Origin of the sequence: Acidovorax sp. 99 (assembly GCF_003096455.1) — a bacterium.
Taxonomy (GTDB): domain Bacteria; phylum Pseudomonadota; class Gammaproteobacteria; order Burkholderiales; family Burkholderiaceae_C; genus Acidovorax; species Acidovorax delafieldii.
This window is the reverse complement of the sequence record NZ_QEKU01000001.1, coordinates 4601129-4658139: the sequence shown is the minus strand read 5'-3', so window position 1 is coordinate 4658139 and position 57011 is coordinate 4601129. Positions and strand designations below refer to the sequence as shown.

General features: G+C 67.1%; 47 protein-coding genes (2 of these 47 running past the window's edge). 21 read left to right on the top strand and 26 right to left on the bottom strand.

The window, feature by feature from the left end; genetic code table 11:
* Nucleotides 1-331, top strand: partial view of a LacI family DNA-binding transcriptional regulator gene (locus tag C8C95_RS21410; RefSeq protein ID WP_116750403.1) — the 3' end only. It extends 737 nt beyond the left edge of the window; 331 of the gene's 1068 nt are visible here — the last part of the coding sequence; the start codon falls outside the window, past its left edge; it ends in the stop codon at nt 329-331.
* A 36-nt stretch (nt 332-367) separates the two neighbouring features.
* Here the strand turns inward: C8C95_RS21410 and C8C95_RS21405 are convergent, their stop codons facing one another.
* The gene (locus C8C95_RS21405) at nt 368-1318 is read right to left on the bottom strand and encodes a DMT family transporter (RefSeq protein WP_116749923.1); all 951 of its coding nucleotides are present in this window, start codon (nt 1316-1318) and stop codon (nt 368-370) included.
* A gap of 182 nt (nt 1319-1500) precedes the next feature.
* Between C8C95_RS21405 and C8C95_RS21400 the strand changes: the two genes are divergently transcribed.
* Nucleotides 1501-2406, top strand: coding sequence for a LysR family transcriptional regulator (locus C8C95_RS21400; RefSeq protein ID WP_116749922.1), 906 nt, complete (start codon nt 1501-1503; stop codon nt 2404-2406).
* An 8-nt stretch (nt 2407-2414) separates the two neighbouring features.
* On the opposite strand, the gene C8C95_RS21395 is transcribed toward C8C95_RS21400, so the two are convergent.
* Nucleotides 2415-3176, bottom strand: a complete 762-nt coding sequence (locus tag C8C95_RS21395) for a DeoR/GlpR family DNA-binding transcription regulator (protein ID WP_116749921.1) — start codon at nt 3174-3176, stop codon at nt 2415-2417.
* Between the two features lie 158 nt (nt 3177-3334).
* Between C8C95_RS21395 and C8C95_RS21390 the strand changes: the two genes are divergently transcribed.
* Nucleotides 3335-3967 (top strand): NUDIX domain-containing protein, encoded by a 633-nt coding sequence (locus tag C8C95_RS21390; RefSeq protein ID WP_116749920.1) that lies wholly within the window; start codon nt 3335-3337, stop codon nt 3965-3967.
* A 22-nt stretch (nt 3968-3989) separates the two neighbouring features.
* On the opposite strand, the gene C8C95_RS21385 is transcribed toward C8C95_RS21390, so the two are convergent.
* Entirely contained in the window at nt 3990-6362 is a 2373-nt protein-coding gene (locus tag C8C95_RS21385; protein ID WP_116749919.1) for a penicillin acylase family protein, read from the bottom strand.
* A 138-nt stretch (nt 6363-6500) separates the two neighbouring features.
* On the opposite strand from C8C95_RS21385, the gene C8C95_RS21380 reads away from it, so the two are divergent.
* Together C8C95_RS21380 and C8C95_RS21375 are read left to right on the top strand one after the other, a co-directional pair.
* On the top strand, nt 6501-7598 hold the full coding sequence (locus tag C8C95_RS21380) for a helix-turn-helix domain-containing protein (RefSeq protein WP_243415746.1): 1098 nt from the start codon (nt 6501-6503) through the stop codon (nt 7596-7598).
* Between the two features lie 158 nt (nt 7599-7756).
* Entirely contained in the window at nt 7757-8722 is a 966-nt protein-coding gene (locus C8C95_RS21375; RefSeq protein WP_116749917.1) for a class I SAM-dependent methyltransferase, read from the top strand.
* Nucleotides 8723-8731: 9 nt separating this feature from the next.
* On the opposite strand, the gene C8C95_RS21370 is transcribed toward C8C95_RS21375, so the two are convergent.
* On the bottom strand, nt 8732-9235 hold the full coding sequence (locus C8C95_RS21370) for an NAD(P)H-dependent oxidoreductase (RefSeq protein ID WP_116749916.1): 504 nt from the start codon (nt 9233-9235) through the stop codon (nt 8732-8734).
* A gap of 146 nt (nt 9236-9381) precedes the next feature.
* On the opposite strand from C8C95_RS21370, the gene C8C95_RS21365 reads away from it, so the two are divergent.
* Nucleotides 9382-12186 (top strand): PAS domain S-box protein, encoded by a 2805-nt coding sequence (locus tag C8C95_RS21365; protein ID WP_116749915.1) that lies wholly within the window; start codon nt 9382-9384, stop codon nt 12184-12186.
* A gap of 40 nt (nt 12187-12226) precedes the next feature.
* Here the strand turns inward: C8C95_RS21365 and C8C95_RS21360 are convergent, their stop codons facing one another.
* Nucleotides 12227-12748 carry an EVE domain-containing protein gene (locus C8C95_RS21360; RefSeq protein WP_116749914.1) on the bottom strand — a complete coding sequence of 174 codons (522 nt, stop codon included), beginning with the start codon at nt 12746-12748 and terminating at the stop codon, nt 12227-12229.
* A gap of 308 nt (nt 12749-13056) precedes the next feature.
* Here C8C95_RS21360 and C8C95_RS21355 point away from each other — a divergent pair, with 308 nt between their 5' ends.
* The gene (locus C8C95_RS21355; protein ID WP_116749913.1) at nt 13057-14169 is read left to right on the top strand and encodes a DUF3592 domain-containing protein; all 1113 of its coding nucleotides are present in this window, start codon (nt 13057-13059) and stop codon (nt 14167-14169) included.
* 25 nt (nt 14170-14194) lie between these two features.
* Here C8C95_RS21355 and alkB read toward each other — a convergent pair whose 3' ends face one another.
* The 5 genes from alkB to C8C95_RS21330 form a co-directional block, all read right to left on the bottom strand.
* On the bottom strand, nt 14195-14848 hold the full coding sequence (gene alkB, locus C8C95_RS21350; RefSeq protein ID WP_116750402.1) for a DNA oxidative demethylase AlkB: 654 nt from the start codon (nt 14846-14848) through the stop codon (nt 14195-14197).
* 55 nt (nt 14849-14903) lie between these two features.
* Nucleotides 14904-15659: a 2OG-Fe(II) oxygenase gene (locus C8C95_RS21345; RefSeq protein ID WP_116749912.1), complete on the bottom strand. Its 756-nt coding sequence runs from the start codon at nt 15657-15659 to the stop codon at nt 14904-14906.
* Complete coding sequence (gene ada, locus C8C95_RS21340) at nt 15656-16789, bottom strand: bifunctional DNA-binding transcriptional regulator/O6-methylguanine-DNA methyltransferase Ada (RefSeq protein WP_116749911.1); 1134 nt, start codon at nt 16787-16789, stop codon at nt 15656-15658. Before ada ends, C8C95_RS21345 begins: the two co-directional genes overlap by 4 nt.
* Nucleotides 16790-17016: 227 nt before the next feature.
* Nucleotides 17017-19827, bottom strand: coding sequence for a DEAD/DEAH box helicase (locus tag C8C95_RS21335; protein WP_116749910.1), 2811 nt, complete (start codon nt 19825-19827; stop codon nt 17017-17019).
* 38 nt (nt 19828-19865) lie between these two features.
* Nucleotides 19866-20738: a LuxR family transcriptional regulator gene (locus C8C95_RS21330; RefSeq protein ID WP_243415745.1), complete on the bottom strand. Its 873-nt coding sequence runs from the start codon at nt 20736-20738 to the stop codon at nt 19866-19868.
* A gap of 162 nt (nt 20739-20900) precedes the next feature.
* Between C8C95_RS21330 and C8C95_RS21325 the strand changes: the two genes are divergently transcribed.
* From C8C95_RS21325 to C8C95_RS21315, 3 genes are all read left to right on the top strand, one after another.
* A complete protein-coding gene (locus C8C95_RS21325) occupies nt 20901-21377 on the top strand; it encodes a DUF3237 domain-containing protein (RefSeq protein WP_116749909.1) in 477 nt (158 codons plus the stop codon).
* Nucleotides 21378-21447: 70 nt separating this feature from the next.
* The gene (locus C8C95_RS21320; protein WP_200938932.1) at nt 21448-22485 is read left to right on the top strand and encodes a tripartite tricarboxylate transporter substrate binding protein; all 1038 of its coding nucleotides are present in this window, start codon (nt 21448-21450) and stop codon (nt 22483-22485) included.
* A 189-nt stretch (nt 22486-22674) separates the two neighbouring features.
* On the top strand, nt 22675-24354 hold the full coding sequence (locus C8C95_RS21315; protein ID WP_116749908.1) for a DUF6351 family protein: 1680 nt from the start codon (nt 22675-22677) through the stop codon (nt 24352-24354).
* Between the two features lie 81 nt (nt 24355-24435).
* On the opposite strand, the gene C8C95_RS21310 is transcribed toward C8C95_RS21315, so the two are convergent.
* From C8C95_RS21310 to C8C95_RS21300, 3 genes are all read right to left on the bottom strand, one after another.
* Nucleotides 24436-24951, bottom strand: coding sequence for a hypothetical protein (locus C8C95_RS21310; protein ID WP_056065019.1), 516 nt, complete (start codon nt 24949-24951; stop codon nt 24436-24438).
* Nucleotides 24952-25046: 95 nt separating this feature from the next.
* Complete coding sequence (locus tag C8C95_RS21305) at nt 25047-25298, bottom strand: GlsB/YeaQ/YmgE family stress response membrane protein (protein ID WP_056062936.1); 252 nt, start codon at nt 25296-25298, stop codon at nt 25047-25049.
* An 83-nt stretch (nt 25299-25381) separates the two neighbouring features.
* Nucleotides 25382-26089 (bottom strand): adenylate/guanylate cyclase domain-containing protein, encoded by a 708-nt coding sequence (locus tag C8C95_RS21300; protein ID WP_116749907.1) that lies wholly within the window; start codon nt 26087-26089, stop codon nt 25382-25384.
* 169 nt (nt 26090-26258) lie between these two features.
* Here C8C95_RS21300 and C8C95_RS21295 point away from each other — a divergent pair, with 169 nt between their 5' ends.
* Nucleotides 26259-26699, top strand: a complete 441-nt coding sequence (locus C8C95_RS21295) for a hypothetical protein (protein WP_243415744.1) — start codon at nt 26259-26261, stop codon at nt 26697-26699.
* 44 nt (nt 26700-26743) lie between these two features.
* Here C8C95_RS21295 and C8C95_RS21290 read toward each other — a convergent pair whose 3' ends face one another.
* Nucleotides 26744-27331: a C40 family peptidase gene (locus C8C95_RS21290; RefSeq protein ID WP_056062930.1), complete on the bottom strand. Its 588-nt coding sequence runs from the start codon at nt 27329-27331 to the stop codon at nt 26744-26746.
* Between the two features lie 195 nt (nt 27332-27526).
* Between C8C95_RS21290 and C8C95_RS21285 the strand changes: the two genes are divergently transcribed.
* The 4 genes from C8C95_RS21285 (at nt 27527) to C8C95_RS21270 (ending at nt 32067) form a co-directional block, all read left to right on the top strand.
* Nucleotides 27527-28699 carry a PQQ-dependent sugar dehydrogenase gene (locus tag C8C95_RS21285; RefSeq protein ID WP_243415743.1) on the top strand — a complete coding sequence of 391 codons (1173 nt, stop codon included), beginning with the start codon at nt 27527-27529 and terminating at the stop codon, nt 28697-28699.
* Between the two features lie 222 nt (nt 28700-28921).
* On the top strand, nt 28922-30451 hold the full coding sequence (locus tag C8C95_RS21280) for a thymidine phosphorylase family protein (RefSeq protein ID WP_116750400.1): 1530 nt from the start codon (nt 28922-28924) through the stop codon (nt 30449-30451).
* Between the two features lie 2 nt (nt 30452-30453).
* Nucleotides 30454-31365 carry a ribose-phosphate diphosphokinase gene (locus C8C95_RS21275; protein WP_116749905.1) on the top strand — a complete coding sequence of 304 codons (912 nt, stop codon included), beginning with the start codon at nt 30454-30456 and terminating at the stop codon, nt 31363-31365.
* Nucleotides 31366-31464: 99 nt separating this feature from the next.
* Nucleotides 31465-32067 carry an isochorismatase family protein gene (locus tag C8C95_RS21270; RefSeq protein WP_056062923.1) on the top strand — a complete coding sequence of 201 codons (603 nt, stop codon included), beginning with the start codon at nt 31465-31467 and terminating at the stop codon, nt 32065-32067.
* Nucleotides 32068-32152: 85 nt separating this feature from the next.
* On the opposite strand, the gene chrA is transcribed toward C8C95_RS21270, so the two are convergent.
* Nucleotides 32153-33505 carry a chromate efflux transporter gene (chrA, locus tag C8C95_RS21265; RefSeq protein ID WP_116749904.1) on the bottom strand — a complete coding sequence of 451 codons (1353 nt, stop codon included), beginning with the start codon at nt 33503-33505 and terminating at the stop codon, nt 32153-32155.
* 186 nt (nt 33506-33691) lie between these two features.
* Between chrA and C8C95_RS21260 the strand changes: the two genes are divergently transcribed.
* Complete coding sequence (locus tag C8C95_RS21260; protein WP_116749903.1) at nt 33692-35593, top strand: propionate--CoA ligase; 1902 nt, start codon at nt 33692-33694, stop codon at nt 35591-35593.
* Between the two features lie 25 nt (nt 35594-35618).
* Here C8C95_RS21260 and C8C95_RS21255 read toward each other — a convergent pair whose 3' ends face one another.
* The 5 genes from C8C95_RS21255 to C8C95_RS21235 all read right to left on the bottom strand — a co-directional run bounded on the left by C8C95_RS21255 (nt 35619) and on the right by C8C95_RS21235 (nt 43293).
* On the bottom strand, nt 35619-35966 hold the full coding sequence (locus C8C95_RS21255; RefSeq protein ID WP_243415742.1) for a GNAT family N-acetyltransferase: 348 nt from the start codon (nt 35964-35966) through the stop codon (nt 35619-35621).
* Nucleotides 35967-36157: 191 nt separating this feature from the next.
* Entirely contained in the window at nt 36158-39979 is a 3822-nt protein-coding gene (locus tag C8C95_RS21250) for an EAL domain-containing protein (protein ID WP_116749902.1), read from the bottom strand.
* Between the two features lie 157 nt (nt 39980-40136).
* Complete coding sequence (locus C8C95_RS21245; RefSeq protein ID WP_116749901.1) at nt 40137-41063, bottom strand: EamA family transporter; 927 nt, start codon at nt 41061-41063, stop codon at nt 40137-40139.
* Nucleotides 41060-41611, bottom strand: a complete 552-nt coding sequence (locus tag C8C95_RS21240; protein ID WP_116749900.1) for a methylated-DNA--[protein]-cysteine S-methyltransferase — start codon at nt 41609-41611, stop codon at nt 41060-41062. The genes C8C95_RS21245 and C8C95_RS21240 overlap by 4 nt, the downstream gene beginning before the upstream one ends.
* An 80-nt stretch (nt 41612-41691) precedes the next feature.
* Nucleotides 41692-43293, bottom strand: a complete 1602-nt coding sequence (locus tag C8C95_RS21235) for a DNA-3-methyladenine glycosylase 2 family protein (protein ID WP_243415741.1) — start codon at nt 43291-43293, stop codon at nt 41692-41694.
* Between the two features lie 163 nt (nt 43294-43456).
* On the opposite strand from C8C95_RS21235, the gene C8C95_RS21230 reads away from it, so the two are divergent.
* From C8C95_RS21230 to C8C95_RS21220, 3 genes are read left to right on the top strand one after another with little or no spacing between them, the layout of a single operon-like run.
* Complete coding sequence (locus C8C95_RS21230) at nt 43457-44845, top strand: phosphomannomutase/phosphoglucomutase (protein ID WP_116749898.1); 1389 nt, start codon at nt 43457-43459, stop codon at nt 44843-44845.
* 20 nt (nt 44846-44865) lie between these two features.
* Entirely contained in the window at nt 44866-45645 is a 780-nt protein-coding gene (locus tag C8C95_RS21225; protein ID WP_116749897.1) for a carbon-nitrogen hydrolase family protein, read from the top strand.
* Entirely contained in the window at nt 45642-47015 is a 1374-nt protein-coding gene (locus tag C8C95_RS21220; protein WP_116749896.1) for a 3-deoxy-D-manno-octulosonic acid transferase, read from the top strand. The genes C8C95_RS21225 and C8C95_RS21220 overlap by 4 nt, the downstream gene beginning before the upstream one ends.
* A gap of 52 nt (nt 47016-47067) precedes the next feature.
* On the opposite strand, the gene C8C95_RS21215 is transcribed toward C8C95_RS21220, so the two are convergent.
* The 6 genes from C8C95_RS21215 to C8C95_RS21190 all read right to left on the bottom strand — a co-directional run bounded on the left by C8C95_RS21215 (nt 47068) and on the right by C8C95_RS21190 (nt 54778).
* Nucleotides 47068-48402: a TolC family outer membrane protein gene (locus C8C95_RS21215; RefSeq protein ID WP_056744773.1), complete on the bottom strand. Its 1335-nt coding sequence runs from the start codon at nt 48400-48402 to the stop codon at nt 47068-47070.
* A 118-nt stretch (nt 48403-48520) separates the two neighbouring features.
* The gene (locus C8C95_RS21210; RefSeq protein ID WP_055401749.1) at nt 48521-48874 is read right to left on the bottom strand and encodes a rhodanese-like domain-containing protein; all 354 of its coding nucleotides are present in this window, start codon (nt 48872-48874) and stop codon (nt 48521-48523) included.
* A 33-nt stretch (nt 48875-48907) separates the two neighbouring features.
* A complete protein-coding gene (locus C8C95_RS21205; protein ID WP_116749895.1) occupies nt 48908-49621 on the bottom strand; it encodes a protein-L-isoaspartate O-methyltransferase in 714 nt (237 codons plus the stop codon).
* A gap of 41 nt (nt 49622-49662) precedes the next feature.
* Complete coding sequence (locus C8C95_RS21200) at nt 49663-52845, bottom strand: efflux RND transporter permease subunit (protein WP_116749894.1); 3183 nt, start codon at nt 52843-52845, stop codon at nt 49663-49665.
* A 14-nt stretch (nt 52846-52859) separates the two neighbouring features.
* Nucleotides 52860-54029 (bottom strand): efflux RND transporter periplasmic adaptor subunit, encoded by a 1170-nt coding sequence (locus tag C8C95_RS21195; RefSeq protein WP_116749893.1) that lies wholly within the window; start codon nt 54027-54029, stop codon nt 52860-52862.
* Between the two features lie 2 nt (nt 54030-54031).
* Nucleotides 54032-54778 carry a TetR/AcrR family transcriptional regulator gene (locus C8C95_RS21190; RefSeq protein ID WP_116749892.1) on the bottom strand — a complete coding sequence of 249 codons (747 nt, stop codon included), beginning with the start codon at nt 54776-54778 and terminating at the stop codon, nt 54032-54034.
* A 241-nt stretch (nt 54779-55019) separates the two neighbouring features.
* On the opposite strand from C8C95_RS21190, the gene C8C95_RS21185 reads away from it, so the two are divergent.
* Entirely contained in the window at nt 55020-55832 is an 813-nt protein-coding gene (locus C8C95_RS21185) for a GntR family transcriptional regulator (protein WP_199737480.1), read from the top strand.
* A gap of 47 nt (nt 55833-55879) precedes the next feature.
* Nucleotides 55880-57011, top strand: the 5' portion of a protein-coding gene (locus C8C95_RS21180; protein ID WP_116749891.1) for an ABC transporter substrate-binding protein. 71 nt of this gene lie beyond the right edge of the window; the window shows 1132 of its 1203 coding nt (coding positions 1-1132); the start codon lies at nt 55880-55882; the stop codon falls past the right edge of the window.

Genomic DNA, 57011 nt, shown 5'->3' with positions numbered 1-57011 from the left:
CGAACGCAACTACCGCCAGGCCCGCGCGCTGCTGGAGCAGCACGATGACCTGGCTGGCATCTACAACATTGGCGGTGGGGCCGAAGGCATCGGGCGGGCGTTGAAGGAGGCTGGGGCAGACCGCAAGATCGTGTTCATCGGCCACGGGCTCACGCCGGATACGCGGGCGCTGCTGATCGACGGAACGATGGATGCGGTGATCACCCAGAACCCGCAGGGCGCGGTGATGAACTGCGTGCGGATTTTTGCCAACCTGCGGGATGGGCGGGAGCCGACGAGTGGGGTGGAGGCCACACGCAGCCAAGTCATCTTTCGGGAAAACCTGCCCTAAGCCCGTAAGGCAGAGTCAGTCCTGCTCGGGATGCGCCTATACCGCCGGCTTTGCAGCCTTCGGCAAGTGTGCAGGCGCGCTGCGGCGCCCGATCAGCATCACACCCGCGAGTACCAGCGCCGCGCCGCCCATCTGCCACAAAGTCAACGGCTCGCCCAGCAGCCACACCCCAAAAAAGATCGTGAGCACCGGGCCCAGCGTGCCCACGAGCGCGGTTTTGGATGCGCCAATGCGTCGGATGGCGGCTGACGTCATGAACACGGGCAGCACCGTGGAGAAGATGGCCATGCCCAAGGCGTGCAGGTAGATCGGCGCGGGCTGCACCAAAGAGGCCACGGGTTGCGACACCATGAAATGCAGCAGTGTGGCGCCCGTGGAGACCAGCATGGCCAGGGCGGTGAAGCGTGCAGCGCCCAGCCTGCGGATGGCGGGCTCGCTGCCTGCCTGATAGAACGCGTACGACACCGCCGAACCGAACACAAAGCCCGCACCGATGAGCACGGCGCGCGTGTCGCCCGCAATGTGCAGGTCGTGCGCGAAGGCCAGGCCGATGCCCGCGTAGGACAGCAGCAGCGCCCCCATCTCACGCCGGGATGCCCGCTTGCCCATGAACAGCACGCCGATCAGGATGGTGAGTGTGGGGTAGGTGAACAGGATCAGCCGCTCCAGGCTGGCGGTGATGTACTGCAGGCCGATGAAGTCGAGGATGCTCGCGCCGTAGTAGCCCAGCAGACCCAGCGCAATCACGAGCAGCCAGTCGCGCCGGGTGAGCGGGGCCAGGTCGCGGCTGGCGCGCCAGCCGACCCAGGCAAACACCGGCACGGAAAACGCCATGCGCAGGCACAGCAGGGTGACGGAATCCACGGGCACGGCCTGGGGCACCGCGTAGGCCAGTTTCACGAAGATGGCTTTGAACGAGAAGCCCAGCGCTGCCAGGATGGCAAGGAGGAGGCCAAGGCGTTCGGCGGACCAGTGTTTCCAGGGCATGGGGGGATGGTGAGTGGGGTGGCGTAGAAACTGCCAGACCATGCGAAAACAGCGAACGCAGTGCACATGGGGCAGTGGCAATATGAAAGGATGCGGCGATAGTGCCTTATAGGCACGGTAGGCACAATTGGCATTGCCGCAACCATGCGTTCGTAAAAAACGAACACGAGAGGGGCCTTCCATTGACCTATGACCTGATCGATCTGCGCCTTTTTGTCGCCATTGCCGAAGAGCGCAACCTCACGCGCGGCGCTGCACGCGCCTACCTTGCGCCGTCGTCGGCCAGCCACCGGCTGCGCCGGCTGGAGGAGGCGCTGAACACCTCCCTGTTTGAGCGCCAGACCCGGGGCGTGGCGCTGACCCGGGCGGGCGAGGCCCTGTTGCGCAATGCGCGCCAGGTGCTGGCCAGCGTCGAGCAGATGCATGCCAACCTCTCGCCCTTTGCCAGTGGCATCCGGGGCCATGTGAGCCTGTGGGCCAATACCCACGCCACGCACACCTTTCTGCCCGACGACCTGGCGGGTTTCCTGAAGCAGCACCCGCAGGTGAGCGTGAGCCTGGAGGAGCGCACCAGCGCAGAGATCGTGGTCGCGGTGGCCAGCGGTGAGATCGAGGTGGGTGTGCTGGCCGACAGTGGCACGGGCGCGGGTGTGGAGTTGTCACCCTACCGGCAGGACCGCCTGGTGCTCATCGTGCCCGCAGGCCATGCGTTGGCAGGGCGTGGCCGCGTGGGTTTTGCCGAGGTGCTGGACCAGGCCTTTGTGATGCTGCACGCGGGCTCGGCCATCCACACCTTCACGACCAACGCCGCTGCCGCGTTGGGGCGGCATCTGGACGTGCGCATTCAGGTGCGCAGCTTTGAAGCCGTGTGCCGCATGGTGGGGGCGGGCGTGGGCATTGGCCTGGTGCCCCGGGGAGCGGCCCTGCAGGTGGCGGGCCTGAGCGAGCCGCCGGTGCTGGTCGAGCTGGACGAGCCCTGGGCGCAGCGCGACCTGCAGATCTGCGTGCGCAAGGGGGCGGTACTGACGGGCTTTGCTGCGGCGCTGGTCGCACATCTGCGCCAGGGCGCTGGCGCCGCTACTGTCTGATGGCCTGATCAGGCCGCTGCGATCTCCACCTTGGCGCCACCGGCCTGCAGCTTTTTGCGCAGTGCCTGCGGTGTGGCGGCAGGCACCACCAGCGCGGCCAGTTCGTGCAAGGGGGCCACGCTGAACGGCGATGCCGTGCCCAGCTTGTCGATCGAGGCCAGCACCACCGTTTCTGCCGCCCGCTGGTGCAGGGCACGTTTGACGGCGGCTTCTTCAAAATCTCCCGTGGTCAGACCGGCCTCGGCATGCACGCCGGTCACGCCCATCAGGTACAGGTCGGCCCGCAACTGGGCTGCTGCCTCGACCACGCTGGCACCCACATTCACCATGGAGTGGCGGAACAACCGGCCTCCCAGCATCAGCACCTCCACCTGCGTGTGCCCAGCCAGCGCCACCGCTACGGTGGGGCTGTGCGTGACCACGGTGGCGCGCAAGTCCAGCGGCAGGTGCTGCACCACCTGCAACGACGTGGTACCCCCATCAAGGATCACCACCTGGCCGGGCAACACCAGCGCGGCCCCGGCGCGGCCCAGGGCGCGTTTGTCTTCGGGGGCCAGTTGCTCACGCACCCGCAAGCTGCCCACTGCGGCCGAGGCGGGCAGGGCGCCGCCGTGCACGCGCTGCAAGCGGCCCTCCGCAGCCAGTTCGCGCAGGTCGCGCCGCACGGTGTCTTCCGAGATGCCCAGCTCCTCGCTGAAGGCCTTGGCCACGATCTGGCCTTCCCGACGCAGGCGGTCGAGCAGAAGCTGTTTGCGTTGGGTGGTCAACATGAAGGGTTACACGAATTGATTGCACGAATTTGCATGTTTGTGCATGATATTGCGTAAATCAATCTTGTCAAAACCATGCACTCATTACCCGACCACACTGCCTTCGCGCTGGCGCTTGCCGTGCGTCGCTACCCAAGCCCGCCGGCGGGGGGCATTGCATGAGCCGCCCTGTGCCCGATGTGCCCATCGCTGAGCTGAACGCCCGCTCCGAGCATGTGAAGCTGCTGGATGTGCAGGTGCTCTCCGACAACTGGTACGTGCTGCGCAGGGTCACCTGCTCGCTGCGCAGGCGCGACGGCCAATGGCAGACGATGAGCCGCGAGGCCTACGACCGGGGCAATGGCGCCGCACTGCTGTTGTTCGACCCGCGTCGCAGCACCGTGGTGCTGACGCGCCAGTTCCGGCTGCCCGCCTTTCTCAACGGTTGCGCTGACGGCCTGCTGATCGAGACCTGCGCGGGCCTGCTCGACGGCGACGACCCCGAAACCTGCATCCGCCGCGAGGCCGAGGAAGAAACCGGCTACCGCGTGCGCCAGCCGCGCAAGGTGTTCGAGGCCTACATGAGCCCTGGCTCGGTGACGGAAAAGCTGCACTTTTTCGTGGCCGAATACGAACCCGGCGACCGCATCCGCAGCGGCGGTGGCCTGGAGGGAGAGGGCGAGGACATCGAGGTGATCGAGATGCCGCTGGCCGACGCCCTGGCCGGCATTGCCAACGGCACGATCCAGGACGGCAAGACCATCATGCTGCTGCAGTATGTGGCCTTGGACCTGCGAGGCACCGCCCTGTAAAAAAGGAGGTGCTCGCAGGTGCTCAAGGCCGCACCAGCCGCAGCGGCTCGCCCACGCGCGCCTTCACCACATCGTCGCGGTGGAAGGGCAGGGTGTGCCAGCGCTTGGCCGAGAACTCGCGCATCTGGTCGTTGGCGTGGGGCGATGCGGGGTTGGTGGACTGGCCATAGGTCAAGATGGCCTGGGCCACTGGGCCCTTGGCGTCGAAGGTCACGGTCTGCACATAGCTGGTGCCGTAGTCGATGCGCAAGCCTGCCTTGTTGATGGGTGCGGGCTCCTGGCGGCCCAGGTTGTTGAGCACGCCTTCAAACTCCTCGCCGCCGTGTAGCGCAATCGCTTCTTCGGTGATGGCGGGGCGCTGCACGCTGCCCAGCGTGGCGTCGAGCGTGTAGCCGCTGGTGCGGATGGCCTTGACGGCGCCGTCCAGCGCCTCCCACACCTTGGCGGCGGTGGCGGCGTCCTCCATCTTCAGGCCTGCAGGGGTGGCCACGGGCTGTTGCGCATCGAAGGGCACGCGGTGCACGCCGGGGATGTTGCGCGCGGTGCGCCAGAACTCGCGGAACACATGGGCGCCGCGTGCATCGACGTTATTGCGGCGGTCCCAGCCTTTGAGGGCTGCGCAGCCGTCACGGGATTCGGCCGTGGGGGCCTTGTCGCAGGCGGCCAGCAGGTCGGGCACCACCACCTGGGCCATGAAGTTGCGGTTCTCAAACAACTGGCCCTGAATGGCCTGCAGCGTGACCTTGCCCCGGCCGAGCATTTCAGGAATCTCGGCCAGACCGGCGCGGGTGCGTGGCCGGGTCAGGCTGGTGTCGCCCACCAGGGGCGAGATGCCCTCAAACTTCTGGCCGGGGTGGGTGTAGACAAAGCTGTCATTGCTGTTGTGGACCCAGTCCGTGCGGAAGGCCACGGGCATGCGGCCGATGGGGATGAGCCCCGGCACGGGCGATGCGCTGTCGCGGCGCCAGTCGCAGTCAGCGCGTGATCCGTTCAGCACCACCAGGCCGGCAGCGGCGCGCAGCGCGGCGGCGGGCTGGCTGGGTGCGCAGCTGGCGAGCTGGGCGGCATCCACATCGGGCACCACGCTCACGTCGGCATACATGGCCTGGCCGCTGCGGTCGGCGGCCAGCGTGTTCACCCAGGGCAGGCCCAGGTTGGCGTGCGCCTTGTGCAGGTCCTGCACCGAGCGGGCGCGGGCAAAGGCCAGGGCCGCGTCCATCATGCGGGTGTTGCCAGTGTTGGCGTCGCGCAGGGCGTAGGCGGTCTTGGCGTTCCAGGTCAGGCCCGCGCGGGGCACCACCACCAGCGGGCCCCAGCGGGTGGACCACACCGTGTGCTCTTGCGTCTGCAGCTTGCCGTCCGGGCCGGGGATCTGGGCGCTGACCTTGCGGGCGGTCATCTTCTCGGGCTTGCCGTCCACCAGGTAGGTGGTGGGGTCGCCCTCGGCCAGCGTCACTTCGTAGAAGGTGAAACGCTTGCCGGTGGACACCGTGTGTGACCAGGCCACGTCCTTGTTGAAGCCGATGGAGACCATGGGGTAGGTGCCAATGCCCACGCCCATCACGTCCATCTGGCCGGGGATGGTCAGGTGCATTTCATAGAAACGGTTGGGGCCGCTCCACGGGAAGTGCGGGTTGCCCAGCAGCATGCCGCTGCCGTTGGCCGTCACGTCCTTGCCAAAGGCCCAGGCGTTGGAGCCCAGGGGCGAGTCGAGCAGGCCCACGTCGCGCAGCGCCTGCGCGGCATCGGCCAGGTTCACTGCAGAGGCGGGCGCCTCCGCGGCCTTGGCGGCGGGCGGCTGGGCGCCCAGCATGCCATCGGCCAGCGCGGCAATACCGGCCTGCACGGCCACCACCTCGGCCATGCGGCGGTATTGGGCCAGGGTCATGGGCTGCACCCAGGGCTTGCCCCGGCAGGCATCGGGCAGGGTGGCAGCGTTGTCGGCCAGGAAGCGGTTGTAGCCCGCCACATAACCACGCGCCAGGGCCTGCGTTTCGGCACTGGTCTTGGCCCAGGCGCGCTCCAGCATGGCGTCGTCCATGTGGGCTGCCATGAACAGGTCGATCTGCGCATTGGGGATGTAGCGGCGGCCCAGCAGCCCGATGGTCTGGGCGCCGAAGGTGCTGCTGCGCTGGCCGCGCGCGGTCACGAGCTGGTCGACCGTCATGCAGACGTTGTCTTGCGCGTAGGCATAGGCCACGCCGTAGGCCAGCGATTCGGGGTCGTTCGCGGTGATGTGTGGAATGCCGTAGGTGGTGCGCTCAATGGTCACGCTGCGATCAGCGCGTGCAGCGCCTGGCTGGCTGGCGCAGCCCGCCAGAAAGAGGGCGGTGCAGGCCGCGCCCAGGGTGGTCAGGGCCATCGAGAGGCCGCTATGGGTTGAGGGTTCGTGCATGGGTGGGTGTCTCCGTTTGTGTGGGCCCGCAGCGCAGGGCCATGGCTGCGGGGCGCTGTCGTCGCACGGTCATGCTACTGCCCGGTAACACCGAGAAGCGGTGGCGCTTTGGCCACAAAGGGTGGCAAGATCGCCACCATGCCCACTGCCAACACTGCACTGCCGTCCTGCCTGAACGTGGGCATCCTCTGGGGGCACGGCAGCATTGCCAGCACCGCCGCCGCTGCGGTGGACGCCCTGCGCGCCATGAACATGTTGGCGGCTATGCGCCCCGGGGGCGCGCAGCCCGTGGTGCGCTGGTTGTGGCTGCAGATGCCGCAGGAGCGCGACGCCACCCCACCGCCGGTGCCCGGCGCGGACCTGGGCTCGCAGCCGCTGGATGTGGTCGTCATCCCCGGCTGGCTGGTCCCCACGGGGCCGCAATTGCGCGAGATCAGTCAACGCTACAGCCAGCACTTTGGCGCCATGCTGCAGGGCCACCTGCAGCGGGGCGGGCTGGTGGCGGCGCTGTTCAACGGGTCCAGCCTGCTGGCGCACTGTGGCTTGCTGGCGGGGCGCAAGGCGGCGCTGCCGTGGGTGTTTGCGCCGTCCATCGTGCTGCAGTCCAGCGAGAGTGGGGCAAGGACGGCCGATGTGGCCGAGGTGGCCTGGCAGCGGGAGCGAACCTGGCAGCGTGACGGTGCCCTGTGGACCACCGCATCCCTGCAGGACACCCTGGCAGCCATGCTGGACCTGCTGGCCCAGACATCGGCGGCCGAGCTGGCGCAGGCCGCATCGCACGCGCTGCTGTTTGACTCGCAGCGCCAGCTGACCGCCACCACCGCCATGGAGACCCCCACGGGGCACCCGCTGGCTGCGGGCGCGCTGGAGCAGGCGCGGCGCTGGCTGCAGGACCACCGCAACGAGCCCTACAGCCTGCAGGCCACAGCCCGCGCCGCTGCCACCAGCCCGCGCACCTTGCTGCGCTGGTTTGCCCAGGTGCATGGCGAAACACCGCAGGACTACCTGCACCGGCTGCGCATTGCCCAGGCCCAGGCGCTGCTGCAGACTACCTACCTCACGGTGGACGATGTGGCGCAGCAATGCGGCTACAACGACACAGGCAGTTTTCGCAAAGTGTTCACCCGCGTGGCCGGGGTGACGCCAGGGGCGTACCGCCAGCGCTTCAAGCTGCGCACATCGCGCAAACAGTGGCTGGGGCGGCAGGGGCTGCCTGGCACCGACGGGCGGGTGTAGCCGGGCCCACGGCCATTCGCTGTCGCTGGTGGGTGTCTGCGCCAGTGCTGGCGGCGATAATGCTGAATTGCTATTGAATCAATAGCTGCCCAGGCATGCTGGACTAGCGCATCATGCCGTTTTGATTCTGAAATTGTTTTTTGCCAGCCCTTTTCTCCATGCAAGCCCTGCTCGACGCCATTGCCTCCATGCCCCCGCCCACCGACGCCCAGCGCGTCTTCCACGGCCGGGGCGGGCTGTTTCCGGGCTGCGAGCAGTGGGTGCTGGATGCGTATCCGCCGGTGTTCGTGCTGACGAGCTTTGCGCCGGCCAGCGACGCTGAACTGGCGACCATCGGCGAGGCGCTGCAGGCACGCTGGGCGCAGATTGCGCCGGAAGGCCAGCCGCTGAACTGGGTCTTCCAGCACCGGGGCGAGGCCCTGCGCATCGAGGGGCGCTGCGAAACACGCCTGATGGCAGGTGCGGTGCCCGACCCCCATGTGGTCACCGAAGCGGGCGTGCGCTACCGCGTGCATGTGCTGCGCGGCCAGAACCACGGCCTGTTTCTGGACATGGCCGCAGGCCGCCAATGGGTGCGCAACTACGCCGCAGCGCGCAGTGCAGACCGCTATGGCCTCAAGGTGCTGAACCTGTTTGCCTACACCTGTGCGTTTTCGGTGGTGGCGCTGCAGGCGGGCGCCAAACAGGTGGTCAACGTGGACATGAGCCACGGCGCCATCGGCATCGGGCAGCAGAACCACCAGCTCAACGGCATCACCACGGGCGCCGCCTTCTTGCCGCACGATATCTTCAGCAGCTGGGGCAAGATCAACCGCAGCGGCCCTTACGGCCTGGTCATCGTGGACCCGCCCAGCTACCAGAAGGGCAGCTTTGTCGCCACCAAGGACTACGCCCGCCTGATGCGCCGGCTGCCCGACCTGCTGGCCCCCGGCGGCCACGCGCTACTGTGCCTCAATGCGCCCGAGCTGGGCTTGGCCTTCTTGCAGGACCAGATGCAGGAGCTGGCGCCGGATCTGCGGTTTGTGGAGCGCGTGGCCAATCCACCCGTGTTTGCCGATGTGGAGCCGGAGCGGGCGCTGAAGGTGCTGGTGTACCAGGCGCCTGAGCTGGCGGCGCCGGCCTGAGAGTCTGTTCTAGAACACCCCCATCCCCAGCCCTGCCGCCATGGCCTCACCCAGCGCCCGGCAGCGCTCCAGGTCGCCCGGTTCAATCTGCTTGGGAGCCAGGATGGCTTCGGGCGTTTGCGCGTGGGTGCAGACGATCAGCGGGTCCGCCACCGGCCTGAGGCGCCAGCCGGTGGCGATGCGCGCCATCTGGCGTGCGGCGTTGGTTCCGTCGCTGCCGGCGCAGACCAGGGTGGCGTAGGGGCGGCCATTGATCTGGTCGAGCGCCGCGTAGTAGGTGCGGTCAAAAAAATCCTTGAGCAGGCCGCTGACAGCTGCAAGGTTTTCTGGGGTGGCAAACAGATAGCCGTCCGCCGCCAGCACATCGGCGGCCTGGGCCTGGGGCGCGGCCAGCAGCCGCACCTCCACGCCACTGTCGGCTGCTACCGCTCCCGCGCAGGCCGCGTCCACCATCTGCCGGGTGCCGCCGGTGTGGGAGTGGTAGACGATCAGCAGGGTTTTGGTGGTGCGCATGGCGCCAGCATAGACGGACGCGGGGGGCTGCAGGCGTTGCGCCCTGGGCGGGCAGATTTTCCCTTCACAGGTGTGTGCATACCCTGGGGTGGCACCCCGGTTCGCTGCCAGAATGGGGCTTTTCGGCCCACGCACCATCCAAATCCATGCGTTTGATTTCCTCTGTGTCCTCTTGGCTGCATACGACGCGTGCGCGGCTGACCTTGCTGTTCGGTGGCACGGCGGTGGCTACGGGGCTGGTGGTGGGGTTGGTGGCCGACGAACTCTTGACCCGGCAGCTCACGGACCTCAGCGGGCAGTCGCTCATGAACTCGAGCCGCCCGATTGCGCTGGCACTGGCGCAGGGGATGCAGGAACGCGAGCGCGAAATTGCGCTGCTGAGCCATTTGCCCATGCTGACGCAGGGTGCTGGCTACGCTCCCCAGTTGCAGGCTCACCTGGAACAAATCCGCCAGTCCTACCCGTTCTATTCGTGGATCGGCGTGACCGACACGCAGGGCGTGGTGCAGGTGGCTACCGGATATCTGCTGCAGGGCCAGAACGTATCGCAGCGGCCGTGGTTCGGCGCGGGGGGGCGGGGTCCCTATGTGGGCGATGCGCATGACGCAGTGCTGCTGGACAAGCTGCTGCGTGCGCCGGGCAGCCAGGTGCCCTTGCGCTTCATGGACTACGCGTCGCCTGTCCGCGGGCAGGACTCTGTGTTCAAGGGTGTGGTTGCAGCGCACGTGAACTGGGCCTGGGTGCAGGACATCATCCGCCGGTCAAGCCCTGCTGCGCCACTGTCAAGCGGTCTGGAAGTCATCCTTGTCAACAAGGACGGTGTCATCAATACCGAGGGCGCGGTGGAGCAGCCCCGCTCGGCCCTGCCCATCCTGCCTGAGCCGGGCGCGTTCCGCGTGATGTCATGGGGCAATGCGTCCCCGCGCCCGTACCTCACGGCCGTGGTGCCGGTGAGTACCCAGACGGCGACCGATCTGGGCTGGTTGCTGGTCACACGGCAGCCGCTGGAGATGGCCTTGCAGCCCATCAGCCGCCTGCACACCCTGCTGGCACTGCTGCTGGGGCTGATGGCGGCCCTGCTGGCCGGGCTGGCCTATGGGGTGGCGCGGCGGTTCAGCCAGCCGGTGGAGCGCCTGGCCGACGCGGCACGGCAGGTGCAGGTGACCGGGCAGGTGGACGCGCTCGACTTCGAGATGAAGACGGTGGAGTTTCAGCACCTGCGCTCTGCGCTGCAGAACATGGCGCAAGGCCTGCTGGAGGGGCGCGCGGCGCTGCAAAGCGCCAATGCCGAGCTGGAGCAGCGCGTGGCCGAACGCACCGTGGCCCTGCACCAGAGCGAGCAGCGGTACCTCTCCATCCTGGAGGACCAGACCGAGATCATTTGCCGGTTTGACGCCAGCAACCGCATGACCTTTGTGAACGAGGCGTTCTGTCGGTTGTTCGACTTGCGCCGCGACGAAGTGGTGGGCCAGGTGTGGGCCCCTATCGTGCATCCCGACGACCTGCCTCTGGTCACGAAGGCACTGCATGGCGTGAGCCCGGTGCAGCCCCTGGCGGTGGTGGAAAACCGGGTGGTGGCTGGCGACGGAACCATCCGCTGGTGCCAGTTCAGCAACCGCGCCTTGTTCGACGACGACGGCCAGTTGGTGGAATGGCAGTCGGTAGGGCGTGACGTGACCGAGCGCCGCCAGCTCGAAGCCGAGCTGGCACAGGCCTCCGAGCGGTTCCAGGACCTGTATGACCACGCCCCCTGCGGGTACTACGCGCTCGACCGCCAAGGCAAGTACGTGCACCTGAACCTGCTGACCCTGCAATGGCTGGGCCTGCCGCGCGAGGAGGTGATTGGCAAGCTGGGGCCGGCCGACTTTTTCGACGACGAAGGCAAGGCACTGTTCAACGCGTGTTTCCCGGTGTTCTTGCAGAACGGCAAGATCGGGCCGCTGGAGTTCAACCTGTGCGGCCGGGGTGGAGAGCAGCGCCGGGTGAGCGTGTCGTCCACCGCCATCCTCAATGCGCAGGGCGAGTACATGATGAGCCGCTCCATCATGTACGACGTGAGCGAGCTGCATGCCGCGCGCCAGCAACTGCACACGCTGAACCTGGAGCAGCAGGCGATGCTGGACAACGACCTGATTGGCATTGCCAAGGTCAAGGACCGCGTCATCGTCTGGCGCAACCCGGCGCTGGAGCGCATCTTTGGCTATGCGCCCGGCATGCTGCAGGGGCGCCTGACCGAAGAGATGTACGTGGACCGCGAGGACTTTCTGGCCTTTGGCCGCGACGCTTATGCGGTGCTGGCCTCCGGCCAGCACTACCGGCAGCAGCGCCGCATGCGCAAGGTGACGGGCGAGATCGTGTGGATCGACGTCAACGGGGTGTTGCTGGAGGGGCAGGGCGAGTCGCTGTGGCTCATGCAGGACATCACGGCCATGAAGCAGTACCAGGAGCAGGTGGAGCACATCGCGTTCCATGATGCGCTCACCCACCTACCCAATCGGCTGCTGCTGGCCGACCGCATGACCCAGGCCTTCGCGCTGAGCGACCGCACCCAGACCCAGGCAGCGGTGTGTTATTTCGACCTCAACGGTTTCAAGCCCATCAATGACCGTTACGGGCACGACATGGGCGACGAGGTCCTCAAGATCACCGGCCGCCGCCTGCTGGAGCAGGTGCGGGGCAACGATACGGCGGCCCGCATCGGGGGGGATGAGTTTGTTCTGGTGCTCACCGCCGTAAAAGACCCGGCCGAGGTGGACCAGGCGCTGCGCCGGGTAATGGCGGCCATTGAACAGCCCATCGATCTGGGCGGGGGCCGCGTGGTCCGTGTGTCAGCAGCAGTGGGCACGGCGCTTTACCCCCGCGACGGCACCACCAGCTTCGAGCTGCTGCGTGCGGCGGACCAGGCCATGTACGCCGACAAGGGGCATGTGTCGGCCGAGCGCAGCTTGTGACCCTTCCTGGGCTGCCGCTACGCAGCTGAATCAACGGGCCTCAGCCACCCTGCATCAGCACCTCAGTGATGTACGCCCATTCAGACGCCTCCACCGGCGTGATCGACAGGCGGCTGCCCTTTTGCAGCACCCGCATGTCCGCCAGTGCCGGGTGGGCGCGCAGCTCGGCCAGGCTGATCAGCCGCGTCTTGCGCACGGCCTTCACGTCCAGCAACAGCCAGCGAGGGTTGTCTGCCGGGGACTTGGGGTCGTGGTAAGGCGATGTGGGGTCGAACTGGGTAGGGTCGGCGCGGGTGCCGCTGGCCACGCGGGCCAGACCGGCAATGCCGGGCTCGGGGCAGCTGGAGTGGTAGAACAGCACGCCGTCACCCACCTGCATCGCATCGCGCATGAAGTTGCGGGCCTGGTAGTTGCGCACGCCGGTCCAGGGGACGGTGGCTTTGGGCGCGGCCAGAGCGTCGTCGATGGAGCACTCGTCCGGCTCGGACTTCATGAGCCAGAACTGGGCCGGACGGTCCGCGGCGGCGTGCGAGGGATGTGAAGGGGGGGGAGCGGTGACCATGGACGCATTCTGTCAAAGATGCCGAGGGTGGTGGCGGGCGCCGCAGCCCAAGTCGCAGGCAGTGAACTGCTATCTATGTGATAGCTATCCAGGCATGCTCCACTAGCGCTTGTGGCCAAAAACACAATAAATCGGCTGCCAACGCGTTGAAATGGCCTGCTGTCCGCATGGCAGATTGCGCAGCCCGGGGACGCGCCGCAGAATCTGACCGTGCAAGGCTGGTCGCGCCGGTCCAGGCCGCATGTGGCGGCAGTCACCAGGGCCGTCACCGCGTCGGTTTGTTGTCTTATTTGCCCTGAACTTTGTCCATGACAAGACGCTCTTCCTCAACCCATGCGCAGGGTGCACGCGACCCGGCTGCCCGTGGCGGCAAGCGCGCTGGGGGCTGGCTGCTGGGCCTGTTTGCCCTGCCATTTGCAGCCGTGGGTGTGGGCATGCTGCTGCTCAGTGTGCTGCCCACGCTGTACGACTGGGCGCGCATGCAGTGGTGGCAACCCGTTCCGGCCACGTTGGTGGCTGCGCGGCTGGAAACCAGCCGCAGCAGCAAATCCAGCTCCTACACCGTCAAGGCCACCTACCGCTATCAGGTGGCGGGCCGTGAGTACCAGGGCGAGCGCGTGGCGATCAGCGGTGGTGGCGACAACGTGGGCGATTTTCAGGAAGCGCTGGGTGCGCGGCTGGAGCAGGCACTGCGCGATGGCGTGCCCGTTCAGGTCTGGGTCAGTCCGTCCGATCCGGCGGACGCAGTCATTGACCGCAGCCTGCGGCCCGGCCTGCTGGCCCTGAAGATGGTGTTTGTGGTGGTGTTTGGCGGCGTGGGCGTGGGTCTGCTGGTGCATGTGCTGCGTCCCACCCGCGCCGCGCATGGCAGTGCGGGCAGCAGCGGCCAGCCGCTGACGGCGGGCATGCCCGGGCGGGTGGAGCGCATACCCGGCGGGGTGGCCATGTACTTTCCGGCCGGCCGGTGGTGGGGACTCAAGCTGGCGCTGGCCTTGGTGGGGGCTGTGTTTTTGACCGTCGGGGCGCTGGTGCCCTGGGAGCAGGAGTCCTCGGGCGAGGTCGGGCCGTGGCTGTTCCGCATGCTGTTTGGCGGTGTGGGCGGCATGATGCTGCTGGGCAGCTTCTACGCCCTGGCCAACAGCCTGCGCGTGCAGCTGGACCACACCGGCCTGCGCACCGAGCGGCGCTTGCTGGGCCTGATGCTGCGCTGGCACCAGGTGCCACCGCACGACATTGCCCGGCTGCGGGTGGTGGAGAGCTACACGGTCGAAAGCAACGGCAACCGCCAAGTGTATTTCCGCATCGTGGCCGAGCTGCGGGGCGGGCGGCAGATCACCATCGCCCAGGACTTGAAGGGGCGCGCCCAGGCCGACAAGCTGCTGGCATCCATCGGCGGCTGGACCGGCTACGCCACGCGCTGAGTTCAACAGGGTGGGTCCGGCGACTTCAACCGGCCTTTCTGAAGGTGAGGTTGATGCGGTGTGCACCCGTCAGCGGGTGGTGTGCTTCGGGCAAGGGCTGCACCCCATGAAACCGCAAGCGCGCAGGCCCGCCCCAGACCACCACATCGCCATGCAGCAGCGCAATACGGCGGGTCTTGTCCGCCCGCTGCGCACCACCCCACAGAAACATCGCCGAAACACCCAGCGACACCGACACGATGGGGTGGGCGTAGTTGCCTTCGTCGCGGTCCTGGTGCAGTGACAGGCGTGTGCCGGGGGCATAGCGGTTGATGAGGCAGGCGTCGGGCGCAAAACCGGCGAAGCCAACGGTTTCAGCTGCTTCGCGCCCCAGCTGGCGAAACAGCAGCGGCATGGCGGGCCAACGCTGGCCGGTCTGCGGGTCGATGGGGTCATAGCGGTAGCCGCTGCGGTCACTCACCCAGCCCAGCGCGCCGCAGTTGGTCATGGCCACCGACATGCGCAGGCCGCCCGGCGTGATGAGGTGCCTGAAGGGCGCCTGGGTGGTGATCTGCTGCACCGCAGCCAGCAAGTCCGCCGCCTGCGCCAGCGCAAAGCCGCGCAGCACCAGGGCGCCGGGCTCCAGCACCTCGGGTGGCCGGGCGGGCTGGGGTGGGTCGTCGAACAGGCTGGCGGTCATGGCATCTGTCATCTTTGGCGAGGGGCTGCCTGCAACGGCTTTGGCGGTGACAACCTCATTCAGCATCATGAAAGATGATGCCCAGCGTGTGCCGCTGCCCGCTGCGCAAGCGGCTCACGCCATGGCGCATCTGCACGCGGTAGGGCCCGCGCGTGCCCTGCACGGGGCGGTGGTGCACGGCAAACACCACGGCGTCGCCGCGCGAGAGCGGCACCACCTCGGCACGCGACTGCATGCGCGGGCGCTGCTCGGTCAGCACGAACTCGCCGCCGGTGAAGTCTCGCCCCGGCTCCGACAGCAGGATGGCCACCTGCAGCGGAAACACATGTTCGCCGTACAGGTCCTGGTGCAGGCAGTTGTAGTCGCCCGGCCCGTACTGCAGCAGCAGTGGCGTGGGGCGCACCTGGCCGGCGGCGTGGCAACGGGCGATGAAGTCGGCATGCTGCGCGGGGTAGCGCACGTCGATGCCCATCGCGGTGTTCCATTGGTTGGCGATGGGGGCCAGATGCGGATACAGCGCCCCGCGGAGGCCCGCCACCAGGTCGGGCAGCGGGTAGCTGAAATACCGGTATTCACCCTGGCCAAAGCCATGGCGCTGCATCATCACCCGACTGCGAAAGGTGCCCTCTTGCGCGTGGCCGTACAACTGCGCCAGGGCGGCGCACTCGGCAGTATTCAGCAACTGGGGCAGCACGGCATTGCCTTGCTGGCGCAGGACCTCGCTGGCGGTTTGCCAGTCGATGGTGGCCGCGCGCCGGTGCCACACGCTATCCGTCAGCGTGCCCGGGCTGGAAAGAGCCGCCACGCTCATGCCACCCGCTCCGCTGGCAGCGGGGCCGCTTCTGCGTCGGACTCGCGCGTCAGCAGGGCGCGTTTGCGCTCCACGCCCCAGCGGTAGCCCGACAGCGTGCCATCGCTTTTCACCACCCGGTGGCAGGGAATGGCCACCGCCAGCGCATTGGCCGCACAGGCCTGCGCCACGGCCCGCACGGCAGTGGGCGCGCCGATGCGCTGGGCCACCTCGGCATAGCTGGCCGTCTGCCCGGCCGGGATGGCCTGCAGCACCCGCCACACCCGCTGCTGGAACGCGGTGCCGCGCACATCCAGCGGCAGGTTCAGCCCCAGGCCCGGGGCCTCGACAAACGCCACCACCTGCGCCACCAGGGCTTCAAACGCGGCGTCGCCGCCAATCAGTCGGGCCTGCGCAAACCGGTCCTGCAGCTCGCGCAGCAGCGCGTCAGGGTCGTCGCCCAGCAAGATCGCGCAGATGCCCCGGTCGCTCTGCGCCACTAGAATGGCGCCCAGCGAGCACTGGTCGATGGCAAAGCGGATGTCTTGCGATGCCCCCCGTGCGCGATATTGGCTGGGCCGCATGCCCAGCACCTGGGCAGACTGTTCGTAAAACCGGCTGCTGGACTGGTAGCCCGCGCCATAGATGGCGTCCGTCACCGAGTCCGTGGTCGGGCTGTCGAGCGCACTGCGCAGCCGCTGCGCGCGCTGGGCCACCGCGTAGGCCTTGGGGGTGAGTCCCGTGGCCTGCTTGAAGATGCGGTGCAGGTGCGAGGCACTTAGGCCCACACGTGCTGCCAGTGCATCGAGGGTGGGTGCCTCACCGGGCGCGGCGCTTTCGATGACGCGGCAGGCTTCCGTCACCAGCGCCGCGTGGTGCGACAGCGCGGTGGCCTGGCGCGGCTTGCAGCGCTGGCAGGGGCGGAACCCGGCGCGCTCCGCATCGTCGCAACTGGCATGGAACAGCACGTTCTCTGGCCGGGGTGTGCGCGATGCGCAGCTGGGGCGGCAGTACACGCCCGTGGTCTGCACCGAGTACCAGAACGTTCCATCGGCCTCAGTGCTGCGCGCCACCACTGCCGCCCAGCGCGGGTCTGCCTGGGTGGCGGCTGCCTGCGCGGCTTTGGTGTTGGGACGGTGGCGGGTGGGCATGGGGGTGCTGCGGGGAAGAAGGGCGGTCACATTCATCATGGTGCAGGGCTCACAAGGTGGGTTGCAATGCCATGCACTCTAGGGACGGAGGCCGTGGGGCGCACTCCGAAGCTTGCTTTTGAATTCTGCGCTTTTGCGCAATGCTCCCCGCACGGATGAGTTTGCTCACTTATTGATAGCTGCCAGCGCATGATTTACTAGCGCTACAAGGTAAAAACGCCCAAAACTCAGGTTTCAGGTGGCTGCAGCGGCCGGGGCCGCCGTTTGCCCGTGCCACCCCAGCGCAGCGCGTCTTCGCCGGGTATGCCCAGTGGGTTGTTGGCCGGTTCGGTCAAGGGGGCCAGCAGCGCGTGCAGGTCGGCTTCGCTGAACTTGACTGCGCCTTCGGCATCGTGCCCCAGCACGCCCTGGGCCAGCGCGCCCTTGCGGGCCTGCAGCTCCAGCATGCGCTCCTCGATGCTGCCGTCCACCACCAGCTTGTAGACGAACACGGGCTGGTCCTGCCCGATGCGGTGGGCGCGTGCGGTGGCCTGTTCTTCCACGGCGGGGTTCCACCAGGGGTCCAGGTGGATCACGGTGTCGGCGGCCGTGAGGTTCAGGCCCAGGCCCCCGGCCTTGAGGCTGACCAGCAGGATGGGGGCGCTGGTTGCGTCCTGCGACTGGAACTGCCGCACCACCGCGCCACGCTGGCGTGGTGGCGTCTGGCCGGTGAGTGTGAGGTAGGGCAGGGCCAGGGTGTCGAGCATCTCGGCTGCCAGGCCCAGCATTTCGGTGAACTGCGAGAACACCAGCACGCGGCGGCCTTCATCGACCAGGGCGGGTAGCAGGTCGGCCAGCAGTTCGAGCTTGGCGCGCTCCATCGAGTGCGCCGTTTTCGTGGTGCCTTTGACTAATCGTGGGTCGCAGCAGACTTGGCGCAGCTTGAGCAACGCGTCCAGGATGGCGATCTGCGAGCCTTCAAAACCCTGCCGCTCCAGTGCGCGGCGCACCTGCTTGTCGGCCGTGGTGCGCACGGCCTCGTACAGCTCACGCTGTTTGCCTTGCAATTGCACGCGCAGGACGGTCTCGGTGCGCGGCGGCAGTTCGGTGGCCACGTCCTGCTTGCGGCGGCGCAGGATGAAGGGGCGCACACGCTGCGACAGCAGCTGGGCGCGCAGGGTTTCGCCGTTTTCCTCGATGGGCTTGCGCCAGCGGGCGTTGAAGCTGCGCACATCGCCCAGAAAGCCGGGCATCAAAAAGTCGAACTGCGCCCACAGCTCGCCCAGGTGGTTTTCCAGCGGCGTGCCGGTCAGGCACAGCAGATGCGGCGCCTGCAGCTTGCGCAGGGCGCGGGCGCTGCGGCTGCCGGCGTTTTTCACCATCTGGGCCTCGTCCAGGATCAGCAAGTGAAAGGGCTCGGCGGCCAGCGCCTCCACATCGCGCCAGAGCAGCGGATAGGTGGTCAGCACCAGGTCGTGGTCAGCGATGTGCAGGTAACGTTTGCCACGGTCGGCGCCATGCAGGGCCAGCACGCGCAGGCTGGGCGCCATGCGCGCGGCCTCGGCCTGCCAGTTGAAGAGCAGCGAGGTGGGTAGCACCACCAGCGCTGGTCGCTTCAGCCGCCCTGCCTCCTTTTCGGTCAGCACATGGGCCAGCGCCTGTGCGGTTTTGCCCAGGCCCATGTCGTCGGCCAGGATGCCGCCCAGGCCCTGGGCGCGCAGGTACTGCAGCCAGGCAAGGCCTTCAAGCTGGTAGGGGCGCAGCTGCACCTGAAGGCCCTGCGGTGCGGCCAACGGCTGGGGCGCACCGATAGAGCGCAGGCGCTTGGCGAGCTGCGCTAGGCCCACGTCGCCCTGTAGCTGCCAGTCGTTGTTCCAGCCGTTCACCGTGCCCACGCGGTGCACCTGCACGAGCCCGGCACGCAGGGCCTCGATGCGGCGCGCCTCCCACGCGCCCAGGCGCAGCGGGTCGCCGTCCTTCAGCTGTTTGCGGGTGGGGTCGGTCAGCAAGTCCACCATGGCGCCCACGATGGCCTTGAGTGGCCCGGCAGGCGCCTCGATGCGCTTGCCGCCGGGCGCGCGCAGCGAAATGATGGCGATGTCATCGATGGCGGCCATCTGCCGCGCGTTGAGCCAGCGGGCGTCGCGGCGCAGCAGGTCGGCCAGCATGGGGGCCAGGTCCAGCGTTTCACCGTCGATCTCGATGCCCAGGCTGAGCAGCCAGGCGCCCTCGCGCTCGGGCAGCATGAGCTTTTGCACGGGGCGCTGGCGTGTGCCCAACGGGCCATCGACTTCCTTGGCCAGCAGCTCGCCAGTTTCGGGGGCGATGACCAGCTTCCAGCGCGACACGGGCACGCTTTCGTGCGCAAAGCCGGGGTGTACCACCACGCTCCAGCCCTCGGTTCGCAACCGGGGAACCACGTCGGCCCAGAAGTCGCCAAAGTGCGCCTCCTGCGCCAGCGTCCACACAGGGCCCAGCGTGGTGGCGGCTGCGCGGTGGCGCCACTGCAGGCTTTTGGGGTCCACGGGGGTCAGGCCCAGGTCCCACACGCGGTCCATGGCGTCGGCTTCAGCCGCCAGGTTGCGCTGCATGCGCACCACCGGGCCACCGGTGTCGAACAGGTCTTGCACCGGGGCAGGGCGCGCGTTGAGGATGGAGGTGGGGGCCGGCGTCTGCCAGGTGGTGCCATCGTCGGTGCGGTAGGTCCAGTCAATCTGCACCAGCGTCACGCTGTCACCACGCGGGCCCAGTTTGCCCCGGGGCGCCATGCCCAGCAGACCATCGCCCCGGCCCAGCGTCATGAGGGTGATGCGCGGGCGAAAGTGGCCGGGGACGACGCCATCGGGTGTGTTGGGCGCCGGGCTGTGGCCCGGCGGGTGGCTGCCATCGCCCCGCAGCTGGGCCATGACCTGCGCGGCCTCGGCGTCGGTCAGCGGGGGCAGCTGCTGCAGGGCGGCGCTGTCAGCACGGTTGCGCAGGGCCTGGGCCCATTGCGCGACCACATGGGCCCGACCTGCAGGGGGCGTGGGTGGAACGGGTGACTGCGGCAGGCTGGGCATGGGCTGGCATTGTGCCCATGCGTGGCGTGCCCTTTCGTCTAAACGCTGCGTTGGGTGCCCAGCGCCAGCGCAAACAGCTCGTTGCGAAAGTGGATACCCAGGCGGCTGAATGCGCGGTTGCGGTAGGTTTTGACGGTGGGCAGGCTCAGGCCCAGGTCGCAGGCAATGCCCTCTTGCGTCATGCCTTGGAGCAGGCGGGCACACACATCCAGCTCTCGCTCGGTCAGCCCTGCGTGGGCGCGCAGCAGGCGTTCGCGCAGCGCGGGCAGGCTGTGGGACAGCGCGGGGGCCGTGGCCTGTGGCGGGGGCTGCAGCGCGGGTTGCAGCACGCCGGGGCGCTGGGCCAGGGCAATGTGTTTGCGGGTCAGCGCCAGCAGCACCGGGGCCATGCCTTCAAAGTCGCTGATCTGCCGGTCCTGGAAGGGCTTTTGGTGCTGGTGGCGGTAGAAGTTGACGGCAAAGACCGAGCCATCGCTCTCGTGTTCCACCACCGACACCCGCTCGGCCACGCCATGGGCTTCGTACACGCGGGCGCGGTGCTCAGCGTCCACCTCGGGCGCCGTCAGGTGGCACAACTGGGTGGGCGCTTCGGCCGGGGCGGCTTCGTCCAGCGAGCGGCCCCAGGTGCGGTCGGTGCGGTAGGGGCCTGACAGGTAGGCCCACCAGCAGTCCTGCGTGGTGTCGGGAATGCCGTAACTGGCCGACATGAACAAGGTGGGTTTGCAATGGCGCCCGGTGCGGTACACCGACCACGACGCTGCGGGCAGCACGGGTGCCAGCTCCTGCAGCATGCCGCAGGCGAACCCGTCGTCGCCCAGCTGGTGAACCATGGCGCCCAGGGCCGAGCCCATGAGGTTGGGCGGGGGCGTGATGCCGCCGCCGGATGTGCTTGCAGGGAGCCAGTGCCTCATGGGTTGCGCGGGGTATGCCGGGTGGGCTTTGTCATTGCTGTCATCTTCAGGGATGACAGGGGTCAAGCGCCACGGGATTTACGCTAGGTGCAACCCCGCAAGCAGGCTGGGTGCACGCCGCCCCTGGCCGCTTGCCTGCCAGACACCCGAAAGATGGAGCCCATGACCGAACCCGTGCCCTTTGTGGAACCCCGTTTGCGATTTTTTGCCGACCTACGCGTGGAGGTGGGCGTGCCCCAGGAAGTGGGCCGCACCGTGCACGGCCTGCGTCGGCTCATCCCCATCCTGGGTGGTAAGGCCCAGGGCGATGGCTGGAAGGCCCGGGTGATGCCCGGCGGGGCGGATTTTCAGCTCATCGTGAGCGACACCCTGGCCGAGCTGGACGCGCGCTACACGCTGGAGGCGGATGGCGGTGACTTGATCTATGTGCAAAACCGCGCCGTGCGGTCCGGCCCGCCCGAGCTGATGGCGCGCCTGGTGCGTGGCGAGGTGGTGGACCCGGCGCAGATCTACTTTCGCTGCAGCCCCCAGTTCGAGACAGCGTCTCCCGCACTGCGATGGATCGGGGAGCGCATGTTCACGGGCACCGGTGCGCGGTTTCCCGATGCAGTAGCCATGCGGTTCTGGGAGCTGATGTAGCCGCACAGCAGTCCCGCATTTCGCTTTTTTGATGACCGACAGCACACAACAACACCCTGGAGACCTTGTCATGACCTCTTTTTCGACGCTCACCCGTACCCTGTCCCGCAACTTCTCTCGTCGGCATGCCCTGCGCAGCGTCTGCCTGGCAGCCACGGTGGTGGCGGGCCTGGCCCCCGCCACTGGCGCCCTGGCGCAGACGGCCAGTTACCCCAACAAGCCGGTGCGCATCATCGTGGGCTTTCCGGCAGGCACCGGGCCGGACATCGTGGCGCGGCTGCTGGCGCAGAAGCTGTCGGAAGGCTGGGGCAACCTGGGCGTGATTGTGGACAACAAGCCCGGCGCCGGGGGCTTGATCGCTGCGACCGAGGCCGCACGCGCCACCCCTGATGGCTACACGCTGATGCTGGGCGAAACCGGACAGCTCAGCATTGCGCCCAGCAGCTACAACAAGCTGCCCTACGACCCGCAAAAGGACTTCGCGCCCGTGAGCCAGGTGGTCACCGCCGACTTTGCGCTGCTGGTCAACCCGCAAAAGGTGCCGTCGCGCAATGTGAAGGACTTTGTGGCCTGGACCCAGCAGCAAAAGGGCCTGTTCCTGGCCACCTTTGGCGCGGGTACCCCGGGGCACTTTGGCGCCTTCATGTTTGGCGAGGCCGTGAAGCTCAAGCCCGAACCGGTGCACTACAAGAACACCACCGACGCGCTGGGTGGCCTGTTCAGCGGTGACGTGCAGGGCGTGTTTGCCAGCGTGGGCCTGGCTGCGCCCAACGTGAAGGCCGGAAAGCTGGTGGCGCTGGGCACTACGGGCGGCACCCGGTCCAACGCACTGCCCGATGTGCCCACCATCAAGGAGCAGGGTTACCCCAGCCTGGAATTCAACTCGTGGTTTGGCATCGTGGCCCCGGCCAAGACGCCCCCCGAGATCGTCGCCAAGCTGAGCGCCGACATCATCAAGGCCGTGCAGTCGCCCGAAGGCAAGGCCAAGATGGAAGAGGCTGGTTTCCGCGTGACGGGCACCAACCGCGAGGAGTTCGCACGCATCATCGCGGCCGACACGGTGACCTGGGGCAAGGCCGTGGCCGCCACGGGCTTCAAGGCCGACTGAGTCGGCACTGCCCAGTGATTGCCGGGCGCTACGCATTCCGCTCGCAGGGCGGCGCCAGGCGATAGGGGCAACGCCGTCCGATTACCAAAAAATCCGCGCACCTTCCTCAGCGACGCCCTGACGGCCGTCGCAGGGCGTTGCTGCGCCAATGGTTCAACCCCACAAGACCGATCTACCGAGGAGATCACCATGCCATCCCTTTCGCTGGATACCCCCATCGCGCAACGCGTTGCGCTGCCCGCCGCCGTGCTGCTGCCGTTATTGCTCAGTGCGTGCGGCGGCGGCAACGCTGTACTGGTGACCGAGAGCGCCAACCCGGCCGCCGCTTGCGCCGCATTGAGCACCAACGCGCAGCTCAGCAACACCAACTTGTCCACCAGCTATGTCCCACCGGGCACGCGCCGCCCCGGTGGCGCTGTCACGGGCGACTTTTTGCCCGGGCACTGTGTGGTCACGGGGGCCATCAACCCGCGTGTGGGTGTGGATGGCAAGAACTATGCGATCGGCTTTCAGTTGAGCCTGCCCGACCGCTGGAACGGACGCTTTCTGTTCATCGGCGGGGGCGGCAACGACGGCATCCTGCGCGACAACTCGCTCAGCTCCAGCATTTCGGGCGGCACGCCGTCGCCGCTGGGGCAGGGCTTTGCGGTGGTGTCCACCGATGCGGGCCATACTGGCACCAGCGCCAGCTTTGGCGCCGACCCGCAGGCGCGCACCGACCATGCCTACAACTCTTACGACAAGACGGCTGTGGCCTCCAAGTCGCTCATCCGCACGCGCTACGGCCGCAAGCCGGACTACTCCTACTTCTCTGGCTGCTCCGGCGGCGGGCGCCAGGGCATGGTGTTCTCGCAGCGGTTCCCGGACTACTTTGACGGCATCACCGCCGGAGCGCCCGCCATGCGCGTGTCCAGCGGTGCCACGGTGGCCGCCATGTGGAACACCATCCAGTTCAACGCCATTGCGCCCCAAGACGCCAGTGGCAACCGCATCCTCTCCAAAGCCTTCAGCAACAGCGACCTCAAACTGGTGGCCACTGCAGTCAATGCCACCTGCGACGCCGCCGACGGCGTGGTGGACGGCCTGGCCCAGAACGTCAACGCCTGCAAGGCGTTTGACCCCGCCGTGCTGCAATGCACAGGCGGCAAGACCGACAGCTGCCTGTCGTCCGCCCAGGTGGGCGCGCTCAAGAGCGTGTTTGCAGGGCCCCGCAATTCCGCTGGCAAGGCGCTGTACACCGGCCAACCCTGGGACGCCGGGCTGGCGGCACCCGGCTGGCGGTCGTGGACGCTGGGCAACTCGACCACGGCCACGCCCGACGCACGCTACATCACGCTGATGGTGGATGCCTTGGTCAACGAGTTCTTCACACCGCCCGATCTGTCGTTCAACCCGCTGGCGTTCAACTTCGACACCGACCCCGCGCGCATGGCGGCGTATTCGGCCATCTACGACACCTATGCCGACGACAAACTGGCGGCCTATAAGCAGCGCGGCGGCAAGCTGCTGTTCATCCACGGCATGTCCGACCCGATCTTCTCGGCGTTTGACACGGTGGACTACTACGAACGTCTGGCCGCGAACAATGGCGGCATGGCGGCCACGCAGAACTTTGCGCGAACCTTCCTGGTGCCGGGCATGAACCACTGCTCGGGCGGTCCGGCCACCGACAACTTTGACTCGATCCAGACCATGGTGGATTGGGTAGAGAAGGGCATTGCCCCACAAAGCATCGCGGCCAAGGCGCTGCCCACCAACGCAGACTTTCCCAACCGCACGCGTCCGCTGTGCCCCTACCCGCAGTTTGCCAAGTACAAGGGCTCGGGCAGTGTGGAAGACGCCAGCAGCTTTGTCTGCTCGGCCAGCTGACGCGCGGCCTGAGCGACGCTGCAATAAAGCGAAAAGGGCCCTCGGGCCCTTTTTTTGGGTCTGTACACCCGGGTCCTGGGGTCAGCGCTTGACCGTTGAGGACTCCACGGGCGGCGGCAACCGCAGCTGGGCTTGTTGCACCACGCGGATGCAGTCGCGCAAATGCTGCTCGCCCAGGTAGCGCAGGGTGGCGTAGCCAAGGGTGGCCGCGATGGCTTGTCCCGCCAGGGGCACGTACTTGGCAGCCTGCTTGGTGCTCAGGCGCAAGCCCACCGTCTGGGTGGCACGGATGACCAGTTCGCGGGTGATGAGCTTGCCGATCAGCACCGAACCCACCAGGCCCACCGCCTTTTGCACCTGCTCTCGCTTTTTTGGATCCAGTTGGTCGATCTGCTCGGCCGACAGGCCGAACTCGGTATTGATCTGTGGGATCAGGCGGGAAAGCAGGGCAGCATCGACCGCCCAGTCCAGCCCCGGCACCGGGACCACGCTGGCCGCTGCCGCCACCATGGCGCGGCGGTGCAGCAGCTTGCGGGCGCGGCGTACAACCGCAGCCAGTTCAGGGTCTCCAGCGGCCATTTGCAATGAGGTGGGCATGGGTGACAACGTGATGGAGGGTGATAGGACGAAAGTGCGTGATTCAAAGCGCAGATGGCGAGCAGCTCAGCGAGCGGGGCAAGATCCAGGACCTCTCAGGACTTGCCCTTGACCAGGCCGTACACCACCAGCAGAGCGACAGCGCCCAGCACCGATGCAATCCAGCCAGCGCTGTCGCCCTGCGCATACCAGCCCATGGCCATGCCCACGTAGCTGGCCAGAAACGAGCCCGCTACACCGAGCAGCGCCGTCATGATCCAGCCCAGCTTGTCGTCCCCGGGTTTGACGGCACGGGCAATCAAGCCCACCACCAAACCAATCAGCAACATCCCCAGAAGTGACAGCATGTTTTTCCCCTTGATAGTTGGTTCAGACGATAGAGTCACTTTACAGATGGGGCAGTCAAAGCGCTGTCGGACAATGCCCCCTGTCAGCGTCCCCCAGGCAAGGTGGTGCTGTGCCGTGTGGAGTCCCACGGATGCAGGGGGCGTTCAAAAAGGCAGCGCTCAAAGCGGTGCGCATGCAGGTCCATGCCCGATATCTGGTGGTCGGTGCGCGAGCACACGTAGCGCCCGCTCGGCAGGCTGGCCCAAGCCGCCTCAGTGAGCAGGATCTCGTTGGCCGTGGCAATGTCTTCGCCCAGTTTGCAGGCGCAGTTCATCTCGGGGCCAAACAGGTCCTCGCGTGCAATCACCAGGGTGGGCCCAAAGCCAATGCCTGCGCTCACGTTCAGCGTCCGCTCGGGCGGCAGCACGGTGTTCATGGCGCCCAGGGCGCGCAGGGTGTCCAGCGCGGCCTCCAGGGCTTGCTCGGGCGTGGCGAACACCGCAAACAGGTTATCGGCCTCCTGCTTGATGACCTCACCGCCGTTGCCTTCGAGGGCAGGGCGCGCTGCCTGCTCCATCTGGTGGATCATCGCCAGGAAGTGAATGATGCCGTGGCGCTGGGTGATGCGGGAGAAGCCGCACATGTCCAGCACCAGGATGGCGACACTGCGCACAAACGCCTGTTCAATGGCGGCGTCAATCGCCCCGGTGCCGCTGGTGGGGGTCTGGTTGCGCTCTGACAGCAGGCGCCGGAGATAGCCCTTGTCGTGCGCAGTCGCAGCATCGGGGGGCAGCGCGGGGGTGTGGTGCATGGCAACGCCCTGTGGGTGGTGTCCGACATGGTAGCGCGGCCGGTGCTGGCGCCGCGCAGGTTGCGCCCGGGGCTACAGTGAGGCTCGCAAAGGGTGGTGGGGTGCTTGTCTTACCCACAACTGCCGCAGACTTCTCTCAAGACAGAAAGGTGTACCCACCATGTTCACTATGTCATCCACCCCATTCATTTCGTACTCCGTTGCACCGGCTGGGGCCCAGCGCTCGTCATGGAGCCGGTTGGTGGCTCGCCCGGCCGCCGTATTGGTGGCCGCCATGGCTTTGGGCGGTGTGCTGTCGTTTCCCACTGCCGCCCAGGCGCAAAGCGACGAGGCATCCCTGGCGCGCGGTGCCGTGCCTGACACCACGCCGCAGCAGCGCTACCAGTCGGCCATTCGTGAAGCGGGGGGTGGGCTCAAGGTGAGCCTGGAAGAGTGCCGGGCCATGCCGACGGCGGAGCGTAAGCGGTGTGAGTCCGAGGCCCGGGCGCGGTATCAGGCTGACATGGCAGCAGCCAAGGCGCTGCTGCGGGGCGATCCGTCTGCCGGACCGGTCAATGTGACTGGTGGCCCGATTCGCAGCACCGAGACGGTGTACGTGGTCAAGCCCTGATCACCACGGCCCGCCAATGAAGGAAGCCGGGAGCGTTTTACGATTTATTTCTGCGCCTGGGGTGCCTGGGCGCTCTCGACACCTTCGCCCGGCGTCACACGGCGCGCGCCGTTGAAACGGCGTGCCCAGTAGGCGACGCCCATGTCTTCCACCCGGATCTCCGAGCCGCTGCGGGGCGAGTGGATGAACTTGCCGTCCCCCACATAAATGCCCACATGGCTGAAGTTGCGGCGCATGGTGTTGAAGAACACCAGGTCGCCGGGTTGCAGCTCTTTCTTGTCGATGACCTGGGTGGCGGCTGCCTGCTGATCAGCCCGGCGGGGCAGCAAAAGCCCCACCGTCTGCTCATAGATAGCGCGCACAAAGCCGCTGCAGTCAAAGCCGGTCTCGGCACTGTTGCCGCCACGCTTGTAGGGCACGCCCAAAAAACCCATGGCGTTGACCACCAGGTCACCCGCGCGGCCTGCTACGGTCTGGGCCTTGTCAGCCACCTTGTGGCTCACGTCTTCGAGTCGGGTAAACAGCCCTTTGTCCGCGAGCAAGCGGTCCATATCGTCAGAATTGGTGCCCTGGGGCGCCGCATGCGCAGCGGTGGCGCAGGCAAGGATGAGGATGCAAAACCATCTGGACATGGGGGCGAAGGGTAACACGGTATGGTTATTTATCAAAAATAAGCATTTTTGCAAGCTGTTGATTTGATTCAGATAAATCGATGGGCGCAGTGTTTTCACAGGCAAAAGCCGCTTGCAAGATGCGCGCCAGACCGGCTTGCCTCCGCCCCGGGTGCGGTCGGTGGCAAGGCCATGGGCCAAAAGGAGCTTGAGAGCATGGGTTGGACTCTAAATCGGCAGGTAGTGCTAGTGAACAAAGCACGGGTAGCTATATGTTTGATAGCAGCCAGTGCGCACGCAGGCAGCCAGGCCCAAGGCGTCCCCGTGCCGCCGCCGGCGGTGTCGCTGGTGCCGGTGGCCACCGGCCTGGTCCACCCCTGGGCGGTGGCCTTTTTGCCGGGCGGTCAGTTCTTGGTGACCGAGCGGCCGGGGCGCCTCCGCGTTGTCAGCGCGACGGGACAGGTGGGGCCTGCGCTGGCGGGAGTGCCGCAAGTGGCGGCAGGCGGGCAGGGCGGCCTGCTGGACGTGGTGACCGACAACGACTTTGCCCGCAACCGCCGTATCTACTTTTGTTTTGCCGAGCCCGCCGCTGGTGGCACGGCGGGCAACAGCACGGCGGTGGCGCGCGCCACCCTGTCGGCAGATGCCAGCAGCCTGCAGGACGTGCGCATCATCTTCAGCCAGCGGCCCAAGGTCGAGAGCGCGCTGCACTTTGGCTGCCGCATTGCCCAGGCCAGTGATGGCAACCTGTTTGTGGCGTTGGGCGAGCGCTACCACCGCAAGGACGACGCCCAAAAGCTCGACAACCACCACGGCAAGGTCATCCGCATCACGCCCGACGGAGCAGCGCCGCCCGACAACCCGTACGTGAAGCAGCCCGGCGCCTTGCCCGAGATCTGGAGCTACGGCCACCGCAACCCCCAGGGCGCCACGATGGCCCCCGACGGCAAGCTGTGGATGCATGAACATGGCCCGCAGGGCGGTGACGAAATCAATCTGCCCCAGCCCGGGCGCAACTACGGCTGGCCTGTCATCACCTACGGCGAGAACTACGGCGGCGGAAAGATGGGCGAGGGCACGGCCCGCTCCGGCATGGAACAGCCACTGCACCACTGGACACCGTCCATCGCCCCCTCGGGCATGGCGTTTCTGACCAGTACGCGCTACGGCGCGGCGTGGCAGGGCAGTTTGTTCGTCGGGTCGCTCAAGTTTGGCACCCTGCACCGGCTGGAAGTGTCTGGCGGCAAGGTGCAAAAGGAGGAGCGGCTGTTGCAAGGCAATGGCGAGCGCATCCGCGACGTACGCCAGGGGCCAGACGGCTTGTTGTACCTGCTGACCGATAGCCCGCAGGGGCGGTTGCTGCGCTTGCAGCCCGCTGCGGCCCCATGACCGGTTTTGCTTGATGCAGGTCAAGCAAGCCCGGAGATGGGTGACCGAACCGGCGGACCCGGGGTGATCCCGCAGGCTGGGCGCGTGTTTTCGGTATAGGCTGGCGCGATGCATGCTGAGCCCACCACCTCTTCCCCTGCCACGCCCTCCGCTCCTCCTGCGGCCTCGGTCAATCCGGGCACCGCGCCCGACCATCTGGCGAGCACGCCCGCCCGGTCCCAGCTGGCCCTGCGCCGTGTGGCGATCGACACCTGGCGAGAAAACGTCGCCTACCTGCACCGCGACTGCGCCGTATACCGGGCCGAGGGCTTCCAGGCGCTGTCCAAGATCGAGGTGCGCGCCAACGGCCGCCGCATCCTGGCCACGGTGAACGTGGTGGACGACCCTGCCATCGTGGGCTGCCACGAGCTGGGCCTGTCGGAAGACGCGTTTGCCCAGCTGGGCGTGGACAACGGCCACACTGTGTCGGTGGCCCAGGCCGAGCCGCCCGAGTCCATGGGCGCGCTGTTCCGCAAGATCGCCAGCGAGCGCCTCACGCGGGAGGACTTTGGCGCCATCGTGCGTGACATTGCCGACCACCGGTATTCCAAGATCGAACTCACCGCCTTTGTGGTGGCTTGCCACCGCAACGAGCTGGACCGGGAGGAGGTCTTTTTCCTGACCGATGCCATGGTGGCCAGCGGCCGGCGGCTGGACTGGCACGAACCGCTGGTGGTGGACAAGCACTGCATCGGCGGCATTCCGGGCAACCGCACCACCATGCTGGTCGTGCCCATCGTCGCGGCGCACGGCATGTTGTGCCCCAAGACGTCTTCGCGCGCCATCACCTCGCCCGCCGGCACGGCCGACACCATGGAGGTGCTGGCCAAGGTGGAGCTGCCGCTGGAGCAACTGGCCGACATCGTGCGCGACTACCGAGGCTGCCTGGCCTGGGGCGGCACGGCCAACCTGTCGCCCGCCGACGATGTGCTGATCTCGGTGGAGCGGCCACTCTCCATCGACTCTGCCGGGCAGATGGTGGCGTCCATCCTGTCCAAAAAGGTGGCCGCCGGCGCCACGCACCTAGTGCTCGACATTCCCATCGGCCCCACGGCCAAGGTGCGTTCCATGCCCGACGCGCAGCGCCTGCGCCGCCTGTTTGAGTATGTGGCGCGGCGCATGGGCCTGTCGCTGGACGTGGTCATCACCGATGGCCGCCAGCCCGTGGGCAACGGCGTGGGCCCGGTGCTGGAGGCACGCGACGTGATGCGCGTGCTCCAGAACGACCCGCGCGCGCCTGACGACCTGCGGCAAAAGGCACTGCGCCTGGCCGGGCGCCTGATCGAATGCGACCCCGATGTGCGCGGCGGCGACGGTTATGCGATTGCGCGCGACATCCTCGACTCGGGCCGGGCCTTGGCGCGCATGAACGCCATCATCGCCGCCCAGGGCGCCACGGGGTTTGACCACAACCACCCAGCGTTGGGTGCGCTGACGCTGGATGTGGTGGCACCCGCCAGCGGCGTGGTGGCGGGCATCGACAACTACCAGATCGCCCGCGTGGCGCGGCTGGCCGGTGCGCCCAAGGTGCCGGGTGCCGGGGTGGACCTGATGCACAAGCTGGGCGACACCGTGGCCGCTGGCGACCTGCTGTACCGCGTGCACGCCAGCTATCCGGCCGACCTGGAGTTTGCGCGCCACGCGTGCGATCGGGACAGCGGCTACCGCCTGGGCACCGCCGATGAAGTGCCGCGCGTGTTTGTGGAGTTCTGACCATGGCCGCACCTGAAGCCGCTTGTGTGCTGTATTTCGACGACGAAGTCGCGCCTGCGCTGCGACTTGCACAGGCTGCGGGCCTGACGGCCTGCGCCATTGAGCGCCACCGCTTCCCCGATGGCGAACTCAAGCTGCGCCTACCGGTGGACGACACGGGCTGTCTGCCCCAACGCGCCGTGTTGCTGCGCAGCCTGCACCAGCCCAATGAAAAACTGGTGGAGCTGCTGCTGGCCGCCCGCACGGCCCGCAGCCTGGGCGTGCAGCACCTCACGCTGGTGGCGCCTTACCTGGCCTACATGCGGCAGGACATCGCCTTCCACCCCGGCGAGGCCGTGAGCCAGCAGGTGGTGGGTGGATTTTTGGCGGGCTTGTTCGATGCCGTGATCACGGTGGACCCGCACCTGCACCGCATCGACCGGCTGGAGCAGGCCATCCCTGTGCCGCAGGCCGTGGTGCTCAGCGGCGCCGAGCCGCTGGCCGACCTGATCGCTGAGCGCCGTCCGAATGCGCTGCTGGTGGGGCCCGACGGCGAATCCGCCCAGTGGATCGCCCAGGCCGCCGCCCGCCACGGCTTTGACCATGCCGTGTGCACCAAGGTGCGCCATGGCGACCGCAATGTCGCTATAGAGTTGCCCGCCCTCAACGCCCAAGGCCGGGCCGTGTTGCTGCTGGACGACATGGCCAGCACCGGCCGCACGCTGGCGCTGGCCGCCCGGCTGCTGCTGCAGGCGGGCGCCGCCTCGGTGGATGTGGCCGTGACGCATGCGTTGTTTGCGGGCGATGCGCTGCAGGCGCTTCGCGACGCCGGGGTGGGGGAGGTCTGGAGCACGGACTGCATTCCGCACCCGAGCAACGCGGTGGCGATGGCCGGACCGCTGGCGGGGGCACTGCGGTCGGTCCTGGCTGTGTAACCGGCGCCGCCGGGCACCGCCGGGCTGCGACAATGCGCCATTCCCCTGCGCCCCGTCCCGGCCAGCGCATTCCAGAACACGCACACGATCGAACACACCATGCTGCTTGACGCCACCGAATCCCAACTCGTCCTGGTCGATTACCAGGAGCGCCTGATGCCCGCCATCCACGAAGGCCCCGCCGTGCTGGCCAACGCACGCCGCCTGGCCGAGATCGCCCGCATGCTGGACGTGCCCGTGTGGGGCACCGAGCAAAACCCCTCGCGCCTGGGAGCCAACGACGCCGCACTGCGCGCCCTGTGCCAGAAGACCCTGGCCAAGATGCACTTCAGTGCCGCCGAAGAAGGCCTGGGCGAATGGCTGCGCCCACCGGCCAAGCCCCAGGGCGGCAACGCACGCAGCCTGCCCAAACACTTGCAAAAGCCCGCACCGCTGGCGGCAGAGCGCGGCACCATCGTGATTGCCGGGTGCGAGGCCCATGTCTGCCTGCTGCAGACCGCGCTGGACCTGATCGACGACGAGTTTGAAGTGTGGGTGGTGACCGACGCCTGCGGCTCGCGCACCGAACGCAACCGCGACGCCGCCTTCGACCGCCTGGCCGGCGCAGGCGCTGAGCTGGTGACCACCGAGATGGTGGCGTTTGAATGGCTCGGCAGCTGCGAGCACCCGGCGTTCAAGGACGTGCTGGGGCTGATCAAATAATCAGTTTTGAGCCAAATTGGCTGCTAGCGCTTGATATTCAAGCGCTAGCAGCTATCAAAATCATAGTGATTGGAGTGAGTTTCGGTCAGGCGAAGTAGGGCACGGCCACTTTGACCAGCAACCCCACCACCGCACAGCCGCCCAGCAGCGGCATGACGCCTAGCTTGAAGCGGAACAGCGCCACCAGCGCCCCCACGGCGATGACGGCCGATACGGCGTCAAAGCGGCCGCCAAAGCCCTGCGGCCACAGCAGGTGGTAGGCAAAAAACAGCGCCAGGTTCAGGATCACGCCCACCACAGCAGCCGTGATGGCCGACAGCGGCGCGGTGAATCCCAGCTTGCCGTGCGTGGCCTCCACCAGCGGGCCGCCTGCCAGGATGAAGATGAATGAGGGCAAGAAGGTCACAAACGTCACCACGGCGGCTGCCGCTGCGGCGCCGGCAAACAGCGCGTCTGCCCCCCACACCTGTTGCAGCCAGCCACCCACAAAACCCACAAACGCCACCACCATGATCAACGGGCCAGGGGTGGTCTCGCCCAGGGCCAGGCCGTCAATCATCTGCGGGCCGCTGAGCCACTGGTAGTGCTCCACCGCGCCCTGGTACACATAGGGCAGCACGGCATAGGCGCCCCCAAAGGTGAGCATGGCTGCCTTGGTGAAGAACCATCCCATCTGCGTGAGCGTGCCTTGCAAGCCCTGGGTGGCCACCAGCAGGCCCATGGCCGCCAGCCACAGCCCCAGCCCTGCCAACAATACCTTGACCAGGTGGACGCGAGAAAAGCGCGCATGGGCAGGCGTTGGCGTGTCGTCATCGATCAGCGCGGGGCCATAGCCCTTGTGGGCATTAGCATGGCCGCCCCCCAGCGCAAACACGGCGGGCCAGCGTTGCGCGCCAAAGTAGCCGATGAGCCCGGCCGCCAGCACGATGGCGGGGAAGGGCGTGTCGAACGCGAAGATCGCCACAAACGATGCGGCAGCGATGCCCCACATCCAGCCGTTCTTGAGCGCGCGGGTGCCGATGCGGTGCGCGGCATGCAGCACCAGTGCCGTCACGGCGGGCTTGATGCCGTAGAAGATGCCCGCCACCACGGGCACATCGCCAAAACGCAGATACACCCACGACAGCCCGATCAGGATGAACAGCGAGGGCAGCACAAACAGCGCCCCCGCCACGATGCCGCCCCAGGTGCGGTGCATGAGCCAGCCGATGTAGGTGGCCAGCTGCTGCGCCTCGGGGCCAGGCAGTAGCATGCAGTAGTTGAGGGCGTGCAAGAAGCGGTTTTCGCTGATCCAGCGGCGGCGTTCCACCAGCTCGGCGTGCATGATGGCGATCTGGCCTGCAGGCCCGCCGAAGCTGATGAACCCGAGCTTCAGCCAGAACAGAAAGGCGGCGCGGAACGGGACGGACGTGGGGGCAGGGGACGGTGCTGGGTGCATGGTCCGGGAGTGTGACAGGCCGGTATGACGTTTGCCGACATATCAATATGCCTGCTGCATCTGGAGCCATGGATGATGAGGCAGAGGGTTGGATGCGTCAGTTTGCCGCAAGCCCGTCATGAATAATTATGAATTCAAAACCTGCTGTCCTGGCAGGGCGAGAGAGATGCCGAGGAGACACCCACAATGACCGCACACAGCACCTACGCCGACTTCTACCGCCAGTCCATCGACCACCGCGACACCTTTTGGAGCGAGCAGGCGAAGCTGATCGACTGGAAGACGCCGCCCCAGCAGGTGTGCGACTACAGCAACCCGCCGTTTGCCAAATGGTTTGTGGGCGGCACCACCAACCTGTGCCACAACGCGGTAGACCGGCACCTGGCCACGCGAGCCAGCCAGGCGGCGCTGGTGGCGATCTCCACCGAAACCGACACCGAGCGCAGCTACAGCTTTGCCGAGCTGCACGCCGAGGTGCAGCGCATGGCGGCCGTGCTGCTGTCGCTGGGCGTGAAGAAGGGCGACCGCGTGCTCATCTACATGCCCATGATTGCTGAGGCCGCGTTTGCCATGCTGGCCTGCGTGCGCATCGGCGCGCTGCATTCGGTGGTGTTTGGCGGCTTTGCATCGGGCTCGCTGGCCTCGCGCATTGAAGACGCCGAGCCTGTGGCCGTGGTCAGTGCTGATGCCGGGTCGCGCGGCGGCAAGGTGGTGCCGTACAAGCCGCTGCTGGATGAAGCCATTGCCCTGTCCAAGCACAAGCCCGCCGCCGTGCTGATGGTGAACCGGGGCCTGGCGCCCATGCACCTGCAGGCGGGCCGCGACCATGAATGGGCGCCGCTGCGCGAGCAGCACCTGAACACCGTGGTGCCCTGCGAATGGGTCGAATCGACCCACCCCAGCTACACGCTGTACACCAGCGGCACCACCGGCAAGCCCAAGGGCGTGCAGCGCGACACGGGCGGCTACACCGTGGCGCTGGCTGCGAGCATGAAGCACATCTTTGATGCCAAGGCGGGCGATGTGTACTTTGCGACCAGCGACATCGGCTGGGTGGTGGGCCACAGCTACATCGTTTACGGCCCGCTGATCGCAGGCATGACCACCATCATGTACGAAGGCCTGCCCACGCGGCCCGATGCGGGCGTGTGGTGGAGCATCGTCGAGAAGTACCAGGTCACGCACATGTTCTCGGCCCCCACGGCGGTGCGGGTGCTGAAGAAGCAGGACCCGGGCTATCTGGCCAAGTACAACGTGAAAAGCCTCAAGGCCCTGTGGCTGGCGGGCGAGCCGCTGGATGAGCCCACGGCCCAGTGGATCAGCGACGCGCTGGCCGTGCCCATCATCGACAACTACTGGCAGACCGAAACCGGCTGGCCCATCCTGACCCTTGCCAACGGCGTGCAGCAGCAGACCACACGCTTCGGCAGCCCCGGCAAAGCCATGTATGGCTATGGCGTGAAGCTGATCGACGAGGCCACGGGCGAAGAACTGACCGGTGCCAACCAGAAGGGTGTGGTCGCCATCGAAGGCCCGCTGCCCCCCGGCTGCATGCAGACGGTGTGGCGCGACGATGCACGGTTTGTGAACACCTACTGGAAGAGCATCCCCGGCCGCCTCATCTACAGCACGTTTGACTGGGGCATCCGCGATGCCGACGGCTACCACTTCATCCTGGGCCGCACGGACGATGTGATCAACGTGGCCGGTCACCGCCTGGGCACGCGCGAGATTGAGGAGAGCATTGCCTCCCACCCCAACATCGCCGAAGTGGCCGTGGTGGGCGTGGCCGACAGCCTGAAAGGCCAGGTGGCGATGGCGTTTGCCGTGGCGCGCGATGCGTCAGGGCTTACCGATGACGCCGCACGCCTCAAGCTCGAAGGCGAGGTGATGAAGCAGGTGGACCACCAGCTCGGTGCCGTGGCGCGGCCGTCGCGCGTGTACTTTGTGACCGTGCTGCCCAAGACCCGCAGCGGCAAGCTGCTGCGCCGCGCCCTGCAGGCCGTGGCCGAGCGGCGCGACCCCGGGGACCTGACAACGATGGAAGACCCGGCGGCGCTGCAGCAGGTGAAGGACCTGGTGGGTTGAGTTCAGGCCCGCCCGGGCCGGCGGGTCACTGCAGTGGCCTGGCAACAAATGCCTGTTTACCGTGCCGGTCGAACCCCGCCTGCTCGTAAAAGCGCAGGGTGTTTTCGTCCTTGCGGCCCGTCATCAGCATGACCTTGTAGCAGTGCTCCCCCCAGGCATGGGCCAGCGCGTGCTGCAGCAGCGCATGCCCCCAGCCCTGGCCGCGATGGGACGAGTGCGTCACGACGTTCTCGATGACGCAGTAGGGACGGCATGCACGCGTGAGGTTGGGGATGACGGTCAGCGTGCAGGACGAGACCAGCGCACCCTCATCCCACCCACCAAAGTACCGAATGCGTGGGTTGGCGAGCGCCTCGGCCCACACGGTCTGCACCTCGGGGAGTGGGGGCAGCGGGTCGTCCTGCGCGTGCAGGTGGGTGTACAGACTGAGCAGGGGGCCAGGTCTTCGGCGCTGAGTTCACGGATGTTCAAGGCCAGCCTCCAGGGGGCGAAGAATATGCTTGGTTGCTACTAAACTCATAGCTGCTGACGCATACGACACTAGCGCCTGGCAAGGTTTTAATGCTACAAAACCGGCCGGTTCCGCTGCCACCCCGCAGGCGGCTGCCAGGTGGGCGTCCAGCCGATGAAATCCTCCAGCGGCATGGGCCGGGCAATGCAGTAGCCCTGCGCCTGCAGGCAGCCCAGCTGCAGCAGCATCTGTCCCTGTTCGGCGGTTTCCACCCCTTCGGCGATCACCCGGTAGCCGAACGAGCGTGCCAGGCCGATCACACCCTGCACGATGGCCAGATCCCCCGGGTCGCCCATCATGCCGTGCACAAAGCTCTGATCGATCTTGAGCGTGTCCATGGGCAGGCGGCGCAGGTAGGTCAGCGACGAATAGCCGGTGCCAAAGTCGTCCAGCGCCACCGTCACGCCCATGGCGCGCAGGGCGTTCAGGGTGTCGGCGACGGCGCTCAGGTCGTACAGGGCGGCGCTTTCGGTGATCTCGATCTCGACCAGGTGCGCGGGCACCCGGGGGTGGCGCGCCAGGCAGCCAGCCACCCAGTCGGCAAAGTCCGGTTGCTGCAGGTGCTGTGCAGCAATGTTGATGCTCAGCGGCATGGGCATGCCCCGGTCCTGCAGCTGTTCCAGCACTGTGAGCGCGGCCTCGGCCACCCATTCGCCAAAGCCGATCTCCAGATCGGTGCCCTCCAGCAGCGGCAAGAACTCGCCGGGGGACACCAGGCCGCGCTCGGGGTGCTGCCAGCGTGAGAGCACTTCGGCGCCCACCACCGTACCACTGCGCATGTCCACCTTGGGCTGCAGGTACAGGATGAACTGGGCTTGCGCCAGTGCCTCGCGCAGGTAGTGCCCCTGCGCGCGCAGCAGCTGCAGGGCGCGCTCCTGGGCGGCGTCAAACTGGTGGAAGCGGTTGCGCCCCGCCTGCTTGGCCGCATACATGGCCTGGTCGGCATGGCGCAGCAGGGTGTCGGCGTCGGCGTCGTCCTGCGGGAAGATGGTGTAGCCAATGCTGGCCGTGACGACCACGCGCTCGGTGTCCAGCGTGTAAGGGGCCGAGACGCTTTCCATCACGCGGCCCAGAATGCGCTCGCAGTCGGCCACCGACTCCAGCCCGGGCATCAGGATCACGAACTCGTCGCCCCCCAGCCGGGCCACCGTGTCCACCGGCTGCAGTGCGCGCGTGAGCCGGCCGCCCACCACCACCAGCAGGCGGTCGCCCGCGCCGTGGCCCAGGCGGTCGTTCACGGGCTTGAAACCGTCCAGGTCCAGGTAGGCCACGCCCAGCTGCTTGCCGGTGTCACGGGCCTGGGCCATGCATTCCTGCAGCTTGCGCGCCAGCAACACCCGGTTGGGCAGGCCGGTGAGGGCGTCATACAGCGCCAGGCGCTGCAGCATGACCTCCTGCTCGCGCTGGGGGGTTACGTCGATGGCCACACCGAGCATGCGTGCCGGGCGGCCTTGCTCGTCAAAGCCCACGATCTTGCCCAGGTTGCGCACCCAGCGCACTGGCTCGTTGGGCTGGTTCAGCCGCCAGGTGGCGTCAAACGGGGTGCCCAGGTGGGCGGTGTGGCGCGACAGCTCGGTGGTGATGCGGTCGATGTCGTCCGGCGCAATGGCCGTGGTCCATTGCACGGCCGCCGAGCTGTCTCCGGTCACCGGCAGCCCGCGCATGGCACGCCAGCGGCGGTCGCCCGTGACCAGGCCGGTCTGCAGGTCCCAGTCCCACAGTCCCAGCGATGCGGCGGAGATGGTGAGCGACAGCAGGGCCTCGCGTTCACGCACCTGCACCTCGTTGCGCTTGCGATCAGTGATGTCGTGCACCGAAAACAGCCAGCACGGCTCGCCATCAAACTCGGTGGCGCGCATGGACTGCAGCACGGTGCGCCGGGGACCATTGCGCACGTTCAAGGTCACTTCGTAATCGCTGAGGTGGCCGTTCTGGCTGACCTGCTCCATCAGGCGCTGGCGGTCTTCAGCGGTGAAGATGCCCAGCTCGACGGCGGTGCGGCCGATGGCCTCTTCGCGGGGAATGCCCAGCATCTCGACCCAGGCAGGGTTGAGGTCCACATAGCGGCCATCGCTGCGGTGCGACAGGCCCATGGGGTAGGGCATGAGATGGAAGATGCGCGAGAAGCGCTCCTCGGACTGGCGCAGACGCTGCTCGGCACGCTTGGCCTCGTCGATGTCCTGCATCACGCCGCGCACCCTGACCACGCGGCCGTTCTCGATCACCGGCTCGCCCCGGGCGCGCACCCAAAAAAGATGGCCGTCGGCGTGATAGACCTCCATCTCCATGCTCCACTCAGCGCGTGAACGGATGCTCTGGCGGAACTTTTCGCGCAGCGGCTCGCGGTACTGCGGGGCCACATGGCGGTCGATGTAGTCGCTGGGGAGCGGCTGGTTGGGTGACAGGCCGTGGATGTCAAAACACATGTCCGACCAGTACACCAGGCCACGGCCCCGCTCGTCCTCCCATGCGCCCAGCCGGGCCAGTCGGCCGGCTTGCTGCAGCTGGTTGTAGAGCGCCCGAAGTTCGTCGCTGGTGCGTTGGGCTTCGGTCATGTCGTGGAAAACGAAAACAAAGCAGTTTTCGTCATTCACAAGCACAGAGCGTGCCGACATCAGGCCCGGCACCTGCACTCCCTTGCTTTTCGCAACCAGGGGCAGCCGGTCCACCTTGCCTTCTCGCTGGTAGGTGTCCAGCAGCCGCTTGCGCTCGTGCTCGTTGGCCCAGATGTGCAGCTCCGACGAGGTGCGGCCCAGGACCTCCTCGCGCGTGAAGCCCAGCAGCTCGCAGAACGCCGGGTTCACATCGATGTAGCGCCCGTCGGCTATGCGGGTGATGCCTGCCGGGTCGGGTAGCGTCTGGTAGAAGGTGGTGTATTTGGCCTCTGCGGACAGCAGGGCCTCCTCGGCCTCGCGGTGGGCGGTGATGTCCACGTCCATGCCGATCAGGCTGGCCGGGCGCCCCTGCGCATCGCGCCGGGCGACGGTGCCGCGGGACATCAGCCAGCGCCATCGGCCCTGGGTGTCCATCACGCGGAACTCGGCCTCGTAGCTTTCTTCCAGCCCGTCCATGGCACGGGCCAGCTTGGCGGCATTGCGTTCAGCGTCCAGCGGGTGGCGCCGGGCGTACCAGCGCTGCCAGAGGTCGGGCGCCGCCGCATCCGCACCGCTGATGCCGTAAGCCTCGTAAAAGCGCCCATCGCAGCTGAACCGGCGCTCGGCCACGTCCCATTCCCAGCGGCCGCCGCCCAAGGCGTCCAGAGCCAGCCGCAACTGCTGCTCCTGCTGGCCCAGCGCCTGCTGAATGTCGCTGCGCGCCAGCTCGGCGCGGGCTCTGCTGGCGATCAGAAGCCAGCCGATCCCGAGCATCAGCACCCCCGCACCATGGTGCCAGTGCAGGTTGCTGGCACCACCCGCTGCCGTGCCGGCGGCTGTCATGGCCAGCCAAACCACCAGCGGCAGTGTGAGGGTCAGGCCAGCCAGCGGCGCCCATTCGGGCCAATGCCAGCGAGCACCGAGCTTTCGCCACCCCCAGCCCGAGGCGAGCGCGCTGCCGAGCACGGTGGTGGCGGGCCAGGCGGTTGATGTGTCTGTCCAGAGCGTGGCCTGCAAGGCCAGCAAGGCGGTGATGGCCGCAGCGGGAGCGCCAAAGACCAGCGCCATGAAAGCCGTGGCGGTGGGGTAGGCCACGATGTTGAGTTCCGGCGCATTCCAGCGCAGGGCCTCGAAGGCGGCGATGGAGACCACCCCTCCCGCCACGCCCAGCAGGATCAGGGTGCGCCGCGACGGGTGCAGAGACTCCTGCGGTGAGAGCCAGGCCAGCACGAGCAACAGCAGCATGACGGCGGTGCCTGCCAGCAGCGTGTTGTTACCCATGGTGTTTTCCTTGGGTGGTCTGGTCGCTGAAGCGGGCGGCTGCGGGTCTGAAAAGTGGCGAACAAGCCAAAAGAAGGAGCGGGTGCATATCGCGACCTGTGCCGCATGTGGCCTTGCTCAGAAGGCATGCACCCGATAAAAAAACCATCCGCCAAGTTTAGGCCTGTTCTGAGGTGGGCCGGGCGGGCCGCAGCGTCCTGATAAGTCCGGTTGACAACAAGGTGCCGCACACGATCACCAGCGCGCAGCCCACCATCCACGGCGTGATGGTCTCGCCCAGGAACAGCGTGCCATACAGCACGGCGAACACCGGGGTGATGAAGGTCACGGCCAGCGCGCGGCTGGGGCCCGCGTGCTCGATCAGGCGAAAGTACAGGATGTAGGCAATGCCGGTGCACAGAACGGCAATGGCCAGGATGGCCGCCCAGGCGCGTACACCGGGCATCTGCGCCGGCCACAGCCACAGCGTGGGCAAGGCCAGGCCCAGCGCGGCGCCCAGCTGGCTGCCTGCGGCCGTGGCCAGCGGCGGCAGCCCTGTGAGGTGGCGCCGCGCAAAACTGGCCGACACGCCATAGAACGCCGACGCGAGCAGGCAGGCCGCAATCGCCCAGTGGGCGTGGTCGGTCTTGAACCCGGTGCCGGCAGGTGCGCGCCAGGCCAGCAGGGCCACGCCCATAAAACCCAGGGCCAGCCCCACCCAGCGCAGGCGGTTGATGCGGTCACCCAGCCACACCCAGGCGATCAGCGCACCAAACAGCGGCACCGTGGCGTTGAGGATCGAGGTCAGGCCCGTGGCGATGTGCAGCACCGCCCAGGAAAACAGCGAGAACGGAATCGCCGAATTGATGACCCCCGCAAACAGGATGGGCCGCCAGTGCTGGCGCAGCGCAGGCCAGTGGCCCTGGCGCAGCATGATGGGCCACAGGAACACCGTGGCCAGCGCCACCCGCAGGCCGGCGGTGGGCAGGGGACCAAAGTCGGACGCGCCCAGGCGCATGAACAGGAACGACGCGCCCCAGAGTGCGGCCAGCAGGATGAATTCGCCGATCCAGGTGGAGACGGGCCGGGTGGCGGGGCTGTTCATGCGGTGGCTTTCATGGGATGGGCTGCGGCGGCCAAAAGGGGTGCATTCTCCAGCGTCAGCAAAGCCCTCTTGCGATCGAGGCCGCCTGCATAGCCCGTCAGGCTGCCATCGGCACCCAGCACACGGTGGCAGGGCACCACCACGCTCAGCGGGTTGCGTCCCACAGCAGCACCCACGGCCCGCACGGCGCTGGGGTTGCCCAGCTGGCGGCCCAGCATGCCGTAGCTGATGGTCTGGCCCCGGCCAATCTGCAGCAGCGCGCGCCACACCGATTGCTGGAATGCCGTGCCCCCCGACAGGTCCAGCGGCAGGTCGAAATGCTGGCGCTGCCCGCCCAGGTATTGCTGCAGCTGATGGGCGGCTTCTTGCAGCACAGGGTGGTCGCCAGGGGCCAACGCCCAGGCCTCGGAACCGTGCAAGTGGGCGCTGGGCTCGTGGCGCTGGCCTTCAAACCAGACGCCCGACAAGCCGTTGGGGGAAGCGGCCAGCCGCACGGGCCCCAGCGGGGTGTCGGCCCGTGCCTGCACGGTGAAAGAGTGGAACTGCATGCTGAGAGGTCTTGAAAGAGTGGTAGAGGCCGTTTTGGGGCGAAACTGGCACCATGCGCTAGTGTTTATTGCCTAGTTTGCTACTTTTTTGATAGTGTCTGAGCATCTATAGGCTGAGCCGCTCCGGCACTGCTGCCACCGGCAGCCCATGCGCGCAGCACCGCGTAGCTGCGCCAGGGGCGCCAGGCCTGCGAGGCCTCTTGCGCGGCGCGTGCGGGGTTCTTGTGCTGCTGCACCCCCAGCGCCTTGTGCAACGCCACGTCCCCCGCCGGAAAGGCGTCGGGCCAGCGCAGCACCCGCATGGCGATGTACTGCGCCGTCCAGTCACCAATGCCGGGCAGGGCGCACAGGGCGGCGGTGGTGCTGGGCACGTCGGCCCCCGCGTGCAGGGGCAGGGCGCCGCTGTCCACCGCGCGGGCCAGCGCCACGATGGCCGCTTGACGCTGGCGCACGATGCCCAGCTGGCCCAGCGTGTCGCCATCGGCGCGGGCCAGGGTGGCTGCGGTGGGGAACAGCCGGTGCAGCTCGGGCCAGGGCGTGGCGATGGGCTCGCCCAGCCGCTCCACCAGCCGCTGGCCCAGCGTGCGCGCGGCTGCCACGGTGATCTGCTGGCCCAGCACGGCGCGCACGGCCAGCTCAAAGCCGTCAAACGCGCCGGGCACACGCAGGCCGTCGCCATCCGGGAAATGCGGATGCAGCACGGCGTTGATGGCCGCCGGGTCGGCGTCCAGGTCGAGCATGGCACGCACGCGGCGGATGACGAGCGGCAGCACGGGGTACAGGCTGTCGCTGGTCTGCAGCAGCACCTGGTGGCGCGCCAGATCAAAACGGGCACTCAGCCAGCCGGTGGTCTCCTGCGGCAGGCCGGTGCAGGTCCTGGCCAGCCGGACGGTGCGGCGCAGGCCGGGGCCGTCCGCACCATGCACCACGCACTCCACGCCATGGAACTGCCGCTTTTCAAAAAAGGCCAGCAACGCCGCCACGTCCAGTGGCGGGCGCCACGCCAGGCGCACAGCGCTGGTTCGCCCCGCGCCCGATGCGGCGCTGCCACAGCCGTTGCGCCGCAGCTGGGTGGGGTTGAGCCCGTAATGCCCCACAAAGGCGGCATTGAAGCGGCGCACGCTGGCGAACCCGCTGGCCAGTGCGACCTGCGTCACGGGCATGGCGGTGTCGGTGAGCAGCTGCTTGGCCGTGAGCAACCGCCGTGTCTGCAGATATTGCAGCGGCGAAACGCCCAGGGCCGCTTCAAAAATGCGGCGCAGATGCCGGTCGCTCACACCCAGTCGCTCGGCCAGGCGGGCCACGGTGGCGCTGCCCTCGCCGGGTGCGGCCGGTGTGGGCCAGAGGTCGGGCGCGTCCAGCAGGCGCACGGCTTGCTGCACCAGAATGCCGCTGGCGTCCTGCACCGACCACACCATCGCCTGGGGGGCCAGCTCCGGCCGGCAGCGCAGGCAGGGGCGAAACCCGGCGCTTTCGGCCTGCGCCGCCAGCGCAAAAAAACGGCAGTTCTCGCGCCGGGGTGTGCGCACGGCGCAGACGGGGCGGCAGTAGATGCCGGTGGAGGTCACTCCGGTGAAAAAATGCCCGTCAAACCGCGCGTCGCGCGCCTGCAGCGCCAGGTAGCGGCCTTCGTCGGATGCCACATCCGAGGCGGTGTACGAGGGGGGGGCGGTCGGGGTCATGGGCCAGATCATAGGAGCCTGGCTTCGCACCACTGGCCGTTTTCGGACCTGTGCCTTTGGCAAGGGCAGGGCGTACGCCTGAGGCATCGACTGACAATCACCCCCAGGGCCGCCGCCTACAATGCAGCGGACTTTTCAACCCCATCACGAAAGGCCCCCCTGCGTGCAACCGACCCCCGCCATCTTCAAAGCCTATGACATCCGCGGCATCGTGCCGTCCACCCTGAACGAAGACGTGGCCTTGGGCCTGGGGCGGGCCTTTGGCACCGCTGCACGCGCGGAAGGGCAGACCACCGTGGCGGTGGGGCGCGATGGGCGCCTGTCCGGCCCGGCCATGTCGGCGGCGCTGATCCGGGGGCTGGTGGAGGCGGGCATCGAGGTGATCGACGTGGGCTTGGTCACCACGCCGCTGCTCTACTTTGCGGCCAGCACGCTGTGCACCAGTGGTATCCAGGTCACCGGCAGCCACAACCCCAAGGACTACAACGGCTTCAAGATGGTGCTGAACGGCCGCGCCATCTATGGCGATGAGATCCAGGGCCTGCGCCGCACCATGGAGCAGGAAAGCTGGCAGCTGCTGCCTGGCGGCTCGGTCCGCCACGTGGATGTGCTGCCCGCATACCGCGAACGCATTGTGGGTGACGTGAAGCTGGCCCGGCCGCTCAAGATCGTGGTGGACTGCGGCAACGGCATTGCCGGCGCGTCGGCCCCGGCCATCTTCCGTGCGCTGGGCTGCGAGGTGATCGAGCTGTTCTCGGAGGTGGACGGTAACTTCCCCAACCACCACCCCGACCCGAGCAAACCTGAAAACCTGCGTGACCTGATTGACGCCCTGAAGGCCAGCGATGCCGAGCTGGGCCTGGCCTTTGACGGCGACGGCGACCGCCTGGGCATTGTGACCAAGGACGGCACCAACATCTTCCCCGACCGCCAGATGATGCTGTTTGCGCAAGACGTGCTTTCGCGCGTGCCCGGCGGCGAGATCATCTTCGACGTGAAGTGCACCCAGCGCCTGGCGCCCGCCATTGCAGCGGCCGGTGGCGTGCCGGTGATGTTCAAGACAGGCCACTCGCTGATCAAGGCGCGCATGAAGGAGACGAACTCTCCCCTGGGTGGCGAGATGAGCGGCCACATCTTCTTCAAGGAACGCTGGTACGGCTTTGACGACGGTACCTATGCCGGCTGCCGCCTGCTGGAGATCTTGAGCCGCAGAAGCGACCCGAGCGCCGTGCTGAACGCGCTGCCCACCAGCTTCTCGACCCCCGAGCTGAACGTGGCCTGTGCCGAGGGCGAGCCGCACCGCCTGACGGCCGAGCTGCAGGCCCTGGCCGCAGAAACCTTTGCCGCGCCCGCCGCCATCAGCAGCATCGACGGCTTGCGCGTGGACTGGCCCGATGGCTTTGGCCTGATCCGCGCCAGCAACACCACCCCCGTGCTGGTGCTGCGCTTTGAGGGCCACACGCCCGACGCCCTGGCCCGCATCGAGGCCGCCATGCTGGCGCTGCTGCACCGGGTCAAGCCCGACGCCCATGTGGGCGCAGCCAGCCACTGATATCCCCTGCCGCACGCCCGATGCTGTCGCTCTCCACCCCCCTGTGTGTCGCTGCCGCCCAGACGCCGTCGGCGCCGGGCGACTTGGAGCGCAACCTGCAAACGCACCTGGCCTGCGTGCGGGCCGCTGCCCACCAGGGCGTGCAACTGCTGCAGTTCCCGGAGCTGTCGCTCATGGGCTACGAGCCAGCGCTCATGGCAGACCATGTACTGACGGCCGACCATCCCGTGCTGCTGGCCCTGCGCCAGGCCGCCCAAAGCCATGGCATGGCCCTGGTGGTGGGTGCTCCGGCGGAGCCTGCGGAGCAGGGCGCATTGCCCGCCATTGGTGCCTGGCTGCTGGGGCCTGACGGCAGCGTGGCGCTGTACCGCAAGCGCCATCTGCACAACAGCGAAGAGCAATTTGCCAGCGCGGGCACGGACGACGCGCAGGTGCAACTGGTGGCCGGCGAGCCCACGGCACTGGCTGTGTGCGCCGACATCACCCATCCCGAGCATGCCCAGGCGGCCCGTGGGGCGGGCGCGGCCCTGTATGCGGCGGGCGTGCTGATCTCCGAAAAGGCCTATGCGGCCGAATCGGCCATGCTGGAAGGCTACGCGCGTGACCACGACATGGCGGTGCTTGCCGCCAACTACAGCGGCACCTCCGGTGGCTACGTGAGTGCGGGGCGCAGCGCCTTCTGGGCGCCCGGTGGCCGCTGTGTGGTGGCTGCGCCCGGTGACGCGCCCTGCATCGTCTGGGCGCAGCGCAGCGACAGCGGCTGGGCGGGTGGTGTGCTGAGCCTGTCTGTGCCCGCATGAACGCCGCGCGGGCCCTGTATTCGCTGCTGACCTGGAGCGCGCAGCCGCTGCTGCGCCGCAAGCTGCGCCGCCGTGCAGTGGCCGAGCCGGGCTACGCCTACGCGGTGGGAGAGCGCTTTGGCCGCTATCCGGCCCCTATCGACAGCCTGATGCCCCACAGCAGCACCGACCCGCTGGGGCGGTTTGTGTGGGTGCATGCCGTGTCGCTGGGCGAAACCCGTGCCGCCGCCATCTTGCTGGCCCAGTTGCGTGAACAGCTGCCGGGCATGCGCCTGTTGCTCACCCACGGCACCGCCACAGGGCGGGCCGAGGGCGAAAAGCTGCTGCTGCCTGGCGACGTGCAGGTGTGGCAGCCCTGGGACACGCCGGGCGCCGTGGGTCGGTTTTTGCGCAAGTTCCGCCCGGCCATCGGCATCCTGATGGAAACCGAGGTATGGCCCAACCTGGTGGCGGGCTGCCGGCAGCGGCGCATTCCGCTGGTGCTGGCCAATGCGCGCTTCAACGAGATATCGCTGCGCAAGGCGCAGCGCCTGTCAGCCCTGGCGCGGCCTGCATATGGCGGCCTGACGGCAGTCTGGGCCCAGACGCAGGAAGACGCCACGCGGCTCGCGGCCATGGGCGCGCCGGTGCGTGGTGTGCTGGGCAACCTCAAGTTTGACGTGGTGCCCGACGCACAGCTGCTGGAGCGGGGCCGCGAGTGGCGCACGCGCACCGGCCGCCCGGTGGTCTTGCTGGCCAGCAGCCGCGAGGGCGAGGAGGCCATGTGGCTGGAGCAGATCCAGAAAATACGGAAAAAATCGCCCCAAGCGCTAGTGGATCATGCCTTGGCAGCTATCAATAGTGAAGCATCTGGCGACGATCTTCCCCCCGTGCAATGGCTCATCGTGCCGCGCCACCCGCAGCGGTTTGACGAGGTCCACCAGCTGCTGCAGCGGGCCGGCCTGTCGGTGTCGCGCCGCAGCACCTGGGCGGCGGCACCTGCGGCCGCTGACGTGTGGCTGGGGGACTCGATCGGCGAAATGGCGCTGTATTACGGCCTGGCCGATGTGGCTTTGCTGGGCGGGAGTTTTGCCCCGCTGGGCGGCCAGAACCTGATCGAGGCGGCCGCCTGCGGTTGCCCCGTGGTGCTGGGCCCGCACACCTTCAACTTTGCCGAGGCGGCTGAGCTCGCGTGCGCGGCAGGGGCCGCACAGCGGGTGCCTGACCTGGCGCAAGGGATGGCCCAGGCTGCAGCGCTGGCAGGGGATGCCCGCGCGCACGAAGAAGCCAGCGAGCGGGCCACCCGCTTTGCCGCCACGCACCGAGGGGCTGCGCAGGCCACGGCGCGTGCGATTGTGGTGCTGGTGCAGCCCGAGGGCGGCCTGCACTAGGCTTCAGCAATTCATGCACGGGATGCACCCCGGCGCGGGGTGCAAGGACCCATTACTTGGCCAGCAGTGCGTTGACCGCTTCGATGTCCTGCTGCGACAGTGTGCCTGCCGCCTGGCGCAGCTTGAGGCCGCCCAGCAGCACGTTGTAGCGGGCCTGGGCCAGGTCACGCTTGGTCTGATAGAGCTGGCTTTGGGCGTTGAGCACGTCGATGTTGATGCGCACACCCACCTGGTAGCCCAGCTTGTTGGCGTCCAGCGCGCTCTGGCTGGAGGCTTCGGCCGCTTCCAGGGCCTGCACCTGGCCCTGGCCGGACTGCACGCCGTAGAACGCCGCGCGCGTGGCCTGTGCCACGTTGCGGCGGGCAGTTTCGAGGTCGGCCTCGGCCTTGGTTTCGAGGGCCAGGGTTTCCTTCACGCGGTTTTGCACGGCAAAGCCTGCAAACAGGGGGAGGTTCAGTGCCACGCCCACGCTGGCGGCATTGCTGCGGGCCGTGACGCCGGGCGACGTGATGGTGCCGTGCAGGTTGCGCGTGACGTTGTAGCCCGCCTGCAGGTCCACCGTGGGCAGGTGCCCGGTTTCGGCTTTTTTGGTCTCCAGCCGCGCAATGTCCAGCGCAATGGCGGCCTGGCGCACGCCGGGCTGCTGGTCGCGGGCGGTGTCCACCCAGGTGGCAAGGTTGTCCGGCACTACGCCGGGCAGTTGCACCGGCAGTGCCAGGGGCTGCGGCTTGGTGCCGGCGATGCCGACCAGCTGGTCCAGCGCCAGGCGCTTGACGCGCAGGTCGTTCTCGGCGGCGATCTCCTGGGCAATCACCAGGTCGTAACGGGCCTGGGCTTCACGCGAATCGGTCACGGTGGTGGTGCCGACCTCGAAATTGCGCTTGGCGGCGGCCAGTTGCTCGGACACGGCGGCCTTCTGGGCCTGCACAAAGGTGAGGGTGTCTTGCGCAGCCAGCACGTCGAAGTAAGCCTGGCTCACCCGCACCAGCAGGTCTTGGGTGGCGGCATCCAGCTGGGCCTGGGCCACATCCACGCCGCGCTGGCCTTGTTCCAGCGTGATGCGATTGGCAGGCCGGTACAGCGGCTGGGAGGCATTGACCCCCACGGTCTGTGCCGTGCCGGTGTTCTCGATCTTGGGTTTGCTCAGCTCCACGTTGGAGCGGGTGAGGCCTCCGGTGAGTGCGGCGGAAGGCAGCAGGCCGGCGCGGGCCTGGTCGGCCTTGCGGGCTGCGGCGTCCAGTTGCGCACGCGCCGACTGCCAGGCCGTGTCATAGGTGCGGGCCGATTCCACCAGTTGCAGCAGGCTTTGGGCCTGGGCTGGCGCACACAGCGCTGCGCCCAGCGCCAGGGACAGGATGGACAGGGACAGAGGCCTAAACGGTGTCATTGGGGGGTCCTTCGGAAGAGTCTGCGAATCGAATCGGGGTGAGCAGCGGCGGGCAGCACTGGGGCATGGGTGCGGCAAGTGCGGTCCATCAACAACGGTCCATCAACCACAAAGGGCGTCAGTAGCGCGGCACCGCCGGATCGCTTTCGTGCGACCAGGCGTCAATACCGCCGGTGATGTTGGCCAGATGCTCGAACCCGTGGTGCTGCAAGAACGAGGCCACGCGCAGGCTGCGGGCGCCGTGGTGGCACAGGCAGGCAATAGGGCGTTGCGCCTGGCGGGCGGGCTCCAGCTCGGCCAGCCGCGCGGGCAACTCGCCCATGGGGATGGCCACCAGCTCAAACCCGTCGGCGCGCACGCTGGCGGTCTGCAGCTCCCAGGGCTCACGCACGTCCAGCACCAGGGGCTGGCTGCCTTCAGGTGCAGCGGCAAACCAGGCAGACAGCTGGGCGGGGCGGACGTGATCGATCATGCAAAACTCCGAAGGCAACCGAAGGGCAGGGGGTCAGAACGTGAAGCCAGAGGGCTCGGGGAAGTTCACCAGGCGCGGCGCGATGGTGTCCCAGGGCGATGTGGTCTCAAAGCGGTCGCCGGTGCGGCGGGTCAGGGTGAAACGCATCACGGGCTCGCCACCCACGATGGCGCCCAGGCGGCCCCCATCGCGCAGCAGGGACAGCAGGTGGCTGGGCACCTCGGCCACGGAGCCACTGAGCACAATCACGTCAAACGGGCCGTCAGGGATGGCATCGCGGGCTCCATCGGCCTGGCGCACGTCGGCGTTCTGCACGCCCGCGTCGCGCAGGTTCTCGCGGGCCATCTCGGCCAGCTCGGGGTGGATTTCGAGGGACACCACGCGCTCGGCGCGTGCGGCCAGCAGGGCGGCCATGTAGCCCGAGCCGGCGCCGATTTCGAGCACGCGGTCGGTGGGCAAAATCCGCAGGTCTTGCAGGATGCGCGCTTCCACGCGGGGTTGCAGCATGCTGTGGCCTTTGCGTACGGCTTCTTCAGCGTCCGTGCCCAGCAGGGGGACTTCAATGTCCATGAAGGCCATGCTGCGGTAGGCCGGGGGCACAAAGTCTTCGCGGCGCACCACGGCCAGCAGGTCCAGCACGTCGGCGTCGAGCACATTCCAGGGGCGGATCTGCTGCTCGATCATGTTGTAGCGGGCCTGGGCGATGGGATCGCTGATGTTGGCGGACGTGTTCAGGGGCAGGTTCATGGGATTTCTCCGTGGGGCAGATGCAAGGCCGATCGGGGCGATCAGGACAAACCTTCGATTTTAGGCGCTGCCGGGGCGCGTCCCATCTTGCGAAGCGCCCACTGGGCCAAGTCATCCATGTAGCAATACACCACCGGCACCACCACCAGGGTCAAGAGAGAAGAGGTAATGACCCCGCCGATCACGGCCTGGCCCATGGGCGCGCGCTGCTCGGACCCTTCGGACAACGCGAACGCCAATGGCACCATGCCGAAAATCATGGCCAGCGTGGTCATGAGGATGGGGCGCAGCCGCACCCGGGCGGCCAGCAGCAGCGCGTCAGCGCGGGGCAGGCCGGGCACGGTCTGGCCCTGGTCATTCACGTGTTCCTCGCGGGCACGGATCGCAAAGTCCACCAGCAGGATGGCGTTCTTGGTCACCAGCCCCATCAGCATCACCACGCCGATGATGGAGAACATCGACAGCGTGGAGCGGAACATCAGCAGCGCCAGCACCACACCGATCAGCGTGAGTGGCAGCGAGGTCATGAGCGCAAGCGGCTGCAAAAAGCTCTTGAACTGGCTCGCCAGGATCATGTAGATGAAGATGATGGCCATGGCCAGTGCCGAGATGGCATAGCCAAACGATTCGGCCATATTCTTGGTGGAGCCGCCAAACTGGTAGCGGTAACCCGGCGGGAAGGTCACGGTCTCCAGCGCCTTCTTGATGTCGTTCGACACTTCACCGGCCGAGCGCTGGGACACGTTGGCGTTCACCGCCACTTCGCGGGTCAGGTCGCGGCGGTTGATCTGGTTGGCGCCGGTGGATTCGGTGACGCTGGCGACCTGGTTCAGGCGCACGATGCGGGTCGTACCATCGGTGGCGGCCAGGGCAAAGGGCAGGCGCTCCAGGTCGGCCGGGGTGGTGCGCGCCTCGGGCGCCAAGCGCACATTCACGTCATAGGTCTGGTCGTCGGGCGCACGCCAGTTGCCCACCGTGGTGCCTGCCACCAGCGTGCGCAGCGAGGCCGCCATGGGCGCCACCGACAGGCCCAGGTCCGACGCCACTTCACGCTTCACATCCAGCGCAATCACGGGCTTGTCAGGCTTGGCGCTGGTGTCCAGGTCCACCAGGCCGGGAATGTCGCGGATCTTCTCGGTGACGATTTTGGTCAGGCGCTCCAGTTCGCGCAGGTCGGGCCCCTGCAGCGAGAACTCCACCTGCTTCTGGCCGCCCACCGCGTCCAGCAGGCCCACATGGGTCACGGTGATGCCGGGCACGGTCTTGAGGCGCTCGCGCAGCACGTCGGACATCTGGTCCACGCTGCGGCTGCGGTCCCTGCGGTCCACCAGCCGCACATAAATGCTGGCGTACATCTTGCCCTGGGCGTTGCCGGTGTTGATGGTGGACAGCGTGTAGCGCACCTCGGGCATCTCACGCAGGATGGCCTCCACCTGTTTGGCCTTGGCTTCGGTGGCTTCGAGCGAAGAACCCACAGGGGTGTAGAAGTTCAGCGTGGTTTCCGAAAAGTCGGCCTTGGGCACGAACTCGGTGCCCAGCAGCGGCACCATGACCACGCTCAACACGAACACCGCCAGCGCGATCACCATGGTGGCCAGCTTGTGCACCAGCGACCACCGCAGGATGTGCTGATAGCCCTCTGCCAGCGCATCGGTGGCGCGGTCAAACCAGCCGGTGACGCGGCCAATGGTCTTGTCGTAGAAAGTGACGGGCGCCGTCTTTTGGCCGTGCGCATGAATGCTCGGGTCGTGCCAGATGCTCGACAGCATCGGGTCGAGCGTGAAGCTCACAAACATCGAAATCATCACCGCCGCGACGATGGTGATGCCGAACTCGTGGAAGAACTTGCCGATGATCCCGCCCATGAAGCCGATGGGCATGAACACTGCCACGATGGACAGCGTGGTGGCCAGCACCGCCAGGCCGATCTCCTGCGTGCCGTCCATGGCGGCCGCGTAGGCGCCTTTGCCCATCTGTACGTGGCGCACGATGTTCTCGCGCACCACGATGGCGTCGTCGATCAGCAGCCCCACGCACAGGCTCAGCGCCATGAGCGTGATCATGTTGATGGTGAAGCCAAACATGTTCATGAACAGGAACGTGCCGATCAGCGCGATGGGCAGCGTCAACCCGGTGATCACAGTGGAGCGCCAGGAGTTCAGGAACAGAAAGACGATGAGCACCGTGAGGATGGCCCCCTCGATCAGCGTCTGGCGCACGTTGTTGACCGCCACGCGGATCGGGCGGGCGCTATCGCCAATGGTTTCGAGCCGCACCCCGGGTGGCAGCTGGTTCTTCAGTTCCACCACGGCGGCGTTCAGGCCATCGACCACCTCAATGGTGTTCTCGCCTTGCGACTTTTGGACCGACAGCAGCAGCGTGCGCTGGCCGTTGTAGAGCGCCAGGCTTTCCACTTCCTGCGCGCCGTCGTTGACGCGGGCCACCTGGTCCAGGCGCACCGGCGCCCCGTTCTTGCGGGCCACGATGATCTTGCCGAAATCCTCGGGCCGCTCCATGCGCGCGTCGATCTGCACCACGCGCTCCTGCGCCAGCGAGCGGATCGCACCCACAGGAAGGTCCTGGTTCTCGTTGCGCACGGCATTGGCCACCTGGTCGGGGGTGACGCCAAAGGCTTCCAGGGCCTGTGGGTTGAGGTAGATGTTGATTTCGCGCTTGGTAGCACCCACCAGGTTCACCGCGCCCACGCCGCGCACGTTTTCCAGGCGCTTCTTCAGGATCTGCTCGGCCCAGGTGGTCAGTTCCACCGCGTTGCGATCCGATTTTTCGTCGGGCAACACGGCCAGCGACCATACGGCGCGGCTGGCGGGGTCAAAACGCAGCACGCGTGGCTCCTTGACCTCGGTGCGCAGCAAGGGGCGCACGGTGGCGACCTTTTCGCGCACGTCTTCGGCGGCCTTGCGGCCGTCGATGTGGAGCTGGAACTCGATGATGACAACCGCCGTGCCCTCATAGCTGCGCGAGGTGAGAGCGTTGATGCCCGCAATCGAGTTGACCCCTTCCTCGATCTTTTTGGTGACCTCGCTCTCGACGATTTCAGGCGACGCACCGGGGTAGTCCACGGTGACCACCACCACCGGGAAGTCGATGTTGGGAAACTGATCGACCTTGAGGCGCTGGTACGAGAACAGGCCCAGCACGACGATGGCGAGCATCACCATCGTGGCGAACACGGGGTTTTTAAGACTGACTTTGGTGAACCACATGGCGCGTCAGCTGGTCAGGGCGCAGTGCGCGAGGCGGGAGCGGCTTGTGGCGCAGCAGTTGCCGCCGCCACGGGCGTGCCCTCGCGCAGCGAACCCATGCGGCCCGCAATGACCGTCGTGCCCACGGGTACGCCGTCCACCGCGACCAGGGTCTGCCCATTGACCACGGCGCGCGCTCCCGTCTGCACCGGCGCATAGGCCACGCGGCCCTCCTTGATCGTCTGGAGATAGGGTGCCGGTTTGTCGGTGCGCACGGCATCCAATGGAACGGTCAGTACCTGCGCACTGCCCGTGGCCAGAAGGCCTTGCACAAACAGGCCCTGGCGCAGGCTGGCGTTGTGGGGTGCCTGATCCACCCGCAAATAGACTGGCACGGTGCGGCTGCCCGCCTGGGCGCTGGGGTTGATGCGCACGACGGTGGCTTGTACCAGCGCCGAGGCGCCTTCGACCGTGAGCTGGGCCTTCTGACCCACACGCACGCCGACGGAGTCAGCCGGGGTGAGCAGGGCTTCGAGTTCCAGGCGGGAGAGGTCCACCACTTCGATGATGCGAGCGTCGATGGGCACCCGCTCTCCCGGCTGGGCCAGGCGCTGCGCCACCAGGCCGCTGATGGGGCTTTTGAGGACAGTGTCTTCCAGCGCCTTGCGGGCGACATCGGCGGCCGATACGGCGGCCTGGTAGCTGGATTGGGCCGCTTCCAGGCTGGCCTGCGAGGTGACCAGCGCCGTGGCAGAGATAAAGCCCTGGTCTACCAGTGCACGGTTGTTGTTGTACTGCCGCTGGTTGATGTCCACCTGCGATTTGGCTGCATCGGCCTGTTGCTGGGCCTGGCGCAGGCGTGCACGGGCTTCGGTCGGGTCGATGCGTGCCACTTCCTGGCCCGCCTTGACGCTGTCGCCTTCGCGCAAAGTCAGGCCCTGCAGCTCGCCGGCCACGCGTGCCTTGACCATGGCCGAGTCCACGGCACGCAACGAGCCTGATACCGGTACCCCCAGCGAGAGTTGGGACGATTGCACGGTGATCACTTCGTCGGCCGCCAGCTGCAGCGGTGCCTCGGCCCGTTGTGTGGACGCCTCGGCCAAAGCCTTCTGCTGCGCCTGCCGCGCCGCCATGGCACGCCAGACACCGCCACCGAGCAGCACGACAACGACGGCCGCAGCCATCCAGGGAATCCAGCGTTTCATGGTCAGGGTGTGCGCGAGCGCGTGAAAGAAGGGGGAGGGGACGGCTTGTCAGACGGCAATGTGCCTGCTGCGCCGGAAGCCGCAGGCGCCTCGGGGCGCACACACAGGCCGTGCAGGATGTTGTCGATCTGCGTCTCGATGTATTGCTCAGGCGTCAGCTCCTGGGCATCAGGCACGCAGGCGCCCACTGAGTGCTTCCACATCATGAGGAAGATCATGGGGGCCAGCACCAGGTACACGGCGTAGTCGAGGTTCACGGGGCGGAATTCGCCCCGCGCAATGCCACGCTCCAGGATGCGGCGAATCAGCGCCTGGCCGGGCAGGATGACTTCGTGCTGGTAAAACTGCGCAATCTCGGGGAAGTTCTGCGCCTCGCTGAGCATGAGCTTGGTAATGCCTGAGGCCTTGGTGCACCCGATGCGTTCCCACCAGACCTGGTAGCAATAGCGCAGGACCTCGCTGGTGGTTCCCACAAAGGTCTCCAGCTCGCTGTTCCACTCGGCGAAGCGGCCGGCTATGTTTTCGCGCACCACCGCCTTGAAGAGCTCTTCCTTGCTGGGGAAGTACAGAAACAGCGTGCCCTTGGATACCCCTGCGCGCGCCGCCACCTCATCCACCCGTGTGGCGGCAAACCCTTTCTCGACAAACAGGTCGAGGGCAGCCTCCAGCAGCTCTCCCGGGCGGGCTTCCTTGCGGCGCTCGCGTTTGGTGCTGGTCGTGGCAGAGGAGGGTGGGGGGGGAGTGGTCAAACCGGCTATTTTTAATGACTGACTGGTTAGTAATGTAGCCAGTGCCTGTGGGCGCGTCAATGCGGCCTTGTCACATGCCGCCAAAAAGCGCGCCGTTTCGCATTGCTGCGGTGCACATCTCTCCTTGCTGGCACGGTGGTTGCGTGCGCTCGGTGCAGTGCACCGGTGCCGCAAATGTCTGCAGCAAGACAAATTTCGCTCCTAAATGTCTTATTGACAGGACATTAGAACTATTCCTAATATGACCTCCATGCCGTCCAACAATCTGCCGCTCCCCAAGTACCACCAGATCTATCTGGTGCTGCGCGAGCAGTTGCAAGAGGGGCGGTTTGCCGATGGTCTGCCGGGCGAACTGGCGCTGATGCGGCAGTTCGCGGTGGCGCGTGTCACGGTGCGCCGCGCGCTGGAGCTGCTGGAAGGCGAGGGCATGATCTCCCGCGAGCCCGGCCGGGGCACCCGCCCTTTGGCTCCCGCCCCAGCCACCGCCAACGGCGCGGGCGGCGAGGGCGAGAGCAGCCGCGCGCATCTCACCGGCCTGCTGGAGAACCTGGTCAGCATGGGCCTGCGCACCTCGGTCAAGGTGCTGGATGTGGATACGGTCACAGCATCGCGTGCCGTGGCCGGTGCACTGAATATTGCAGTGGGCGACGCCGTGCAAAAGGCGGTCCGGGTGCGGAGCACCAAAGAGGGGCCGCTGTCGCACATCACCACCTATGTGCCCGCCGACATTGCCCGCCAGTTCGGACGGCGCGAGCTGGCGCGCAAGCCCATCCTGGTGCTGCTCGAAGAGTCGGGCGTCAAGGTGGGCCGCGCGCACCAGACCATCTCGGCCAAGCTGGCTGACGCTGTCGTGGCCCGGCACCTGGATGTCTCGGTGGGCTCGGCACTGCTGGCTGTGCGCCGTCTCATCTATGACGACCAGGAGCGCCCTGTGCAGTGGCTGCACGGCCTCTACCGGCCGGACCGCTACGAATACGAAATGCAGCTGTCCCGTGTGGGCAGCATCGACGCCAAGGTCTGGGTCAGCAAAGAGCTGTCGGCCCAGTTCCACTGAATCCGTTCCTCCAACCTCAACCCGACCCACCTGCCAGGAGAATGCCCATGAGTACTCGCCGCCATTTCATGTCCCAGTCGGCTGCCGCCGCGTCGGCGCTGGCCTTCCCGCTGGTGGGCGGGGCGCAGGCCAAGTCCGTCAAGGTGGGGGTGCTGCACCCGGTGACCGGCGCACTGGCCTATTCGGGCCAGCAATGCCGCGAAGGCGCGATGATGGCCATTGAAGACATCAACAAGGCTGGTGGCATCAAGGCTCTGGGCGGCGCCAAGCTCGAAGCCCTGCTGGGCGATGCGCAGTCACAGCCTCAGGCCGGTGCCGCCGAGGTCGAGAAGATGAATGAAGCGGGCGTGTCTGCCGTGGTGGGGGCGTTTGCCTCGGCCATCTGCCTGGCCACTACGCAGGCCGCTGCCAAGTACAACCTGCCGCACATCGTGGATGTGGGTGTGGCCGACCAGATTGTGGAGCGCGGCCTCAAGAACACCTTCCGCTTTGGCCCCGGCTACAAGAAATGCGCCGAGACCGCCGTGGCCAACCTGCATGTGCTGAACACGGCCGCAGGCAAGCCCGCCAAAACAGTGATGATCATCCATGAAGAATCGCTGTTTGGCACCGGCACTGCGCAACTGCTGGCGCGTGAGCTGCCCGGCTACGGCTACGAGGTCAAGGAAGTCGTCAAGCACGCCAACCCCACGCGCGACTTCAACAACATCGTGCTGCGCATGAAGGCGATCAACCCCGACATCGTCATACCCGCCAACTATTACAACGAATACGCATTGCTGGTGCGCACCATGCAGCAGCAAAAGGTCACGCCCAAGGCGATCTACTCGGTGCTGGGTGGGGCGGCGTCGAGCTACAAGTTCGTCAAGGAGTTTCCGGACGCTGCCAACGGCATCATCGACTGCAACCACTGGTTCAATCCCAAGGACAAGCGCGCGCAGGACCTGAAGAAGCGGGTCGAGGCCAAGGGCCTGTTCTTCAGCTACGAGCTGTTCATGACCTACACCTCGATGTGGCTGCTGGCCGATGCGCTGGAGCGCGCCAAGTCGATGGACCGTGCCGCCCTCATCGACGCACTGGAAAAGAGCACCTTTGCCGATCACATCATGCCGTACGGCCCGACCAAATTCGTCAATGGACAGAACCAGGGTGCCCAGCCGCTCATGACCCAGGTGCTGA

Bases quoted from the DNA above. Each gene is read 5' to 3' on its own strand.
- C8C95_RS21290 (WP_056062930.1), bottom strand. From the start codon at position 27,331: ATGTCCAGATGGTTTTGCATCCTCATCCTTGCCTGCGCCACCGCTGCG.
- C8C95_RS21270 (WP_056062923.1), top strand. From the start codon at position 31,465: ATGCTGCTTGACGCCACCGAATCCCAACTCGTCCTGGTCGATTACCAG.
- C8C95_RS21335 (WP_116749910.1), bottom strand. From the start codon at position 19,827: ATGCCCAGCCTGCCGCAGTCACCCGTTCCACCCACGCCCCCTGCAGGT.
- C8C95_RS21235 (WP_243415741.1), bottom strand. From the start codon at position 43,293: ATGACCCCGACCGCCCCCCCCTCGTACACCGCCTCGGATGTGGCATCC.
- C8C95_RS21405 (WP_116749923.1), bottom strand. From the start codon at position 1,318: ATGCCCTGGAAACACTGGTCCGCCGAACGCCTTGGCCTCCTCCTTGCC.
- ada (WP_116749911.1), bottom strand. From the start codon at position 16,789: ATGCCCACCCGCCACCGTCCCAACACCAAAGCCGCGCAGGCAGCCGCC.
- C8C95_RS21325 (WP_116749909.1), top strand. From the start codon at position 20,901: ATGACCGAACCCGTGCCCTTTGTGGAACCCCGTTTGCGATTTTTTGCC.
- C8C95_RS21275 (WP_116749905.1), top strand. From the start codon at position 30,454: ATGGCCGCACCTGAAGCCGCTTGTGTGCTGTATTTCGACGACGAAGTC.
- C8C95_RS21195 (WP_116749893.1), bottom strand. From the start codon at position 54,029: ATGAAACGCTGGATTCCCTGGATGGCTGCGGCCGTCGTTGTCGTGCTG.
- C8C95_RS21395 (WP_116749921.1), bottom strand. From the start codon at position 3,176: ATGTTGACCACCCAACGCAAACAGCTTCTGCTCGACCGCCTGCGTCGG.
- C8C95_RS21220 (WP_116749896.1), top strand. From the start codon at position 45,642: ATGAACGCCGCGCGGGCCCTGTATTCGCTGCTGACCTGGAGCGCGCAG.
- C8C95_RS21285 (WP_243415743.1), top strand. From the start codon at position 27,527: ATGGGTTGGACTCTAAATCGGCAGGTAGTGCTAGTGAACAAAGCACGG.
- C8C95_RS21330 (WP_243415745.1), bottom strand. From the start codon at position 20,738: ATGAGGCACTGGCTCCCTGCAAGCACATCCGGCGGCGGCATCACGCCC.
- C8C95_RS21250 (WP_116749902.1), bottom strand. From the start codon at position 39,979: ATGGGTAACAACACGCTGCTGGCAGGCACCGCCGTCATGCTGCTGTTG.
- C8C95_RS21355 (WP_116749913.1), top strand. From the start codon at position 13,057: ATGACAAGACGCTCTTCCTCAACCCATGCGCAGGGTGCACGCGACCCG.
- C8C95_RS21300 (WP_116749907.1), bottom strand. From the start codon at position 26,089: ATGCACCACACCCCCGCGCTGCCCCCCGATGCTGCGACTGCGCACGAC.
- C8C95_RS21310 (WP_056065019.1), bottom strand. From the start codon at position 24,951: ATGCCCACCTCATTGCAAATGGCCGCTGGAGACCCTGAACTGGCTGCG.
- C8C95_RS21370 (WP_116749916.1), bottom strand. From the start codon at position 9,235: ATGCGCACCACCAAAACCCTGCTGATCGTCTACCACTCCCACACCGGC.
- C8C95_RS21390 (WP_116749920.1), top strand. From the start codon at position 3,335: ATGAGCCGCCCTGTGCCCGATGTGCCCATCGCTGAGCTGAACGCCCGC.
- chrA (WP_116749904.1), bottom strand. From the start codon at position 33,505: ATGCACCCAGCACCGTCCCCTGCCCCCACGTCCGTCCCGTTCCGCGCC.
- C8C95_RS21210 (WP_055401749.1), bottom strand. From the start codon at position 48,874: ATGATCGATCACGTCCGCCCCGCCCAGCTGTCTGCCTGGTTTGCCGCT.
- C8C95_RS21375 (WP_116749917.1), top strand. From the start codon at position 7,757: ATGCAAGCCCTGCTCGACGCCATTGCCTCCATGCCCCCGCCCACCGAC.
- C8C95_RS21320 (WP_200938932.1), top strand. From the start codon at position 21,448: ATGACCTCTTTTTCGACGCTCACCCGTACCCTGTCCCGCAACTTCTCT.
- C8C95_RS21315 (WP_116749908.1), top strand. From the start codon at position 22,675: ATGCCATCCCTTTCGCTGGATACCCCCATCGCGCAACGCGTTGCGCTG.
- C8C95_RS21215 (WP_056744773.1), bottom strand. From the start codon at position 48,402: ATGACACCGTTTAGGCCTCTGTCCCTGTCCATCCTGTCCCTGGCGCTG.
- C8C95_RS21295 (WP_243415744.1), top strand. From the start codon at position 26,259: ATGTCATCCACCCCATTCATTTCGTACTCCGTTGCACCGGCTGGGGCC.
- C8C95_RS21260 (WP_116749903.1), top strand. From the start codon at position 33,692: ATGACCGCACACAGCACCTACGCCGACTTCTACCGCCAGTCCATCGAC.
- C8C95_RS21225 (WP_116749897.1), top strand. From the start codon at position 44,866: ATGCTGTCGCTCTCCACCCCCCTGTGTGTCGCTGCCGCCCAGACGCCG.
- C8C95_RS21305 (WP_056062936.1), bottom strand. From the start codon at position 25,298: ATGCTGTCACTTCTGGGGATGTTGCTGATTGGTTTGGTGGTGGGCTTG.
- C8C95_RS21385 (WP_116749919.1), bottom strand. From the start codon at position 6,362: ATGCACGAACCCTCAACCCATAGCGGCCTCTCGATGGCCCTGACCACC.
- C8C95_RS21345 (WP_116749912.1), bottom strand. From the start codon at position 15,659: ATGAGCGTGGCGGCTCTTTCCAGCCCGGGCACGCTGACGGATAGCGTG.
- C8C95_RS21200 (WP_116749894.1), bottom strand. From the start codon at position 52,845: ATGTGGTTCACCAAAGTCAGTCTTAAAAACCCCGTGTTCGCCACGATG.
- C8C95_RS21240 (WP_116749900.1), bottom strand. From the start codon at position 41,611: ATGCAGTTCCACTCTTTCACCGTGCAGGCACGGGCCGACACCCCGCTG.
- alkB (WP_116750402.1), bottom strand. From the start codon at position 14,848: ATGACCGCCAGCCTGTTCGACGACCCACCCCAGCCCGCCCGGCCACCC.
- C8C95_RS21365 (WP_116749915.1), top strand. From the start codon at position 9,382: ATGCGTTTGATTTCCTCTGTGTCCTCTTGGCTGCATACGACGCGTGCG.
- C8C95_RS21245 (WP_116749901.1), bottom strand. From the start codon at position 41,063: ATGAACAGCCCCGCCACCCGGCCCGTCTCCACCTGGATCGGCGAATTC.
- C8C95_RS21185 (WP_199737480.1), top strand. From the start codon at position 55,020: ATGACCTCCATGCCGTCCAACAATCTGCCGCTCCCCAAGTACCACCAG.
- C8C95_RS21205 (WP_116749895.1), bottom strand. From the start codon at position 49,621: ATGAACCTGCCCCTGAACACGTCCGCCAACATCAGCGATCCCATCGCC.
- C8C95_RS21360 (WP_116749914.1), bottom strand. From the start codon at position 12,748: ATGGTCACCGCTCCCCCCCCTTCACATCCCTCGCACGCCGCCGCGGAC.
- C8C95_RS21380 (WP_243415746.1), top strand. From the start codon at position 6,501: ATGCCCACTGCCAACACTGCACTGCCGTCCTGCCTGAACGTGGGCATC.